This is a genomic window from Streptomyces sp. NPDC126503, assembly GCF_040302405.1.
In the GTDB taxonomy this organism is placed as follows: Bacteria; Actinomycetota; Actinomycetes; order Streptomycetales; family Streptomycetaceae; genus Streptomyces; species Streptomyces gulbargensis.
The window spans coordinates 57,672-114,072 of sequence record NZ_JBEORS010000021.1 but is presented as its reverse complement, the minus strand read 5'-3'; the positions used below and the strand labels follow the sequence as shown (position 1 = coordinate 114,072).

The following is a 56,401-nucleotide window of genomic DNA, read 5'->3' as shown; positions in this document are numbered from 1 at the left end:
CCCGCATCCGCATGCGGGGCGCGGCGCCTTTTCCTTATGTCCGGAGCAAAGGAAAGTGCCGGTCGTTGCTGCCGCCGGGACTTCCCCTTCCGGAATCCGGAGGAAAATAGTCTTCAGGCATGAAGATTCTCTTGAGCGGAACCGCGTCGGATTCCCATACGTGGAATCTCGTGTACCTCCGGCTCTTTCTGGAGGAACTCGGCCACGAGGTCGTCGGGCTCGGTCCCTGCGTGAGCGCCGAGCTGCTCACGGACGCCTGCCGCCGGCACGCGCCCGACGCGGTCGTGCTCAGCAGCGTCAACGGACACGGCTACCGCGACGGCCTCACCGCGGTCCGCCGGCTGCGCTCCGAGCCCGCCCTCAGCGCCCTGCCGGTCGTCCTCGGCGGCAAGCTCGGTGTGGCCGGACGCAGCCAGGACGAGGACGTCGCACGCCTCCTGGAGGCCGGCTGCGACGCCGTCTTCGGGGACGACCTGGACGCGCTGCGCGGCTTCCTCGCCGCCGGGACGCGCAGGGAGGTGCCGGCGTGACGACGCCCTCGTCCTTCGGCGCCTTCGTGGCGGCCTCCGCCGCCGCCGGCCGGCTCGTCGTCCAGCCCCGCATGGGCTTCGGCGACCCCGGCCTGATGCGGTCCGGTCTCGCCCGCACCCGGGCCGCCACCGCCCACACCGCCGGCACCCTCACCGTCGACAGCTACACCCGCGTCGGCGACCTGGCCGCCGCCCGCGCCGCCGTCGCCGACGGCGCCCGTCTCAACGGCTACCCGATCGCCGCGCACTCCGCGAAGACCACCCGCGCGGTCCTCGACCACCTGCACGGCGCCGACTTCCCCGTGCAGGTCCGGCACGGTTCGGCCCGTCCCGAGCCCATCGTCCGGGCCCTCACGGCCGCCGGCCTCGACGCCACCGAGGGCGGCCCCGTCTCGTACTGCCTGCCCTACGGCCGCACCCCGCTACGGGAGTCCGTCGCCGCCTGGGTCCGCGCCTGCGACCTGCTCGTCACCGGCGCACGCCCCGGCGCCACGCCGCACCTGGAGAGCTTCGGCGGCTGCCTGCTCGGCCAGCTCTGCCCCCCGAGCCTGCTGGTCGCCACCAGCGTCCTGGAGTGCCTGTTCTTCGTCCGGTACGGGCTCCGCAGCGTCTCGCTGAGCTATGCCCAGCAGACCCACTCCGGCCAGGACGAGGAGGCCCTGCGCGCCCTGGACCGGCTCGCCGCCGAATTCCTCCCCGCCGGGGTCGACCGGCACGTCGTCCTCTACACCTACATGGGCGTCCATCCGCGCACCGAGCGCGGCGCCACCCGGCTCCTGGAGGCCTCCGCGCGGCTCGCGGTACGGGCCGGGGCGGGCCGGCTCATCGTCAAGACGGCCGCGGAGGCCCACCGCATCCCCACCGTGGACGAGAACGTCCGCGCCCTGGAGACCGCCGCCGCGGCCGCCGCGCTCGCCGGTGCCCCGGCCGCCCCGGTGGACGCGGCCGACAGCGAGGTGTACCAGGAGGCGCGCGCCCTCGTGGAAGCCGTCCTCGGCCTGCACCCCGACCTCTCCCGCGCCCTGCCCGCCGCCTTCGCACGCGGCCTGCTCGACGTGCCCTTCTGCCTCCACCCCGACAACCCGGGCCGCTCGCTCGGCTTCATCGACCCGGCCGGGCGGCTCCGCTGGGCCCGCACCGGGGCCATGCCGCTGCGCGCCGACACCGCCGCCGACGCGGCCCCGCTCACCGCCGCCGGCCTGCTCACCGCCCTCCACCACGTCGCCGACCGGTACGACAGCGGGGACGCGGGCGCGGACCGCCGTGCGGTCCACCACGCCCGCCAGGCCGCCGACCCGCTCACCGTCTGACGCCACGTCGACGCGCGGGCACACACCAGTCCCGCCGCCCGAGCCCCTTCCGCCCCGTACGAACAGGAGCCCCGCCATGGACCTGCCCGCTCCCGCCTCCGACGCCGCAGCGCCCGGCACCCCGCCCCCGCTCGGCGAGCACCTGCGCTCGCCCCGGCTGCGCGCCGCCATGCTCGTCCAGCAGGAGGTCCTCCAGGCCGCCCGCGACTTTCTGCGCGGGGAGGACTTCACCGAGCTGCTGCCCCCGCTCGTCGGGCCCGTCACCGACCCGGGCGGGCGCGGCGCCAAAGCCCTGGACGTCGACTACTACGGGCATCCGTACAAGCTGATGACCAGCGCCATCCTCTACAAGCAGGCCTCCCTGCGGGGCTTCCCGCGCCTCTTCTACATCGCCCCCAACGTCCGCGTGGAACCGGAGGAGACCGCCACCACCGGCCGTCACCTGGTCGAGTTCCACCAGATCGACGTGGAGATCGCGGGCGCGAGCCGCGAGGACGCCCAGGAGATCGCCGCCGGCCTCCTCACCCACGTCACCGAGCACGTGTGGACCGCCGTCCCGGACGTCCTCACCGGACTCGGCCGCGTCGAGGCCGACTTCGCGGACATCCGCGCCGGCAAGTACGACACCCGCACCCACGAGGAGGCCGTGGCCCGGCTCCTCTCCCTCGGCCACCCACAGAACCCCGACGGAGAGATCGACTGGACCGGCGAGCGCATCCTTTCCCTGGAGAGCGACCGGCCCTTCTTCGTCGACGACTACCCCAAGGGCTCGCGCGGCTTCTACGACCGCGAGGACCCCGAACGCCCCGGCGTGCTGCGGAACTTCGACCTCATCGCCCCGCACGGCTTCGGTGAACTGGTCTCCGGCAGCGAACGCGAGGCCGACTACGCCACCCTCGTCACCCGCATGCGGGAGAGCGGCGAGAACCCCGCGAAGTACGCCTGGTACCTGAAGGAGGCCCGCGAGGGCATCCCCGCCAGCGCCGGCTTCGGCATGGGCCTCCAGCGCCTCGTCCGCTTCCTCACCGGACTCGACGCCCTCTGGCAGGTCAGCGCCTACCCGAAGCTCCCCGGGGTGGTCGCCCCGTGACCGCCGCCGCCCTCACCGCCCCCGGCTTCCCCGAGGACGCGGTCCGCGCCCGCGCCCGGCACGGCACCGCCGCCGTCTTCCCCGACCCGGCCGCGTACGGCGGACGCCTCTTCGGCCCCACCCCCGCCCCGGCCGGCGGGGACGCCCTGGACCGGATGCGGATCGTGCCGCCCGTCTTCATGCCGCGACGGCTGGAGAAGCTCATCGACCTGGCCCGCGAACCGGAGTTCGGCGACGTCGACCTCACCACCCGCGTCGGCGGGTTCACCGCCCGACTGCCCCTCTACCTCTCCGCGTTCGGCTCCACCCGGGCGGGCAGCGGCGACCTCGCCGTCCACGCGAGCCGACAGGCCGCCCGCCTCGGCATCCCCATGGTCATCGGGGAGAACATGGTCCCCGTCCACGGCTACCGCCGCTCCGGCGACACCACCCGCTCCGCGCTCCTCGCCCGCGTCGAGGCCTATCTGGAGGCCGCGCCCGACGGCGTCGGCGGCATCGTGGTCCAGCAGTCCACCGAGGACGCCGACTCCGAGGTGTGGAACCTCCTCTACAGCGACCCGGCCTTCCGCCCCCTCCTGGAGAGCGGCCGCCTCGCCTTCGAGCTGAAGACCGGCCAGGGCGCCAAACCCGGCCTCGGCGGCATGACCGTCGTCGGCCGCGCCGAGGCCGAGCAGCTCGCCCGCCGCTTCACCGTCCGCGAGGTCTTCGGCGAGGCCGCCCCGCACCGGCTGCGCTGCGCGACCCCCGGCACCTTCACCGAGGAGATCCTCCGCCAGCAACTCCGCTTCATGCGCAACAACTTCCCCAAGGCCCGCACCTGGGTGAAGTTCCACCCGGGCCGCGACATCGGCCACGCCGCCCGCACGGCCTGGGCCGCCGGGGCCGACGCCGTCACCGTGGACGGCGCCGAGGGCGGCACCGGCTGGGCCCCCGGCGTCTTCCTCGACCACGTCGGCCTGCCCCTCGCCGAGGCCCTGCGGCGCGTCGGCCGCCCCGACGGCTGCCTCCTCGCCGCCGGCGGCGTCTGGGAAGGCGGCCGGGCCGTGCGCGCCCTCGCCCTCGGCGCCACCGCCGTCGGCCTCGGCCGCGCCGCCCTTGTCGCCGTCGACGAGGACCCCGAACACGGCCTGGAACGCCTCGCCGACGCCCTCGCCCTCGAACTGCGCCTCCTCGTCAGCGCCCTCGGCACGTACACGCCCGCCGCCCTCACCCCCGAGGACCTGTGGTCACCCGACCAGGACACGGCCCCGGCCCCGTGGCCCGCCACGACCGCGGGCTGTCCCTCATGACCCCCGCACGCCGCCGCCGGCACCCCCCGCGCGCCGTCCGTGCCCGCTTCTCGCTACGGGAGGTCCCCGGCATCACCGTCGCGGCGGCCGGCGACCGGCGGCCCCTCCCGTACGGACTCGACGGCACCGCCCGCCGCACGGCCCAGCGCGCGCTCACCGAGGCCGGCCGCGCCTACCTCGGCGGCCACGTCGAACTGCGCGCCCCGCGCCACCTCCCCGCCCGCACCCTGCGCCGTGCCACCACCCGCGCGGTGGCCGCGGCGGTCACCACCACCCTCCGAACCCCCCGCCCCGAAACGGGGCCCGTCCGACGGGTCCCGGCCCCCGTTCCATGGCCGGACCGGCCCGTGACGAGAAGGCGGGCCTGCGCCGCCGGGCGCGGGCACCGCCCCTGAGCGCGGCCCCCGTCTCCTCAGCCCCACCCCCTCCGGCCCGCCCCCGACAGAAAGCCGACCCCATGGCAACGCCCACCCCGCCCACCGCGCCCGGCCGGCGCGGCGCCGACCGGCGCCGGATCGTCGGTCTGGTCGCCGGGCAGGCCGCCGTCCAGGCGGGCAGCTTCGCCCTGCTCATCGCCATGAGCTGGACCGCCGTCCAGCTCGGCGGCCGGGGCGCCGTCACCGCCGTCACGCTCGCCGCCACCCTGCCCCGCGCGCTCCTGCTCCTCTTCGGCGGCGCCCTCACCGACCTGCTCGGCCCCCGCGCCCTGCTGCTGCGCACCACGGGCGTCCGCGTCCTCGTCCTCACGGCCGGGGCCGTCGTCACCGCCACCACCCACTCCCTCGGGCCGCTCGTCGCCGTCGCGCTGGTCGACGGCGTCCTGCTGGGCCTCGGCGGCCCCGCCGCCGGAGTCCTGCTGCCGCGACTGGCACCGCAGGAGCACCTGGGGCGCGCCAACTCCCTCTTCTCCATGGTGCTGCGGCTCGCCCCGCTCGCCGGCTCGCCGCTCGGGGCCTGGCTGGTGGTCGTCGGCGGGCTGCCGGTCGCCATGGCGGGCGCCGCGGCCGGCTGCGTCCTGTGGCTCGGCTGCGCCGCGTACGTCACCCACGGCATGACCCGGCCCGCGCCCGCCCCGCAGGGGCCCTCGCTGCTGCGCCGGTCGGGCGACGGCTTCCGGCTCCTGGCGGCCCACCCGCGCCTGCGGTGGATGTTCGTCGCCTGCTTCGCGATGGACCTGGCGTTCCTGTGGCCGGCCGAGGTCGCCCTGCCGCTGCGCGCCGCCGAACGGGGCTGGGGCGTCGGCGCGGTCGCCCTCGTCCTCGCCGCGTTCAGCGCGGGCGCGCTCGCCTCGGCGGCCCTGGGCGCCGCCGTCGCCCACCGCGTCCCGGTCTCGCTCAAGCTGGTGGTGACCGGCGCCGGTCTCGCCGCCGGCATGGGCGCCATGGCGCTCGTCCCGTCGCCCGGCGCCCTCGCCGGCACCGCCGCCGCCGTCGGCCTGCTCTCGGGGCTCAACGGCCCGGCGCTCCTGACGGCCTATCAACAGGCCGTGCCGGACGGGCGGATGGGGGCGGCGATGTCCACCTTCGCGCTCTCCGGGATCGGAGCGGCACCCCTGTCCCTGGCGCTGTTCAGCCCGGTCTCGCTGCACCTCGGCGTCACCGGCACCTGGCTGCTGTGCGCCGCCCTCGCCCTGGTCTCGCCGCTCGCCGCGGCCGTCGCCCTGCGCGCCGGGACGGAGAAGTCCGCGGGCCGGAGCACCGCCGGCCGCGTCCGTACCGTCCCGGAGACCACCGCCACGTCCGTGTGAGGCAGAGATGAGTCCGCTGACCCCAGCACCCCCGCCCGAGGTGTACGCCTCCGGGCACGCCGCCCTCCCGTACCCGTTCCCGGCCCCGCTGCCGCCGCTGCCCGCGGCGCTGCCCAGGCCGCCCGGCGTCCGGCCGCTCCGGCCCGGGCTGTGGCTGGTCGCCACCGACACGCACCGGGACAGCGCCGCCCGGTACGCCCCCCTCGTCCTGGACGCGGCCGAACTGGCCCGCGCCGAGGAGTTCCGGCGGCCCGGGGACCGCGCCACCTACCTGTGCGCGCACGTCGGTCTGCGCCGGCTGCTCGGCGCCCACCTCGGTGTCGCGCCCCGCGCCGTGGTGGTGGAGCGGGCGCCGTGCCCCTGCTGCGGCGGAGCGCACGGCAGGCCCGTCCTCGCGGACGGCGGCCCGCACTTCTCGCTCTCGCACTGCGAGGGCCTGAGTCTGATCGCCGTCGCCGCCACTCCGGTCGGCGTGGACATCGAACGGGTCCCCGCCCCGCACCTCGTGACGGAGGCCGCCGAGGTGCTCCACCCGGCCGAGTCGGCCGAACTGGCCGCCCTGGACGGGGCTCACCGCCCGGCCGCCTTCGCCCGGGTCTGGACGCGGAAGGAGGCGTACCTGAAGGGGCTCGGTGTCGGGCTCGGCGCCGACCCCGCGGCCACGTACGTCGGCGCCGGCCCCACCCCCTCCGCCCCGCCGGGCTGGCTGCTCACCGACGTGCCCGTGCCGTCCGGCCACCGGGCGGCGGTCGCCGTCCGCCGCTGAGCAACCGGGTGGCGCCGGCATGCCCGTACCACCGGACGGGCCGGCGCCACCCGGGCCGTCAGGCCGGACCGGGGGTGTCCGGCGCACGGCGGCGGCTCAGCGCGCCGGGCCACCACGCCACCGGTCCGAGGTCGCGGACCAGGGCGGGCACCAGCAGGGAGCGGACCACCAGGGTGTCCAGGAGGACGCCGAAGGCGACGATGAAGGCGATCTGCACGAGGAAGGCCAGCGGGATGACACCGAGCGCGGCGAAGGTCGCCGCGAGCACCACGCCCGCCGAGGTGATCACCCCTCCGGTGGCGGTCAGACCGATGCGGACGCCCTCGGCCGCGCCGTGGCGCAGGGACTCCTCGCGGACCCGGGACATCAGGAAGATGTTGTAGTCGACACCGAGGGCGACGAGGAAGACGAAGCCGTACAGCGGCACCGACGCGTCCGTGCCGGTGAAACCGAGGAGGTGCTCGAAGACGAGGGCCGAGACCCCCAGCGTGGCGGCGAAGTTGAGCGCCACGGTGGCGACGAGCAGCACCGGCAGCACCAGGGAGCGGAGCAGGGCGACCAGGATCACCAGGATGACCGCCAGGACGACGGGGACGATGACGGCGCGGTCCCGCGCGGCGGTGTGCTGGGTGTCGTACCGCTGCGCCGTGGTGCCGCCGACGAGGGCGTTCGCGCCGGGTACGGCGTGCACGGCGGTGCGGAGCCGGGGGAGCGTCTCGCGCGCGGCGTCGCTGTCGGCGGCGTCCGCGAGCGTGGCGTCGATCCGTACCCGGCCGTCGACGGCCGGCGGCGTGCCCCGCGCGGGTCGGCCGGCGGCGTCCACCGGGACGGCCGAGACGACGCCCGGAACGCCTTCGGCGGCGGCGACGACCCGGGGCGCCGCGTCGGCGTCGGCGATGATCACCGCGGGACTGCCCGCGCCGCCCGGGAAGTGACGGCCGAGCGTCTCCTGGGCGGCGACGGACGGCGCGTCGTTCACGAAGATCTCGTCGAAGGGCACGCCCCGGGAGCTGAGGGCGGGCGCGAAGGCCGCGCAGGCCAGGAGGCCGGCGAGGGTGAACGCCCACACCCGGCGCGGCGCCCGGTCGACCAGGGCTGCCACCCGCTCCCAGACGGCCCGGCCGCCCTTCGCCGGACCGGCGCCGTGCGGGGCCGGACGGGCCGGCCAGTACGCGGCACGGCCCGTGAGGACCAGGGCCGCCGGCAGGAACGTGAGCGCGCCGAGCACCGCGCAGACGATGCCGATCGCGCCGACGGGGCCGAGCGCCCGGTTGTTGGAGAGGTCGCTGACGAGCAGGGCCACCAGGGCCAGGGCGACGGTGGCGGCACTCGCGACGATCGGTTCGACGGAGCGGCGCAGCGCCCTGCGCATCGCGGAGAAGCGGTCGGCGCCGGGGGCGGCGAGCTCCTCGCGGTAGCGGGCCGCGAGCAGCAGGGCGTAGTCGGTGGCGGCGCCGATCACCAGGATGGAGAGGATGCCCTGCACCTGGCCGTCCACGCGGACGAGGTCCGCGTCGGCGAGGACGTACACGAGGGCGCAGGCCAGGCCGAGGGCGAAGACCGCGCCCAGCATGATCAGCAGCGGCAGCAGCACACTGCGGTAGACGACCAGCAGGATCAGCAGCACGGTGACGAGGGCGACGCCGAGCAGCAGGCCGTCGATGCCGGAGAACGCGCCGGACAGGTCGGCCTGGGTGGCGGCGGGCCCCGCGAGCCACACGGTGGTTCCCGGCACCGCGCCCGCCGCCCGCCGGATCTCGTCGAGCGCGTCCGGCAGGGCGTCGTCGAGTGCCGGCCGCAGGGGGACGACCGCGCGCAGCGCCCGGCCGTCCTCGGCGGGCAGCGCGGCGGAGGGCGGCCCGGCGAGTTCCGGCCGGCCGGCGAGCGCCGCGACCGCCCGGGTGGCGCGGCCGGCCGCGCCGGGCTCCAGCGTTCCGCCGCCGTCCGCCGTCCACACCACGATCGCGGGGACGGCCTCGGAGCCGCGGAAGGCCTTCTGCTCGTCCAGGACCCGCGTCGACTCGGCGCTGCGCGGCAGGAACGCCGCCTGGTCGTTGGTGGCGACCTCGCCCAGCCGGCCGGCGAAGGGACCGAGGGCGCCGCCGACGACCAGCCAGACGGCGAGGAGCGCCAGGGGCAGCAGGAGCCGGGTTCGGGTCCGGGGCGGAGGCGCGGTACGGGGAGGACGGGGCGAGCGGGGCATCTGGGCTTCGGAGGGGGAGTGGTGGCTCGACAATTCACTATCTCAATGATTGAGAGATCTTTTATCACGGCGGCCCCCGTGGCCGGCGCGGCGCCCGGGCCTTTCGGGAGAAGGGCGGTCCCGGACCTTCGGGGAAACGGTCTCGCATCCCGTTCTACGGGCCCGACGGGTCCCGCGGACGCACCCCGCCGCGGCGAGTTCAGCGCCTCGGGACGCGCAGCGCGCCGAGCTCCTCGTTCAGGACGGTCAGGAAACGCAGCGCCACCGCCAGTTCCTCCGGGGCGAACCGTTCCCGCGCCCGCTCCGTCGCTTCCGCCAGCGGCAGGAAGTACCGCCTCGCCGCCGCCCTCGCCCCGTCCTCGTACCGCACGTGCACGACCCGCCGGTCCGCGCTCTCCCGCGTCCGGCGGATGTGCCCGGCCCTCTCCAGCCGGTCCAGACAGGCCGTCACCGCCCCTGAGGTCAGCCCGAGGTGCTCCCGCAGCCGCCCCGGCGTCAGCGGCTCCGGACTGTCCAGGACCACCGCGAGCGCCTGTACGTCGGTGGGGTGCAGCCCCTGCGCCTGGGCGAAGCCGTGCACCAGGCGGTTGATCTCGCCCTGCGTCCGTCGCAGCGCGACGGCGAAACTCTGCAGGTCACCCGCCGCGTTCCGCGGGTCGGGGCGGGTGTCTCGGTCTTCTTCGCTGGCCACGCGTTCAGCCTATAGACACCCCTGGACGGCGGTCCGCCGCATCCGCCCGGGCCGCGCGCACGGAAGAGAAGGAGAAGAATCGCCGGGGGCGCCGCACCCCTCGCGCGACCCCGCCCCACCCTTCCGGGGACGAAACGGAGCAGACCCCATGGCGACGCACCACCCCCGCCCCCCGTCCGGCCCCGGCGTACCGCCGCCGGGTGCCGGTCCCGTACCGGAGCCCGGCCCCCCGCCGTCGCCGGGTCCCGAGTCCGTACCATCGCCCGAGCCCGCTCCCGTACCCGAGCCCGGCTCCGTACCGTCGCCCGGTCCCCGCCCCGGGCCCGACCGCGCCGCGGCGCCCGGCGGCGACGCGGCCCGGCCGCTCCTCTGCCTGGTGACCGGAGCCGGCGGCTACATCGGAGGACGGCTCGTCCCCGAACTCCTCGCCGCCGGCCACCGCGTCCGCTGCCTCGCCCGCACCCCGGCCAACCTGCGCGACCACCCGTGGGTGGAACGGACCGAGGTGGTCCGCGGCGACGTCACCGACGCGACGACCCTGCGGCCCGCCTTCGACGGCGTGGACGTCGCCTACTACCTCGTCCACTCCATGGGAGCGGGCCGCGACTTCGAGGAGACCGACCGCCGTGCCGCCCGCACCTTCGCCGCCGAGGCCCGCGCCGCCGGCGTCCGCCGCATCGTCTACCTCGGCGGCCTCACCCCCGCGGACGTCCCCGAACGCGAGCTCTCCCCGCACCTGCGCTCCCGGGCCGAGGTCGGCCGCATCCTCCTCGACTCCGGCGTCCCCACCACCGTCCTGCGGGCCGCCGTGGTCATCGGCTCCGGCTCCGCCTCCTTCGAGATGCTCCGTTATCTCACCGAACGCCTGCCCGTGATGGTCACCCCGCGCTGGGTCGGCACCCGCGTCCAGCCCATCGCCGTCGGCGACGTCCTGCGCTACCTCGTCGGCAGCGCCACCATGCCCGCGGACGTCAGCCGCGCCTTCGACATCGGCGGTCCCGACGTCCTGCGCTACCACGACATGATGCTGCGGTACGCCGCCGTCGCGCGCCTGCCCCGGCGGCTCATCCTGCCCGTGCCCATGCTCACCCCCCGCCTCTCCGGCCAGTGGATCGGGCTCGTCACCCCCGTCCCCGCCTCCCTCGCCCGCCCGCTCGCCGAATCCCTGCGCTACGAGGTCGTCTGCGCCGAACACGACATCGCCGCCCACGTGCCCGACCCGCCCGGCACGCCCATGCCCTTCGACGAGGCCGTCGCGCTCGCGCTGCGCCGCGTCCAGGAGGCCGACGTCACCACCCGCTGGTCCTCCGCCTCCCTCCCCGGCGCCCCCGGCGAACCGCTGCCCACCGACCCCGACTGGGCGGGCGGCAGCCTCTACACCGACGTCCGCGAACGGGCCGTCGACGCCTCCCCCGACGCCCTGTGGCGGGTCGTCGAGGGCATCGGCGGCGAGAACGGCTGGTACTCCTTCCCCCTGGCCTGGGCCGTCCGGGGCTGGCTGGACCGGCTCGCCGGCGGCGTCGGCCTGCGGCGCGGCCGGCGCGACGCGGCCCGGCTGCGGGTCGGCGACGCGCTCGACTTCTGGCGCGTCGAGGAGATCGAGCGGGGCAGCCTGCTGCGCCTGCGGGCCGAGATGCGCCTCCCGGGACTCGCCTGGCTGGAGATGCGCGTCGAACCGGACGGCGCCGGGCGGTCCCGCTACCGGCAGCGCGCCCTCTTCCACCCGCACGGACTCGCGGGCCAGGTGTACTGGTGGAGCGTGGCCCCCTTCCACGCCGTCGTCTTCGGCGGCATGGCGAGGAACATCTCCCGTACGGCGGAACGCGGCGCGGGCGACCGGGCCGTCGGGCGCGGCGCGCCCGGCCCCGCGACCCGCCGCCCGCCACCGCCCCCGCGTCCGTGACGGCCGGCGGACCGAAGGAGCAGCGCCGCACACCAGCCCACCGGGCACGGGCCCGCGCCCCGCCCGGTGACCGATTCCCGGAAGTGACCGCATGAGCGTCGCCGTCGTCCTCTTCACCGCCGATCTGCGCCTGCACGACCACCCGCCCCTGCACGCCGCCGTGGCGTCGGCGGACGCGGTCGTGCCGCTGTTCGTCCGGGACCCCGCCGTCGACCGGGCCGGGTTCGCGGCGCCCAACCGGCTCGCGTTCCTCGCGGACTGCCTGACCGACCTGGACGCGGGGCTGCGGGAACGCGGCGGACGGCTCGTCGTACGGCACGGGGACACCGTGACCGAGGTGTGCGCCGTCGCACGGGAGACCGGCGCCTGCGAGGTCCATGTGGCCGCCGGGCACTCCGCCTTCGCCCGCGCCCGCGAGGAGCGGCTGCGGCGCGCCCTGGCGGCCGACGGCCGGCAGCTGCGCGTGCACGACGCCGTGACGAGCGTGGTCCCGCCCGGAGACGTCACCCCGCAGGGATCCGACCACTTCGCCGTGTTCACCCCCTACCACCGGCGCTGGTCAGGCGTACCGCTGCGGGCACCGCTCCCGGCACCCCGGACGGTCCGGGTGCCGCCGGGCCCCCGCTCCGACGAGCCGCCCGCCCGGGCTTCCGTGGCCGGCGTCTCCCCGGCGGTGGCCACCGGCGGCGAACGCGAGGGACGCGGGCGGCTGCGGGCCTGGATCTCCCAGGACCTCGACGCCTACGAGGACCGGCACGACGACCTCGCCGGCGACGCGACCTCGCGCCTCTCCCCGTACCTCCACTTCGGTGCCGTCTCCGCGACCGAGGCCGTCCACCTCGCCCGGGCCCGGGGCGGCGCGGGCGCCGACGCCTTCGTACGGCAACTGTGCTGGCGCGACTTCCACCAGCAGGTGCTGGCCGCGCGGCCCCGGGCGGCCGTGGAGGACTACCGCCCCCGGAGCGACCGCTGGCGGCGGGGCGTGGAGGCCGAGGAGGACCTGCGGGCCTGGCGCGAGGGCCGCACCGGCTACCCCGTGGTGGACGCGGCCCTGCGCCAGCTCGCCCACGAGGGCTGGATGCACAACCGGGGGCGCCTGCTCACCGCCTCCTTCCTCAGCAAGACGCTCTACCTCGACTGGCGGGAGGGGGCCCGGCACTTCCTCGGCCTCCTGGTGGACGGCGACGTCGCCAACAACCAGCTCAACTGGCAGTGGGTGGCCGGCACCGGCACCGACAGCCGGCCGCACCGGGTCCTCAACCCCGTCCTCCAGGGCAGGCGGTACGACCCGGACGGCGCGTACGTCAGGCGCTGGGTGCCGGAACTCGCCGCCCTGCCCGGCGCCTCCCTCCACGAACCGTGGAAGCTCAGGGGCGCCGACCGGGCCGCGTACGACTACCCCGACCCGGTCGTGGACCTCTCCGAGGGGCTCGCACGCTTCCGGCGCGCGCGGGGACGCGACTGAGGTTGTCAGACCGTGGGCCGCCGGGCCGCCGGGCGGCGGGGTGCCGGGGCGGGGGCAGGCATACGGCCGGCTCACGACGCACGAACGACGCGGAGAGCCCCCTCGCCGAGGACGCGGGGCGGCGGCGGTTCAGGAGCCCTGGTCGCCGGAGCCGGGCTCGGCCACGCGCCGGTGGGCCTCCGCCGTGAGCCCGTCCGGGAGCACCCGGCCGGCGAGTCCCTGGAGACGGGATCTCACCGACCCGGCGACCACCTTGTCCCGGCCCGCCATGAGGGCCTCGAAGGCCTGCGCGGCGACCTCGGCGGGATCGTCCTTCGGCCCCCTGCCGATCGCCGTGTCCAGCATGTCCGCGCGGGCGAAGAACGCCGTGTCCGTCGGCCCCGGCAGCAGGGTCGTCACGGTGACCCCGGTGTCCCGCACCTCGTGGGCCAGGGCCTGGGCGAAGGACAGCAGGAAGGCCTTCGAGGCGTTGTAGACCGCCTGGTACGGCCCCGGTGTCGTCGCCGCCACGGACGAGGTGACCAGCACCCTCCCCTGACCGTCCGCGACCATCGGGGGCACCAGCAGGCGGGCCAGGCGGACGGTCGAGGAGATGTTGAGGTCGATGACGCGCTGCTGGTCCGCGAGGTCCGTCCCGAGAAAGGCACCGCCCCGGCCCACGCCCGCGTTCAGGGCGAGCGCGGCGACCGGGCGCCGCGTCTCCACGACGCGCCGGTGCAGCGTCGCCACACCGTCGGCGGTGGCGAGGTCCGTCCGGACGGCGGTCACCTCCGTACCGCGCTCACCCAGTTCCGCGGCGGACGCCGGTGCCACGTCCTCGGCGGCGAGCACCAGGTCGTACCCGTGCCGCGCGAACTGCCGGGCGAGTGCGAGGCCGATGCCGCTGGAGGCGCCGGTGACGACGGCCAGGGGGTTCGTTGCGTTCATGGCGGGCGGCTACCCGGCCCCCCGACGCCTACACGAACCGGACACATCGGACAGGCTGTCCGGCTGAACACGCGCGTTCGGGGTAGGCGCGCCGTGGCGGGCGGCCGGCGCCCGCCGACGTACGACCCTCCGGAGGCATCTCATGGAGACAGCGGTACGCGGAATGCTCAACTCCTACCCGGCCGGTCTCGGCGGTGTCGACACGGACGCCATGGCCCGCTGCATCGAGGAGTGCGTCGCCTGCGCCCAGGCGTGCACGGCCTGCGCGGACGCCTGTCTGGCCGAGGGCATGGTCGCCGACCTCGCGAAGTGCATCCGCGCCGACCTGGACTGCGCCGACATCTGTACGACGACGGCGTCCGTCCTGTCGCGGCACACCGGCTACGACGCCCAGGTCACCCGCGCGGTCCTGACCGCCTGCCTGGCCGCCTGCCGGGCCTGCGCCGACGCGTGCGAGCGCCACGCGGCCACCCACGCGCACTGCCGCATCTGCGCCGAGGCCTGCCGTTCCTGCGCGGACGCCTGCGCCGCGCTCCTGGAGCGCCTCGGCTGAACCGCCGGCCGCAGGCGCGGACCCGGCCCCGGAACCGGACCCGGGCCTCGTCCACCGACCCGTACACCCGTCGAATGGAGGAAACCACCATGGACCACTCGCGCGCGCCGGTACTCGAGGCGCTCCAGGAGTTCCGGCGCCGGGGGGACGTCGTGTTCGGCCCTCCCGGACACAAGCAGGGCCGGGGGGTGGACCCGAGGGTCGCGGAGATCCTCGGTCTCGACCTCTTCCGTGCCGACGTCCTCATGTTGAACGGGCTCGACGACCGGCGCGAGTCCCAGGGCGTGCTGAGCCAGGCGCAGGAGCTGATGGCCGACGCCGTCGGCGCCGAGCAGGCGTTCTTCTCGACCTGCGGGAGCTCGCTGTCGGTGAAGACCGCCATGCTCGCCGTCGCAGGCCCCGGCGAGAAGCTGCTCCTGTCGCGCAACGCGCACAAGTCCGTGATCGCGGCCGTGGTGGTGAACGGTGTGGAACCCATCTGGGTGCACCCGAAGTTCGACGGCGAACGGCACCTCGCCCATCCGCCGGAGCCCGACGACGTACGCCGCCGCCTCAAGGAGCACCCCGACGCCAAGGGCATGCTCCTGATCACCCCCACCGACTGGGGCAGCTGCGCGGACGTGAAGGGCGTGGCCGACGCCTGCCACTCCTTCGACGTGCCGCTCATCGTGGACGAGGCGTGGGGCGCGCACCTGCCGTTCCATCCCGAGCTGCCCGCCTGGGGCATCGACGCCGACGCCGACCTCGTCGTCACCAGCGTCCACAAGATGGGCGGGGCGGTCGAGCAGAGTTCGGTCTTCCACCTCCAGCACGACCGGGTGTCGCCCGAGGTGCTCAAGCAGCGCGAGGACCTGCTGGGGACGACCAGCTCCTCCTCCCTGGTGTACGCCACGCTCGACGGCTGGCGGCGCCAGATGGTCCAGCACGGGCACGACCTCCTCGACGACGCCCTGCGCCGGGCGCAGCGGATCCGCGGGACCGCGGACTCCCTGCCGGGCCTGTCCGTGATGGGCCGCGAAGTGGTCGGCGCCGGGTTCGCCGCCGACCTGGACCCGCTCAAGATCGTGATCGACGTGCGGGGTCTCGGCACCACGGGGATGCGGGCGGCCGAGTGGCTGCGCGCCGAACGCCACGTCGACGTGGGCGGTTCCGACACCTGCCGCATCAGCATCTCGATCACCCACTCGGACGACGACGAGACCGAACAGGTCCTGGTGGACGCCCTGCGCGCCCTGGTCGACCGGGCCGACTCGATCGACGGCCGGTCCCCGGCCGCCGTACGGCTTCCCGAACCCCCGGCGCTCGAACTGGAGCAGGCCCGCCTCCCGCGCGACGCGTTCTTCGGCGAGGCCGACCACGTGGCGGCCGAGGACGCGGTCGGCCGCATCGCGGCCGAGACCATCAGCCCCTACCCGCCCGGCGTGCCGGTGGTCACCCCCGGCGAGGTCATCACCGCCGAGGTGGTCGACTACCTCCGCAGCGGCGTGGACCAGGGCATGCTCGTCCCGGACGCGGCCGACCCGTCCCTGAAGACGTTCCGGGTGGTGGCACGTGAACCACGGTCCTGACCCCCGAGGTGCCCCGAGTCCGCGCGGGGCGCACGCTGGAGACGTGAGCACCGCCCCCGTCGTCGTCCACCGCCCGAGCGCCACGGGCGGGCGGCGCGTCACCGTGCGCGGCGAGATCGCGGGCCTCGCGCACCGCGACGCCGATGTGATCGAGTTCCTGCGCCGCGCCGGGATCCCGGACGCCGGGGAACTGCTCGACGACCCCGCCTGGGTGGAGTGGCGCGGCGGCCGGGCGCATCTGTACGAGGCGGCCTGACGGCACGCGGCACGAACGGGACGCCGGCCCGGCGGGCGAACCGCCGGGCCGGCGCCGTCGTGGAGGGCGTCGTCACCTTCGTCCACGCCCGAGGTGGTACACCTCACCCGCGCGGCCCCGGGGACGGACGAGGTCGACGCCGGCGCGGTGGCCCCCCACGTGCAGCCCCTCGCGGACGTGGAGCCCGGAGTCGTAGAGGGGCACGTCCGCGCCGTCGAGCAGACGGGTGACGAACCCGGGGGTCAGCTTCGGGGAGGGACGGAGCCGACCGACCGGGAGCCGACCGGGCCGCTCCTGGACCTGTGCGGCGCCGACCGGAGCCGGATCCGCCGGGTCGCCGACCGCAAGGGCCACGGCCTGCGCTACTGCCTGGACGACACCCAGGCCCGCACCGAACCCGGCTACCGTCCCCGGCGCCGGCTGACCCCGCGCACACGGGACGCCCGGCCGGGAGGGGTCCGGCCGGGCGTCCTCGCGCGAGCGGAGAAGGTCAGCTCGTGCTGCGGCGCTTCATCTCGTCACGGGCCTTCATCCCGCCCCGGTGCACCTTCTCGATCGCCTCGCGGGCCTTGCCCTTCATCTGGTCGGTCTTGCCCTCGGCCTGCATCTTCTCGTTGCCGGTGGCCTTGCCGACGGTCTCCTTGATCTTGCCCTTGCCCTTGTCCATCGCGCCCTTGCCCATGGCGGTCTCCTGTCCGTGTCCTCTGTCGTGGCCTGCGGTGGCTGTGTCGTGCGGGTGTCGTGCTCCCGGTGCCCCGGGCGCCTCAGTGCCCGGCGTTCTCCAGCGCCTCGACGATCGCCGCCGAGAACGCGTCCAGGTCGTCCGGCTTGCGGGAGGTGATCAGGGGATGGGCGCCGGAGGTGTCGACGACGACCTCGCGGTCCGTCCAGCGGGCGCCCGCGTTCTCCAGGTCCGGCCGGAGCGAGGGATACGAGGTGAGGTCGCGGTCGCGCGCGAGGCCGCTGTCCACGAGCAGCCAGGGTCCGTGGCAGACGGCCGCCACCGGCTTGCCCGCCCCGGCCACCGCCGAGACGATGCGGCGCGCGTCCTCGTCCGTGCGCAGCGTGTCGGCGTTGAGCGTGCCGCCCGGCACCACCACCGCGTCGAAGTCGTCCGCCGAGACCTTCTCCAGGGTCGTGTCCGGCCGGACGGTCTCACCGGGGTCGCGGTCGGAGACCAGCGTCCGCACCGGTTCGTCCTTCTGCGCCGCCACGGTCACCCGGGCACCCGCCTCACGGAGCACGGCCGCCGGCTTCGTCAGCTCGTCCTGTTCCGTGCCGTAGTTGGTGGTGAGGATCAGGACGTTCTTTCCGTCGAGCGTCACGATGTCTTTCTCCCTTTCCGAGGCCGTGGGGGTGGCACCCGCGGATCCGGCCGCCGCCCCTGGCGCCTCATGAAGGCGCGTGCCCCCGATGCCCCGACCGTATGCATATGTCCCGTATATCGGCTCGTGCGAAGGGGTCGGTCAGGCGGGCGGGGCCGCCGTGACCGGCCCCTCGGGCGGGTGCCCGCCGCCCGAGGCCGCCGGCTCGTGGGTGAGGCGGACGCGGTACGTCCCGGCCGCGAGTTCCTGTCCGTCGCCGTCCACGAAGCGGCCCGTCACCTCGTACGTGCCGCAGTGGGCCCGTCCCACGGGGAGCCGTTCGGCCGAGAGCCTGATCTCGTACGGGCCGCCCGTGCGGAACCCGCCGAGGGCGGTGTGGGTGCGGGCCAGGACGCTGCCCTCCCGGACGCGGGTGTCCTCGAAGGCCAGGCCGTCGATGTCCCGGCCGAGCCGGAAGACGAGGCCCACCCCCACCACCGCGCCCTCCGGCAGCTCGATGGCCGGCGCGGGCCCGCTCTGTGCGAACGGGACGTCGACCCGGCCCCGCTCCTCCGTGTGCAGGCGGATCTCCAGCAGCTCGAAGTCCTTCACGGGGAACTCACCGCCTTCCGCCCGGCCGCCGGGGCGTCCCGGCGCGCGGCGGCCACCACGCGGCCGCGCCCGGCGGACGCGTACGGCGGGAACCCTTGCGGGAAGGAGAAGACCCCGGACAACCCGATCATGGCGACGCTCCTCGGCTCAGCCCGGCGTCTGCCCAGGCGGCACGGGAACACGCACGCGACGGGCGAACGCTTCGCCCCGAGGGCCGGGGCGGCGTCCGGGTCCCGGACACGCCCGGGGCCCGGGAGGAGCGGTGGTCCTCCCGGGCCCCGGGGCCGGTCCCTGTCCGGGCCGGCTCGGGCGGGCGGGCGTCCGGCGCCGCGCCCGGCCGTGCGTCAGGACGCCGGCCAGGAGCCGGGCGGGTTGCCCTGACCCGGCGGCGGGGTGCCGGGGGCACCTTCCGCACGGCCACCGGCCGGGCCGCCGCCCGCGTCGCCCGGGCTCAGCCGGCCGCGCCAGGCGCCGGTCGCGCGGTCGCGGTCCTCGATGAAGCTCTTGAACCGCTTGAGGTCGCCCTCCACGCGGCTGTCGACCACGCCGAGCGCCGTGCCCGCCTTCTCCACGAAGCCCTCGGGCTCCACGTCCAGGGCGAGCGTCACGCGGGTGTGCGTGTCGTCGACCGGCTCGAAGGTGACGACGCCCTTCTGCTTGACGTCACCGCCGACGGTGCGCCAGGAGATCCGCTCGTCCGGAAGCTGGTCGACGATCTCCGCGTCGAACTCACGGGTGACCCCGGCGATCTTGGTCCGCCAGTGCAGGTGCCGGTCGTCGATCTGCTGGACCGACTCCACGCCGTCCATGAACCGGGGGAACTCCTCGAACTGGGTCCACTGGTCGTACACCTCACGCAGCGGCGCGTCCACCTGGATCGTGTCGTGCACCATAGTGCTCATCTCCTCGTTCGGTGGCGTAACGGGACAGGTGCTCTGTTACCCGGGCCTTTCCGGCGTAACCACGCATGTCCCGTCGCTCCACGCATGTCCCGATCAGCGCCGGGTAATCGCGCGGAATGAGCCCGATGCGACTGATCACTCCGCCCGGCGTGTACGCCCCCCAGGGGGACACCGAGCTCCTCCTCGACACCCTCGCCCGCGAGGACGTGGGACCCGGCGACAAGGTGCTCGACATGTGCACCGGCACCGGCGTCCTCGCCATCGCGGCGGCCCGCAGGGGCGCCGAGACGACGGCCGTCGACATCTCCGGCGCCGCCGTGACCACCGCCCGCCTGAACGCCCGGGTCCACGGGTGCCGCGTCCGCGTCGTACGCGGTGACCTCACCCGGCCCGTGGCGGGGGAGCGGTTCGACCTGGTGACCGTCAATCCGCCGTACGTCCCCGCCGACGCGCCGGACGTCCCCGCCCGGGGCCCGGAACGGGCCTGGGACGCGGGACGCGACGGGCGGCTCCTGCTCGACCGCATCTGCCGCGCCGCACCCTCCGTCCTCGCCCCCGACGGCGTCCTCCTGCTCGTGCAGTCCTCCCTCTCCGGGGTGGACGCCAGCATCGAGGCCCTGCGGAGGTCCGGACTGAGGGCCCGCGTGGCGGCCAGGAGCGATCAGCCGTTCGGGCCCGTGATGGCGTCCCGCGCGGGCTGGTTCGAGGCGCGCGGCCTGGTTCCGCCGGGGGTGCGCCACGAGGAGCTGGTGGTCATCCGAGCCGTCCGCGAGATGAGTGCGGAGCGCTTCGGGGAGGCGACCCGGGGCGGGGAGCCCGCGGAGCGGGCAATGCGCGTGGACGGCCCGGCCCCGGGGGCGGACACCGCGGCGGAGACCGAGGAGGCGGCATGAGCACATCCGAAAAGCCCGCGCCGGCGCACGACGCGCCCACGGCGGTGAACGACGAGCCGACGGCCGTGAACGGGGCCCGCACCCCGGCGCCCGGCCCCGTGCCCGGCGAGGGCCTCGGCGGCGGCCCTCGGTCCCGCCCGGGGGTCCCGCGCGCCGTCCCCCTGCGCGAAGGGCCGCTCCTCATCGAGGGGCCGCTGGAGATCGTGCTCCCCGACGGCGAGACGCGCCTGTGCGAGCGTCCGGTGATCGCCCTCTGCACCTGCCGTCGCAGCCTCCGGGCCCCCTTCTGCGACACGAGCCACCGCCCCCGGGAGCGCGCGGTGCGCGGCAAGCGGCACGCGGCCGGGAAGGACGAGAACGACGCGCACGACGCGAGCGAACCGAACGACGCGCACGACACGAACGACGCGAGCCGCACCGACGCGGAGGCCTGAGGCGGGGCGGGGCGTCCTCCGCGCCGCCCCGCCCCCGGCCGTCCGGCCGGGGACGTCAGCCCTCGACGCCGGTGGCGTGGTGCGGGGACCCGACCGGCTTGGACTCCGGGGACCCGCGCTGGCGCAGGTACACGGAGAGCACGGCCATCGACGCGACGGCCAGGAGCTCGGACTGCCAGTTCTGCAGGGACCGGCTCCAGAAGTCCGCGGAGCCCAGGTAGGAGACCCAGCCCACCGGGTCTTGGAGCTGCCGCAGCCGCAGCTCGTTGTGCGCGGCGGCCCCGGAGACGGACTGGGCCAGCCACGACAGCAGGAACAGACCGGCCATGACCAGGCCGAGCGAGTGCGCGTACACGGCCTGGCGCCAGCCCCGGTCGGCCGCCCAGCGCGGTGACTCGGGCGTCGCGTGCTCGCCGACGCGCTGGTCGCGGTCGCTCTCGATGCCCACCCGGTCCAGCGGCTTGGACTCCGGCGACCCGCGCTGGAGCAGATAGACCGTCCCGTACACGTAGAGGAAGAACTGCAGGAACTCCGACTGCCAGTTCTCGGTGACGTCGACGGCGAAGTCCGAGGACATGAGGTACGGGCCGAGGCCGATCCGCTGGAGCCCCTCGACGGCGAGCTGCTCGTTGAACTCGGCGTGCCCGGCGACGGCCTGCGCGGCGAGGACCACCAGGAAGGCGCCGCCGAAGGTGAGCGTGAGGCTGTTCGACCGCCAGAAACCACCGCGGTGGCCGGTGCGGTGCGTGCCGCCCGGCGTCACCGCTGCATCGCCCCGATCGCGGTGAAGTAGGCGAGGCCTCCGAGGACGACCACCAGACAGCCGAAGAACACGGCCTTCACGCTCAGGCTCCCTTCAGCGAGCAGCGGTACGGCAGGTCGTCGGACTGCGGTACGCATCCGGCGGCCGTGACCCGCCAGCCCCCGTCGAACTGGGACAGGAACACCGTGTCGTCGTCGGTACGGAGCAGGGCCTGGCGGCCGTGGACCTCCACCGCCCGGGCCCCGCCGGCGCTCGGCAGCTCCAGGGAGCGCAGCGCCCGGTCGCACGGCGCCTTCCCGTCCTCGGTCAGCTGCTCCCGGCTCTCCGGGGCCAGCAGACCGCAGGCGGCGCCGAAGTCGCGGGCGGCCAGCGCGGCCGTGAAGCGCCCGGCCGCGCGGCGGGCGCCGTCCTCGCGCGGGGCCGTGGCCCCGCAGCCGGTCAGCACGGCCGCGGTGAGCAGGGCGGCGAGGGACGCGCGCGTCAGCGCCCTTCGACGGCGCGTGACTCGCCGGTCGGCCCGGGCCGCCGGGGCCGTACTCCTGATCGTCGCCACGCCCCCACCATGCACGGCCGCGCGGCCCCGGGGGCGGACCCCCGGCCGAACGGACGCGGTGTGTCGCCCGCCCGGGCGGCGTGGGAGCATGCGCCCCCGCCGGTTCAGAGCGCGTCCGCCGCCGTACGAGCGTCGGCGACCAACCCCGCGTACCTCCCCTCGCGGACGCGGGCGCGAGGGCACCGCCGAGGGGCGCACGGTCGCCAGGACCCGGACCGCGCCCGTGGCCGGATCCGCCCGTGCCGGCGGTCCCCCGGAAGGCCGCGTTCCGGGCGTCCGCCCAGGTCCGTCCGCGCCGGCCAGGCATAGGCCGCCGGGAACGGGGCATCCGCCTGGCACCCGCCCTCACCCTGGCGAGGAGGCCTGCCATGACGATCACAGTCCCACAAGGGACGGAAGTACGAGCCGACACCGGACGCCCCCAGCTGCCGCCACCCCGTGGCGAGCTGTCCGAGGCCGTCCACGCCTATCTGCGAGGCGTCGGCCGGAGCCTGCCGGACCGCCGGTCGACGGCCGGCGCCGACCCGTACGGGGAGGACCTGCAGCTGGCGCTGCACCTCGCCTACGAACTGCACTACCGGGGCTTCGACCAGGTGCCGGACGCCGTCGAGTGGGACCCGGACCTGCTGCGGCTGCGCTCCTTCATGGAGGAGCGTTTCGAGGACGCGCTGCGCGACCGCTGCGGCCGGTTCACCGATGTCGACGAGGCCTTCGCGGCGCTCCTGACCGAACCGGCCGAGGGACACGGCGTCTCCGACCACCTCGTGCGCGACGGCACGAGGGAGCAGCTGCGCGAGTACGCCGCCCTGCGCTCCGTGTACCAGCTCCGGGAGGCCGACCCTCACCTGTGGGTCGTGCCCCGGCTGCGCGGCCGGGCCAAGGCGGCCATGGTGGCGATCGAGTACGACGAGTTCGGCTGCGGCCGGGCCGAGGCCATGCACGCCCGTCTCTTCGCCGACCTGATGAGCGACCTGGGGCTCGACCCCTCCTACGGGCGGTACCTGGAGGCGGCGGGCGCCCAGACGCTGGCCACGGTCAACCTGATGTCCCTCCTCGGGCTCCACCGGGCCCGCCGTGGCGCCCTCGTCGGCCACTTCGCGGCCCTGGAGATCACCTCCTCACCCGCCGCGGCCCGGATCTCCGCCGCGATGCGCCGGATCGGCGCGGGCGAGGCGGCGGTGCACTTCTACGACGAGCACGTCGAGGCGGACGCCGTCCACGAGCAGCTGGTACGGCGGGAGGTCGTCGGCGGGCTGCTGGCGGACGAACCGGAACTCGCCGGCGACGTCGTCTTCGGCGTGGAGGCGACCGGTCTCCTGGAGGACGATCTGGCCGCGCACATCACCGGCGCCTGGGAGGCGGGCCGGAGCGCCCTGCGGGTGCCGATCGACGACCTTCCCGGCGCGGGCCGGGACGAGGCAGGACAGGGGGAGGACGCGTGAGCGCGGGGATGCTTCCGGAGGAACGGGGTACAGGCAGGGCTCCGGCCCCCTCGACAGGCGGTGACCGGGTACGAGAGGAGGGCCTCATGAACCTCACGGCAGGGCGTCGCGGCGCCCGCGCGGCACGCGCCGACGGCCGGGACGGCGCCGACGCCGGCGGCGGTGCCGGAGCGGTGGTGGAGCCGGGTGCCCGCATGCCGGTGCTGCCGCCCGACCACACCCAGGCGATCCTGGAGACGACCAAGGAGATCGCGGCCCTCCTGAAGAACTCCGGCTGTCCCTTCGCCCTGGTCGGCAGCGTGGCCGCGTACGCGTACGGCATCCCGGTACGCCTCCAGCACGACACCGACTTCGCGCTGCGCCGCGAGGACGCCGACACGGTCACCGAACTCCTCCGGGAGAACGGCGTCCTGGTCGTCGACCCGCCCGAGGACTGGCTGGTGAAGGCGCGCAGCGGCGGCGAGGAGATCGATCTGATCTTCTCCCTCGCCGGGCGGCCCGTCACCACGGAACTGCTCGAACGCGCCTGGACGCTGCCCGTCGACTCGGTGCACATGCCGGTGATCGACCCGACCGACCTCATGATCAGCCGGCTGACGGCCCTCTCCGAGCACCATTGCGACTTCGGCCCCTTGCTGCCCGTCGCCCGCGGTCTGCGCGAGCGGGTCACCTGGGAGCGGGTGCGCGAGGAGACGGCGGACCGTCCGATGGCCGTCGCCTTCCTCTATCTGCTCGAACTGCTCGACGTCATCCCGCCCGCCGGCGGCGCCGGAACGGGAGCGGCGCCGGGCGTGGCGGGAGCCGGCACGGCGCAGGGAGAACCGGGCGCGGCCACCGGACAGGCCCGCCCGGCCGGAGGAGGAGGGCCGGAACGATGATCGAGTTCGCCGCGCCCCACGAGGACGAATACCGCATCGCGCGGCTGCGGGAACGGCTCGCCGGTGACGACGTGGCCGAGCTGGGCGTCCAGGTCGAACAGCGCGGAACCTCGGTGCTGTTGACCGGAACCGTACCGACCGCGTCCCGGCGCGACGAGATCCTGCGGCTGGCCCGCGAGGAGCTCGCGGGCCTCACGGTCCGCGCCGATCTCGTCGTGGCCTGCGCCGACGCACCCGACCGCTGGGAGGAACTGCCGTGACGAGGCCGCCGACGACCCCGCACACGCCGGGCCGTCCGCTCACCACGACGCCGGACGGGGCCGGGCCCGCGCACGACGCCGCTCCCGGCCCCGACCCGACGTCCGAGACCGCCCGGTCCGACGGGCACGGGACCGTCGTCCGGGTGGCGGCGGTCGGCGACATCCATCTCGGGCCCGACTGCGCCGGTGTGCTCCGGCCCGCCTTCGCCGGGCTGCCCGACCGCGCCGACCTGCTCCTGCTCGCCGGTGACCTGACCCGGCACGGCACGGTGGAGGAGGCCCGGGTGGTCGCCGAGGAGGTCGCGGACGCGGGCGTGCCCGTGGTCGCCGTCCTCGGCAACCACGACTACCACTCCGGTGAGGAGGCCGCCGTCACCCAGGTCCTCACCGACGCCGGCATCACGGTCCTGGAGGGGGACGCCGTCGTGCTGCCCGTCGCCGGGCACAAGGTCGGTGTGGCGGGGGTCAAGGGATTCTGCGGCGGCTTCGTGGGCCGCAGCGCGGGCGAGTTCGGCGAGCCGGAGATGAAGGCCTTCGTCCGGACCACCCGGCTGAGCGCGGAACGGCTCGCGCTCGCGCTCGGCGACCTCTCCGCGGCGGGCTGCGCCGTCCGCATCGCCCTCACGCACTTCGCGCCCGTGCCCGACACGCTGGCCGGTGAACCCCTGGAGATCCATCCCTTCCTCGGCAGTTACCTCCTCGCCGAGGCGATCGACGGGGCGGGCGCCGACCTCGCCGTTCACGGCCACGCCCACCTCGGCACCGAACACGGCATGACGGCGGGCGGTGTACGGGTCCGCAACGTCGCCCAGCCGGTGATCGGCCGCGCCTTCGCGCTCTACCGGCTGCCGGTCGCCGGGGACGGCACGGCGCCCGTACCGGAGGCCGTCCGCGCGGCAGCGCCCGCCCACGCGCCGGGCGGAGAGCTCATCTCCGGTGCCGCCCGGCGCAGTTGAGCACCGCGCGCCGCTCGTAGCTCCGCGCCGCGAACCATCCGTACGCCCGCCCCGTACGCTCCGCTCCCCCCTACCCCTTCCGTCGCGCCGGGGGCAAGGGGTCGCGCGGACGCGTGCGGGGCGCGCGGTCGCGCGGGAGATCTCGACATGGTCACAAGCCGGGACGAACACGGAACCAGCCCTAAGGTCTGCCTTACCTAAGTTGTATGGTGGCGCGGTCAGTTCGGCCCAAGGGGAAGGAGCGTGATGTCCATGGGCGACGTCCGCCTGGTGGCGAACGGCCTCGACGTCGGGCACGGCGGACGCCCGGTGCTCCGGCAGGTGGACCTCGCGTTACGCGCCGGTGAGATCACCGTCCTCGTCGGCCCCAACGGCTGCGGCAAGTCGACCCTCCTGCGGACCGTGGCCGGCCTCCTGCCGCCCCTCGCCGGTGACACCCGCATCGACGGCGAGCCCCTCCGCTCCCTCGCGCGCCGGGAACTCTCCCAGCGCCTCGCGTTCCTCCCCCAGACCTCCCAGGCGCCCGCCGGAGTCACCGTCCGCGAACTCGTCCGGCACGGCCGGTACGCCCACCGCGGTGCCCTCGCCCGGCACACCGCCGAGGACACCGAGGCCATCGACTGGGCCCTGCGGGTCACCGACGCCGCCCCCCTGGTCGACCGGCGACTTGACGAACTCTCCGGCGGCGAACGCCAACGCGCCTGGCTCGCCATGGTCCTGGCCCAGCGGGCCGGCGTCCTCCTGCTCGACGAGCCCACCACCTATCTCGACATGCGGCACCAGTTCGACGTGCTCGACGTCGTCCGGCGCCTCGCCCGCGAACACGGCATCGCGTGCGGAGTCGTCCTCCACGACCTGACCCAGGCCGCCGCCTACGCCGACGAGGTCGTCGTGGTCGCCGACGGCGGGGTCGCCGCCACCGGCGCCCCGGAGGCCGTCCTCACCTCCGACGTCATCGAGCGCGCCTTCGGGCTGCGGGTCACCGTGGTCCGCGACCCGTCGACCGGCTACCTCGCCTGCTTCCCGCAGCGCGCCGGAGCCTCCGCCGCCTCCCCCTGACCCGGCCCCCCGGACCGCCGCGCCGGTCCCCGGAGCCGCCGCGCACCCGTACACCCCGCCCCGAGGCGCGCACGGGCGTGCCCCGGTCCGCCCGCACACCGCCGGCCCCGCCCCCCGATCCGTAGCCGAACGCCCCGTCCCCGCACGGCCGTACGTACACAAGGAGAGACCCACCATGCAGAGAATGCTGCGCGCCCTCGCCACGGGCGGCACCGTCCTGGCCGTCGTGCTGGCCGCCGCCGGCTGCGGCTCCGGCACGGTCGGCGACACCGCGGACACCAAGCCGGGCGGGGACGCCTCCGCGAAGGGCGGCATCACCGTCGAGACCGCGCTGGGCAAGGTCAGCCTCGACAAGCCCGCCACCAAGGTCGTCACCCTGGAGTGGACCTACGCGGAGGAACTCGTCGCCCTCGGCGTCACCCCCGCCGGCAACGCCGACAACAAGGGCTACGGCACCTGGATCACCGCCGAGGGCGCGGCCCTGCCCGCCCAGGTCACCGACGTCGGCAACCGCAACGAGCCCAGCCTGGAGAAGATCAAGGCGCTCCAGCCCGACCTCATCGTCATCGACAACGAGCGCTCCAAGGCCAACCTCAAGCAGCTCCAGGCCATCGCGCCGGTCCTCTCCTTCACGTACACCACCAAGCCCCAACTGGCCACGATGAAGAAGAACTTCACCGAGCTGGCGAAGGCCGTCGGCAAGGCCGGGAAGGCCGCGGAGGTCAACGCGCGGATCGACGCCAAGGCCGCCGACCTCAAGGGCCGCCTGGACAAGGCCGGCAAGAGCGGCCTGAAGTACGCGCTCGCGCAGGGCTTCACCGCCAACGGCGCCGCCTCCATCCGCATGCTCACCGACGACGCCATCGCCCCGCAGGTGCTCAACCTGGCCGGCCTCAAGAACGGCTGGAAGGGCCAGGCCGACGCCTGGGGCATGACCACCGTCGGCGTCGAGGGGCTCACGCAGGTCGAGAAGGACGCCACCTTCCTGTACGTCGCCGCCGACAACGACAACCCGTTCACCGGCGCCCTCGCGGGCAACGCCGTCTGGAAGGGCCTCGGCTTCGTCAAGAGCGACAAGGCACTGGCACTCGACCCGGGCACCTGGCTGTTCGGCGGACCGCTGTCCGCGATGCACGTCCTGGACGAGACCGGCAAGGCCCTGAAGGTCTGATGGCCGCGGAAGGACTCACGGCCACCGCGGCCGGTCCGCTCGGCCGCCGCCCACGAGCCCTGCTCGTGGGCGGCGCCCTGTCCCTCGCCCTGGTCGCGGTCGCGGTCGTCCACCTCGGCCTCGGCGTCTCCGGCGTGGGCATCGGCGACATCTGGGACCTGCTCCTCGGCCGCGGCGACGCCCGCACCCGGGACGTCCTCCTCGGCAGCCGGCTGCCGCGCACCCTCACCGGCCTCGTCGTCGGCGTCGCGCTCGGCGTCTCCGGGGCCCTCGTCCAGGGTGCGACCCGCAACCCGCTCGCCGCCCCCGACACGCTCGGCGTGAACGCCGGTGCCTACTTCGCCGTGGTGTTCGTCGCGTTCACCGGTGTGAGCCTCGGACCGATCCCCGCCGGAGGGGCCGCCTTCCTCGGCGGACTCCTCGCCGTCGGACTGGTCTACCTGCTCACCGGCGGCGGTGTCCTCACACCGGGCCGGGTCCTGCTCGCCGGAGCGACCGTCGCCCTCGCCGCCACCTCGGCTGCCGAGTTCCTCCAGATGCTCGACGTGCAGGCCACCCGCGGCCTCTTCTTCTGGGGCAACGGCACCCTGCTCCAGTCGGACCTGGAACGGCCGCTCACCCTCGGCGCGGTCGTCCTCGCCGGCGCGGTCGCCGCCCCGTTCCTGGCCCGCCCGCTGGACCTCCTCGCCCTCGGCGACGAGACCGCGCAGGCCATGGGCGTACGGGTCGAACGCATCCGCCCCGCCGCCTTCCTCCTCGCCGTGCTGCTGTCCGCCGCCGCCGTCTCCCTCGCGGGACCCATCGGCTTCGTCGGCCTGATCGGCCCGGTCATCGTGCGACAGCTCGGCCTGCGCAAGCACGCCGCGCTGCTGCCCATGGCGGCCCTGCTGGCGGCCACCCTCGTCCTCGGCGCGGACGCGGCCGCCCAGCTGGTCGTCACGCCGTCCGCCACGCAGCCCGCGGAGATCCCCGTCGGCGTCGTCACCGCGCTCATCGGCGGACCCGTCTTCATGGCGCTGGCGCGGCGCGTGAGCACCGGCGACGCCGACACCGGCGCGGCCGTCGTCGTCTCCGACCGGCGCCGCGCGCCCGGCTACACCGTCGCGCTCGGCGCGGGAATCCTCGCCCTCGCCGCCGCCATGGCCCTGTCCCTGCGGGTCGGGGACGTGCCGGTCAGCTGGGGCCAGCTCGGCGCGGCCGTCACCGGCTCCGCCGAGCAGATCACCGAAGCGGTGATCTCCTTCCGGCTGCCGCGCGTCCTCGTGGCCGCCCTCGCCGGGGCGTGCCTCGCCGTCGCGGGCACCGCCGTCCAGGCCGTCGTCCGCAATCCGCTCGCCGAACCGGGACTCGTCGGCGTCACCGGCGGGGCCTCCCTCGGTGCGATCACCGTCATCCTGGCCGTCCCCTCCGCGCCGCTCGCCGCCCTGCCCGCGGCGGCGGCCGTGGGCGGTGTGCTGATGCTGGTCCTCGTCGTCCTCGTCGCGCGGGGCACCCGGAGCGGCGGACGCGGCGGCATCGACCCGACCCGGGTCGTCCTCGTCGGCATCGGCGCCGCCGCCACCTCCATGGCGCTGGTCAACATCCTGGTCGTCGGCGCGCAGATGAACCTCGCGTCCGCGCTCGGCTGGCTCGCCGGCAGCACGTACGGGCGGGACTACACCGCTCTGGGCTGGCTCGCCCTCCCGGCGCTCGTCGCGGTCCTGCTGGTCGTCGCCGCCCGCCCGGTGAACCTCCTGTCGCTCGGCGAGGAACTGCCCCGCGCCCTCGGCCTCGACCTCGGCCGCGCCCGGCTCCTGGTCCTCGGCGCGGGCGCGGTGCTCGCGGCCGGCACGGCGGCGGCCGTCGGCGCGGTCGGCTTCGTGGGGCTGGTCGCCCCCCACCTGGCGCGCCGGGTGGTCGGCAACAGCACCGCCCGCGTGATCCCGATGGCCGCGGTCCTCGGCGCCGTCCTGGTCGTCTCGGCCGACGCCCTCGGACGCTGGCTGCTGGCCCCCACGGAGATCCCGGTGGGCATCGTCACGGCCCTGCTGGGGGCACCGTACCTGGTGTGGCTCCTGCGCCGGACGTGACGGGGAAGCGCGGACCCTCCGCCGGAGCGCCCGGCCCCCTCACCGGGCCCGGGCGCCCCCCGGCGGGGCGACCCGCCGGATGCCCGGAGCGGGTCGTCCCCGGCATCCCGGAGGCCTTGGACGCCGGCGGGCGCCCGGGCCCGCCGGCGTACCCGGCCGTCCGCTCAGGACGCCTCCGCCGCCCGTACGGGGGCGACCGGAGCCGGACCGGCGGCGGTGGCCGGGCCGGCCTTCAGGGTGCGGGCCGTCGCGACCCCCAGGGCGCAGAGGGCGGCCGCCGCCAGACAGACCGTGGTGAAGGCGTCCGAGAACGCCGTGTGGGCGAGGGGGCGCAGAGCGGGGGAGAGGAGGTCGAAGCGGCCGGTCTCGACGGCCTCGCGCACCGGGGGCGCACCCGCCGGACCGGCGGCCAGGGCGCTGTCGAGGCGGGCGGCGAACACGGCCCCGAAGAGGGCCACACCGGTAGCGGTGCCCAGCGGGTAGCACGCGTTGGTGAGCCCGGAGGCCATCCCGGCCCGGTCCTCGGGTACGGTCCCGACCGCCACGCCCATGAGCGGCGGGAAGATCACGGCCCCGCCGGTGCCGAGGAGCACCAGTCCGGCCACCAGGACCGCCGGTCCCGCGCCCGCCCCCGCGCCGGCCAGCGCCAGCAGTCCGAGGCCCTGCGCGGCGAAGCCGGCCGCCACCAGGGCGTCGGGCGGGAACCGTTTCTGCAGCCGGTTCACGAACAGGCCGGCGAGCAGCAGACTGCCCGTCAGCGGCAGCAGCCACAGCCCGGCCTCGAGCGGCGAGGAGGCGTACGTGCTCTGCAGCCAGAGCGTGAGGAAGGCCAGCATGCCGAGGCTGGACAGGCGCGCGAGGAAGCCGAGCACGGCGGCGCCCGAGAAGGCCCGTATCCGCAGCAGCGCCATGTCGATGAGCCCGCCGCCGCGCCGCTGGTCGGCCACCAGGGCGGCGGTGAGGAGCACGCCGAGCGCCGCCGAGCCGAGGACCGGGGGCGCGGTCCAGCCGGTCTCCGGGCCGGTGACGAGCGGATAGTGCAGGGCCAGCAGGGCGCCGACGGCGAGCAGCGAGCCGCGCGGGTCGAGGCGCCGCCGCGGGCCGGTGCCGGCCCCGGTGTCCCTGGCCGCGGATTCCGGCATCCGGGCCAGCGCGCCGGCCACCACGAGGAGCCCGATGGGCACGTTGACCAGGAAGATCCAGCGCCAGCCCAGTGCCTCGGCGAACAGCCCGCCCACGACGGGGCCGAGGGCGCCGGCCGCCGAGGCCACGAGCGCGTACGAGGCGATGGCCGCCTGGCGGCGGGCGCCCTCGTAGGCGGCGGCGATCAGCGCCAGCGTCGGCGCGAACACCATGGCCCCGCCGAGCCCCTGGGCGGCCCGCGCGGCGATGAGGGTGGCCGCGTCCGGGGCGAGGCCGCAGGCGGCGGAGGCGAGCGTGAACAGGCCCATTCCGGCCGTGAAGACGACCCGCCGGCCGATGCGGTCGGAGAGCGCGCCGGCGGTGAGCAGCAGCGCCCCGAACGCCAGCGAGTACGCCGACACGGTCCACTGCACCCGGCCGAGCCCGGCGTCGAGATCGCGGGCGACGTCGGAGAGGGCGACGTTCACCACCGTCACGTCGAGGGTCATCATCACGCCCCCCGCGCTGACGAGGGCGAACGTCCACGCCGCGCCCGGCCGACGTCGACAACTGGCCTTCTCTGTCTGAAAGTTGACCTTGATCATTAGGTAAGGCTAACCTAATGTAGCGCCCGCTTGGGCGTCCAGGCGTTCGAGCACATCGATTCCAGACAGAATCCGGAGCCGCCTGATGCCCCACCCCCAGGACCACCCCGTGCCCGCGCTGTCCGACGTGGACCCCGCGGCCTGGCGCGAAGCCAACCGGCGCCTTCTCGCCAAAGCGATCGGCGAGTGGTGCTTCGAGGACATGCTCAAGGCGACCGGAACCGGCGACGGCGACTACCGCATCGACCTTTCCAGCGGCACCACCTACGCGTTCCGGGCCACCCCCGGAGCCTTCGGCTGGCTGCGCGTCGACCCCGACTCGATCACCCGCACCGCCACCAGCATGCTCGGCAACAGCATCGCCCAACCCGCGTGGGACGCGCTGAAGTTCCTCATGGAGGCCGCCTCCACGATCGACAGCGACGCCTCGACCGTCGCCACCTACTTCACCGAACTCTCCGCCACCCTCGCCGTCGACGCGGCCCGCCTCACCCACGGCGGCGAAACCGTCGCCGAACTCCGCGCCCTCGGGCACACGGAGCTGGAGTGCCGGATGACCGGACACAACCTCCTCGTCGCCAACAAGGGCAGGATCGGTTTCTCGGCCACCGACGTCCGGCGGTACGCCCCCGAGTCCGCGCAGACGCTCAAGCTCCGGTGGGTGGCCGTCCACCGCGGACTCGCCGAGTTCCGCGGCACCTCGGAACTGTCCGAAAACGACGTGCTCGAAGCCGAGTTGGACGAGGAGACCCGGACCCGGTTCACCACCGTCCTCCAGGACGCCGGAGTCGACCCCCAGGCGTACGTCTGGATGCCCGTGCACCCCTGGCAGTGGGACCACGCCGTCCAGACCCTGCACGCCGCCGACGTCGCCCAGCGCCGCGTCATCCCGCTCGGCGAGAGCCCCGACGCCTACCTGCCCGGCCAGTCCATCCGCACCATGGCCAACGTCACCGAGCCCTCGCGCCACGACGTCAAACTCCCGCTGAAGATCCTCAACACCCTGGTCTGGCGCGGCATACCGCCGCACTGCACCATGGGCGCCCCCGTCGTCACCCAGTGGCTGCGCGGCCTGGTCGAGCGCGACCCCTACCTCACCGACGAGTGCCGCACCGTCTTCCTCGGCGAGGTCGCCTCCGTCACCGTCCGCCACCCCTACCTCTCCACCCTCGACGAGACGCCCTACCAGTACCTGGAGACCCTCGGCTGCATCTGGCGCGACTCCGTCACCGCCCGCAAGGACCCCGGCGAGCGCGTCCGCACCTTCGCCTCCCTGCTCCACGCCGACGCCGCCGGGGACGCCTTCGTCGCCGAACTCGTCCGCTCCTCCGGCCTCGACCCCGAACTCTGGCTCCGGCGCCTCTTCGACACCCTCCTCGCGCCGATCCTGCACGTGCTCTACCGGTACGGCGTCACCTTCAACCCGCACGGCCAGAACACCCTCATCGGCTACGACGAGAACGACGTCCCGGTCCGCCTGTACCTCAAGGACTTCGTGGACGACGTGTGCGTCTCCTTCACCGACGTGCCCGAGCGCGGACCCGAGCCGGACGGACATGATCACGTCCTGCCCCGCAAGCACCCCTCGATCATCAAGCAGCACGTGGTCGACCAGGTCTTCGTCGGCCACTTCCGCTACCTCGCCCCGCTCTGCGCCGAGCAGCTCGGCGTACCGGAGAAGACGTTCTGGCGCCTGGTGCGGCGGACCATCCTCGACTTCCAGAAGCGCTTCCGCAAGCGCTTCCCCGAGCTCGAGGGCCGGTTCGCCGAGTACGACCTGCTGACCCCCGAGATCCCCCGGTACGGGCTCAACCGCGACCGGATCGTCGTCACCCGCTACGGCGACCGCGCCCTGCGCCACGCGCTGTACCCGAACGGCACGCACCCCAACCCGCTCGCCGAAGGCTGAGGAGTACCGCTCGTGACCCCACTCACCCGCGCGCGCCCCGCGCCGGCCACCCGGCCCGGCCCCACGGCGCCCCCCGCGGCCGTCCCCCTCGCCGGTTCCCGTACCGGCCTCGCGGAGGTCCTCACCGCCCTGGCCGGCGCCGCCGACGCCGCCTCGGCCGCCCGCCGGCCGGACGGACCCGTACCGGCGGGGACCCCCGCCGAGGTCCTGGCCGCCGCCGCCCGCGCCCTCGGACCGGCCGAACTGCCCGCCGAGGGCCTCGGCCAGCAGGCCGCCCTCGAACGGCTCGCCACCCTCCTCACCGAGCACGGCATCGACCTGTCCCACCCCCGGGCCGCCGCCCATCTGCAACCCCCCTCCCTCGCGGTCGCCGTCGCCGCCGACGTCCTGGCGAGCGCCGGCAACGCCTCCCTCGACACGTACGACTCCGGCCCTTCGGCCATCGCCGTCGAACGCTGGCTCATCGGCGTCCTCACCCGCCTCGCCGGCCTCGGCGAGCGAGCCGACGGCGTCCTCACCCCCGGCGGCTCCCTCTCCAACCTGATGGGCCTGCTGCTCGCCCGGGACGCCGCCGCCCTGCGGCGCGGCGTCGACGCCCGCGAGCACGGCGTGGCCGCCCTGCCCGGGCCCGTGGTCTTCTGCTCGGAGCTCGCCCACTTCTCCACCCACCGGGCCTGCGCGGCCCTGGGCCTGGGCGAGGCCGCCGTACGGACGGTGCCCGTCGACGAGCGGCGACGGATGCGGCCCGAGGCCCTGGCCGCCGCCCTCGACGCCCTCGGGCCCGACCGGACACCGGTCGCGGTGGTCGCCACCGCCGGAACCACCGACTTCGGTTCCGTCGACCCGCTGCCCAGGATCGCCGGGATCGCCGCCGACCACGGCGTCTGGCTGCACGTCGACGCCGCCTACGGTTTCGGCGCGCTGTTCTCCGACCGGCTCGCGGGCCGCCTCGCCGGACTGGAACTGGCCGACTCGATCACCCTGGACCTGCACAAGATCGGCTGGCAGCCGGCGGCCAGCAGCGTGCTGCTCGTCTCCGACCCGGCCGCCTTCTCCTCGCTCGACCGCCAGGTCGCCTACCTCAACCCCGAGGACGACGGGGAGGCCGGCTTCGACGGCCTGCTCGGCCGCAGCCTCCAGACCACCCGGCGCCCCGACGCCGTCAAGGCCGCCGCGACCCTCCTCACGTACGGCAGGTCCGGCCTGGGCCGCATGGTGGACACCTGCCACGACCTGGCCCGCCACGCCGAGCGGCGGATCCTCGCCGAACCCGAACTCGAACTGGTCGCCCCGGCCGAACTGACCACGGTCGTCTTCCGCCACCGGGGGGCGGACCCGAAGGAGCCCCGGACCGGCGGGACGGAACACCGGACCGGCACCACCGACGCCGCTTCCGGCGGCTCCGGCCCCGGTGGTGCCGGCTCCGCTTCCGGCGGCTCCGGTCCCGCCGACAGGGGGCCCGGCGGTGGCGAGGCGGCGGAGGCCGACACCGCCTTCCGCGCCTCCGACGAGCTCAACGGCGCCCTGCGCCGCCGCCTCCTGGAGACGGGCAGCGCCCTCATCGGGCGGACCGAGGTCCGCACCGGCGGGCCCGGCTCACCCCCGCGCGTCTGCCTCAAATTCACCCTGCTCAACCCCAACACCACCACCGACGACATCGACGGCCTCGTGGACGCCGTCCTCGACGCCGGCCGCGCCTGCGCACGACTGATCCAGGAGGACGCCGCATGAGCGCCAGCACCCCGGCGGCAGCCACCCCGTCCCACCCCGCCCCCGAGGACCCGGCCGCGACCACCCGGCCGGACCCGCTGCACGACGCCGACGCCCGCGGCGCCGCCGAGCACGCCCACGTCGAGGCCCTGCTCCGCTGCTGGCTCCGGGAGACCGGCACCCCCGTCGCCCCCGGCCCGCTCCGGGTCGAACTCCCCACCGCGGGCCTGGCCCTGGTCACCGAGGTCACCCACTGCTCGCCCACCGGCTGGCACCGCTTCGGCCCCGCCCGCCTGGAGGGCCCCGGCGGTCCGCTCGGCCCCACCGCCGACCCGGTGACGGCCGTCGCGCTGCTCTCCACCGAGGCGGCGGTACGCGGCGGCGGCCGGCCCGGCGGAGTTCCCGCCGGAGAGGTCGCCGACCTGGTCGAGCGCACCGCCGAGTCCGTCCGACGGGTCACCACCTTCCTCGCCGAGCGCCGCGCCCGGCCGCTCCCGCCCGAGGGCACCGACGGCTTCCTCGACGCCGAACAGGCCCTGCTCCTCGGCCACCTCAACCATCCGGCGCCCAAGAGCCGCGACGGCATCTCCGACCGTGACGCCGCCGCCTTCTCGCCGGAACTGCGCGGCTCCTTCCGCCTGCACTGGTTCTCCGCCGACGCCTCGGTCGTCTCCCACGACGCGGTCGACGGCGCCCCCTCCCTCGCGGGCCGCGACACCGTGGAACTCCTCGCGGACCTCGCGGGCCGCCGCCCCGACCCGGGCCGCGTCCTCGTCCCCGCCCACCCGTGGCAGGCCAGGGACCTGCTCCACCGGCCCCGCGTCAAGGAGCTGATCGCCTCCGGCGCCCTGGAGCCGCTCGGCGAGCTGGGCGAGGAGTGGTGGCCGACCTCCAGCGTGCGGACGGTGTACCGGCCCGGAGCCGAGGTGATGCTCAAGCTGTCCCTCGGGCTGCGGCTCACCAACTCGCGCCGTGAGTCAACCCGTACGGAACTCCGCCGCGGCCTGGAGATCAACCGGCTCCTGGACGCCGGCTACGCGGCGGACACCTTCGCCGCCCACCCGGGCTTCGCCATCACCCGCGACCCGGCCTGGATCGCCGTCGACGAACCCGGCCGTCCCGGCGGCCCCGAGGTGACCGGGCTCGACGTCGCCGTGCGCGAGGTGCCCCGGGACATCGCGGACCTGCGCTGCCTGGTCGGCCTCGTCGCCCCCCGCCCCGGCCTCGGCCGCAGCGCGCTCGGGGAACTCGTCGCCGCCCTCGGCCCGGGCGCCGCCGAGCGGTGGACTGCCGACTACACCGACCGCGTCCTCGTCCCCATGCTCCACCTCTACGCCGCCACGGGCATCGGCCTGGAGGCCCACCAGCAGAACACCCTGGTCCGGCTCGGCGCGGACGGCCGGGTCACCGGCGCCACCTTCCGGGACAACCAGGGCTACTACCTGGCCGGTTCCCACCTGCCCGGCCTCCTGGAGAGGCTCGGCGCCGACACCTCCACCCTCGCCGTCGTCGACGACCCCCTGGTCGACGACCGGCTCTCCTACTACCTGCTCCGCAACCAGGCCCTCTCCGTCGTCGGCTGCCTCGCCGTCGACGGCCTCGCCGACGAGCGCGTCCTGCTCGGCGTCCTCGCCGACCGGCTCCGGGCGGCGCTGCCCGCCCTCGCGAAGGCCGGCCCCGACGGCGACCGGCTCGCCCGCCGCTGGCTCACCGCCGACACCCTGCCGTGCAAGGGCAACCTCCTCACCCGCCTCCACGGCATCGACGAGGTCCTCGCCCCTCTCGACGCCCAGTCCGTCTACCTCGACGCCCCCAACCCCCTCAAGGAGGCCACGGCATGAACGCCTTAGACCAGCAGGCCCACGACGAGACCGTGCCCGGCCCGCCGCTGCCGCTCCTCGGCGGCCGCTGGACCGCCCGGGTGGCCCGCGCCGAGGGCGCCGACCTGGACCTCGTGCACGGCTGGATGCAGTCCCCGCACATCGACGCCTTCTGGCACCAGGCGTGGCCGCGCGAGCGCTGGTACGAGGAGATCGCGGGGCACCTCGCGGGCGACGCGATCCTGCCGGTGCTCGTGGACCTGGACGGCCGGCCCCTGGCGTACATCGAGGTCTACCGGGTGACGCGCGACCGGCTCGCCGGCCACTACCCGCACCTGCCGCACGACCTCGGCCTGCACATCGCCATCGGCGACGCCGAGAAGACCGGCAGGGGCCTCGGGCGGACCCTCCTGCGCGTCCTCGCCGACGGCCTCCTCGCCGCCGACCCGGCCTGCGTCCGCGTCGTCGCCGAGCCCGACATCACCAACGAGCCGTCCCTGCGAGCCTTCGAGGCCGCCGGCTTCCGGCCCGCGGGGAAGGTCGAGTTCCCCGACAAGACCGCCGCCCTGATGGTGCGCCCGCGCGGGGAGGAGGCGATGCCCGGATGAGCACCACCCCCGCGACCACCGAGCACGACGTGGTGGCCGTGGGCTGCGGCCCCTTCAACCTGGGGCTCGCCGCCCTCGCCTCCACCGTGGACGGGCTCGACCTCGTCGTCCTGGAGGAGCGGCCCGAACTCACCTGGCACCGCGGCATGATGTTCGGCGACGCCTCGATGCAGGTGAACTTCCTCGCCGACCTGGTCACCCTCGTCTCCCCGAGCCACCCCCTGTCGTTCCTGGAGTACCTCCACGACATGGACCGGCTCTACACCTTCACCGTCCGGGAGAACTTCTTCCCCTCCCGGCGCGAGTACGAGGACTACCTGCGCTGGGCGGCCGCGCGCCTCCCCTCCGTCCGCTTCTCGCACCGCGTCGCGGAGGTCCACTGGGACGCCGCCGCCGAACGGTTCACCCTGGACGTCGTACGCGGCGACGGCGCCCGGCTCCGGATGCTCGCCCGGAACCTCGTCCTCGGCATCGGCACCGCGCCGCACGTGCCCGAGGCCCTCGCCGCACTGCCGCCCTCGGCCCTGCTGCACACCTCCGACTACCTCTACCGGGCGGAGGACGTGGCCCGCGCGGGGAAGGTCACCGTGGTGGGCTCCGGCCAGTCGGGCGCCGAGGTCGTCGTCGACCTCCTCGGCCGCAACCTGGAGGGCGGCCCCGCCGTGAGCTGGCTGACACGGACACCGTCCTTCGCGCCGCTCGACTACACCAGGATGGTCCTGGAGATGACCACCCCGGCGTACATGCAGTACTTCCACTCCCTGCCGGAGGAGGCGCGGGACCGGCTCGTCGGTGAGCAGTGGCAGTTCTACAAGGGCATCTCCACCGACACCCTCGACGAGATCCACGAACTGCTCTACCGCCGCCAGCTCGAACACGGCCTGGCCGACGTGGAGTTGCGCATCGGCACCACCGTGGAGGCGGTGAGGGCCGAGGCCTCCGGACGGACGGTCCTCGTCTGCCGGCACCGCGACTCCGGCGAGCGCTTCGAGCACACGACGGACCTCGTCGTGGCCGCCACCGGTTACCGCAACCGCGCGCCCGCCTTCATGGAGCCGGTGGACGACCTGATCCGGCGCGACGACCGGGGCCGGTACAAGGTGCGGCTCGACCACTCCGTCGAGCTCGCGGACGGTGTCACGGGACGGGTCTTCGTCGCCAACGCCGAGGTCCACTCCCACGGCGTCTCGGCGCCGAACCTGGACATCGGGGCCGTCCGCAACGCCACGATCCTCAACGCCGTGACCGGCCGCGAGACGTACCGGCTGCCGAAGCGGAGCGCCTTCACCCGCTTCGACGTGCCGCGCGGAACCGCGTAGACGGCACGGGACACGCCGCCCCCGGGCCTGTGCGCCCGGGGGCGGCGCCACTCACCCCTGGGGCGACTCGCGGACCGGGTGCTTGCTGAGGATCGACACCCGGTTGAACGCGTTGATGGTGATCGCGACCCAGATCACGGCCGAGACCGCCTCCTCGTCCAGGACCTCGCGCGCCTCGGCGTACGCCCGTTCCTGGGCGAGGGCGTCCGCGGGATCGGTCACCGCCTCGGCCAGCCCCAGCGCGGCCCGCTCCCGGGGCGTGAACAGCCCGGTGTCCCGCCAGGCGGCCAGCACCCCGAGACGGCGGGTGGTCTCACCGGCGCGCAGCGCGGCGCGGGTGTGCACGTCGAGGCAGGCCGCGCAGCCGTTGATCTGGGAGACGCGCAGGTTGACCAGTTCGACCAGGATCCGGTCGAGCCCCGCGTCGGCGGCGGTAGCCCGCACCGCCTCGGCCGTCTGCACCAGGGCGTGGTACGCCTTGGGGCTCTGCTTGTCCACGTAGACCCGCCGCGCCGGGGTCCCTGCCGTGCCGTCCATGCCGTACTCCTTCGCCGCCCCGACGGGCCTGGTTCCGCCGGCTCCTGTAGGGAACCCTCGCAGAGGCTATGATCATCCCAGTTTGTTGAAATAGAAACTAAGTAGGGTGCGGAGGGGTCGGAAATGAGCCATGCCGAGGTCGAGGTGCTGACCGCCCGAGAGGTCCCCCTGGGCGGTCCCCGGGCGATGACCGTACGGCGGACCCTGCCCCAGCGCTCCCGTTCCCTCATCGGTGCCTGGTGCTTCGCCGACCATTACGGCCCCGACGAGGTCGCCACCTCCGGCGGCATGGACGTCGCACCCCACCCCCACATCGGCCTGCAGACCGTGAGCTGGCTGTTCACCGGCGAGATCGAGCACCGCGACAGCCTGGGCACCCACGCCCTCGTCCGCCCCGGCGAGGTCAACCTCATGACGGGCGGACACGGCATCAGCCACTCCGAGGTCTCCACCCCCGCCACCACCGTCCTGCACGGCGTCCAGCTCTGGGTCGCCCTCCCCGACGCCCACCGCCACGCCCCCCGCGACTTCCAGCACCACGTCCCGAAGCCGGTCCACCGCGACGGCGCCGAGATCCGCGTCTTCCTCGGCACCCTCACCGGCACGACCTCCCCGGTCCGCACCTTCACCCCTCTCCTCGGCGCGGAACTCCGCCTCGCCCCCGGCGCCGCCGTCACCCTCCCCGTCGACCCCGCCTTCGAACACGGCCTCCTCGTCGACGAGGGCACCCTCGACCTCTCCGGCACCCCCCTCCACCCCGCCGACCTCGGCTACACGGCCCCCGGCCGCCCCACCCTCACCCTCACCAACACCGCCACCACCCCGGCCAGGGCCGTGCTCCTCGGCGGCCCCCCGTTCGGCGAGGAGATCGTCATGTGGTGGAACTTCATCGCCCGCACGGACGAGGAGATCCGCCAGGCCCGCGAGGACTGGGCCGCCGCCTCCGACCGCTTCGGCGAGGTCGAGGACTACGACGGCGACCGCCTCCCCGCCCCGGAACTCCCGACGACCCGGCTGCGGGCACGGGGCCGGGTCCGCTGACCGGCGGGCGGAACGGATTCCGTGCGCCCCCGTGTGGTGCGTGCCGGGGAAGGGCTACGTGGGGCGAGCCGTGCCGGGTGGGATCCGGACAATCGCCGTGCGGGCCGGCCGGCACCGCACGTCGTCGGCCTGCGTTCCTGTGGCGGGCACGGATCGGATCCGGCCGGGAGGCTTCGCCGTGCGCCCCCTGTGCGCCCGGTAACCCGTTCTTCACGGAGAGCCAAGGGCAGAGGGGTGAGGTGACTGCTCGCGTCGTGCACTCCTGGTACGGCGCAGGACCGAAGGGCTGGGAATGATACGAGTGACGGTGGTCTACGAGGCACAGCTCCTGCGCATCGCGCTCGAGGAACTGCTGCGGTCGAGCGGGATCCACGTGGTCGCCTCGTTGCCCCGGTGGCCGCACGGTCCGGCCGCCGAGTGGGCGGAGACGGATGTGTACGTCGCCGACGCCGAGGGGCTGCCGCCGTCCACCGTCCCCGCGAACGCCTGCGCACCCTCGTCCGGGGCCGGCGCGGCGGGCCGCTCGGCGCTCCTGGCCCTCGTGCCGGGGCAGCGGCCAGGGGTTCTGAGACGGGCCCACGCGGCGGGAGCGGCCGGCTTCGTCGACAAGGACAGCCCCAAGTGCCGACTGGTGGAGGCCGTGCACCGTCTGGCCAGAGGGGAGCGCTTCATCGACGAAACGCTGGCGTTAGGGTTCCTGCAGGCCGCGGAGATGCCGCTGACCCGGCGCGAGCTGAGTGTCCTGTCGCTGGCCGCCAACGGAGCGCCGATCTCCGAGATCGCCACGACGCTGTTCCTGTCCCAGGGCACCGTCCGCAACTACATGGCGAGCGTCATACGCAAGGTGGGGGCCCGCAACCGTGTGGACGCCATCCGGATCGCCCAGGGCGCCGGGTGGACCTGACCCCGCGGCCGCGTGAGGTCGCCGCGGCGGGGGCGGCTCACCGCTCGGCCCCGCCCCAGTGGCCCATGAGGTCGCGGTAGAGAGCGGAACGCTCCAGCAGCTCCGCGTGCGTGCCGTGCTGGGCACGGGCGCCGTCCAGGACGAGGACGCGGTCGGCCCGGAGCGCGGACGACAGCCGGTGGGCCACGACGACCAGGGTCCCGGGCCGGGCTCGCAGGGCGCGCTCGGCCGTGGCCTCCGCGACGGGGTCCAGGTGGCAGGTCGCCTCGTCGAGCAACACCAGCGGGGCGGAGGACAGATGGGCCCGTCCCAGGGCGATGAGCTGGCGTTCGCCGAGGGACAGGGTGTCGGGCGTCAGCGTACGGTCGAGGCCGCCCACCCGGTCGACGAGCGGCCTCAGGGGCAGCGCGTCCACGGCCCCGTCGACATCGGACCGGTCGGCGCCGGGCCGCAGGTAGCACAGGTTGTCCCGGAGGGTGCCCGTGAAGACGTACGCCTCCTGGGGAAGCAGTACGCGCAGGGCCGCGAGTTCCGGCGGGCGGCAGGCACCGATCGCGCGGCCGAAGAGTCGTACCTCCCCCTGCTCGGGCGTCAACAGGCCCGCCATCGCGTGCAGAAGGGTCGATTTGCCGATGCCGCTCGGACCGACGACGGCGAGGTGCTCGCCCCGTTCGACGGTCAGTTCCAGATCGTCCAGTACGGCCCGGGCCTCGGGTCCGTACGCCGCCCGCACGCGGTGCAGTCGCAGGGCCGCGGTCGCCCGGCCCGTACGGCGGGGACCGGACGAGGAGGCGGTGGGAGGGGCGGGGAGAGGAACGAGGAGAGGGGCGGCGGGCGAGGGCCGGGTGAGCCGGTCCAGGATGACGAACAGCCGCGCGCCCGCCGCGCCCAGCACGGCCATCAGGGTGTGCAGGGCGGGGAGCAGCGACTGGAGGACGTAGGTGAGCGCCCCCACCATGGCGCCGGCCGTGACGCCCTGCCGGAGGAGCCACGGGGCCGCGGCGAGCAGCAGGAACACCGGCAGCTGGCCGGCCGTCGCCACGGAGAGCGTGCGGACGGCCGCCCAGCGGGCCAGGGCGCGCTGGGCCGCCGCGGCCTCCTCGACGGCACGGCGGTTCTCCGCGGCGGTCGCCTCCTGGGCGCCGCAGGCCACGATGTCGCGCAGGGCGGTACGGGTGATCCCGGCGCGCCGGCCGACGGCCTCGTCGGCGTCGAGGTAACGGTGCTGGGCCCGTGCCATGGGCCGTAGCGACGCCGTGAACAGGGCGAGGCCCAGCGCCAGGGGAGGGATCACGACGAGGAGGAACTGCGGCGCGAGCGACACGAGACCGGCGAGGGCCCCCGCGGCGACGAAGACGAAGGAGCGGGCCGCGAGCACCAGTCCGGCGAAGCTGTCCCGGGCGATCTCGGTCTGGCTCGTCAGCCGGGACACCGCGGTGGTGTCCGTGTCGCGGCCCGCTGCGGTGGCCGAGCGCAGGGCCCGCACGACCGACCTTCGGACCAGGTCGTCGCGCAACGGCTCGGTGAGGTGAGGGAGTTGGGCGAAGATCCCCCGGGTGACAGGAGCGCCGAGCAGGATGGCCACGGCGGCCCCCGCCAGCCAGAGCAGTCCCGTGGCGGGGGAGCCCTTCAGGAAGCCGTCGTCGAGGGAGCGGGCCACGCAGTAGCCGCCGAGGAAGGTCTGGGCGGACTCGGCGGCCGACCATGCCGCCAGTTTCCCCAGGACACCCTTGCGGCGGAGCAGGAGGGACCGGAGGGGCGCCGTGGCGCGCCGGGCTGTGGCGGCCTCCTCCGCGGCCGGCGTCGGCGCCGACTCCGACTCCGGAGCGTCTGGCGCGGTCGGCTCCGTCGGCTCCTTCGCCCGCGTCGTGCGCGGCGCCGCCGTCACGTGCGCACCTCCGTCTCCGTCGGCGGCGTCGACGTCTTCGCCTCGGGTGCCACCGTTTCCGCCCCGGCCGTCCCGGCGACCGCCTCGGGTGTCACCGCTTCCGCCCCGGCCGCCGGCGCCGAAGCCTCCGCCGTGAACACCGCGCGGTACTCCGGGTCCTCCCACAGCAGACGGTGAGGTCCGGTCCCGCGCACGCGGCCCGCCTCCATCCAGACCACCCGGTCCGCTCGGGCGGCGGTGGACACCCGGTGGGCGACGATCAGCTTGGTGCACGGTCGCGGGGACGCGGCGAGGGCTCGTTCCACCTGCCGTTCGGTGGCCGTGTCGAGGCTGGACGTCGCGTCGTCGAGGATCATCAGACGCCCATGTCCGACGAACGCCCGCGCCAACCCCAGGCGTTGGGCCTCACCGCCGGACAGCGGAGCCTCGTCCACCGGGGTCTCGTAGCCGCGGGGCAGCAGCCGGACGAAGGCGTCGGCGCAGACGGCCGTCGCGGCCTGCCTGACCCTCTCCTCCGTGGCGGGGCCGCGCCCGGGCCCGGTCCCGGCGGCCAGCGCCGCACCGATCGTGACGGTGGCGCCGCCGTCGAAGACCGGACGTGCGAAGGCGTACGCCGTCGCCCCGCGCAACTCCGTGGCGTCCAGCTCCGCCAGGTCGACACCGTCCAGAAGGACGTGTCCGGCGTCGGGGTCGGTCAGCCTGCCCGCGACGGCCGCCAGAGTGGACTTGCCCGCACCCGAGCGGCCCACCACGGCCACCGTCGAACCGCCGTCCACGGTGAGCGTCACGTCCGTGATCAGGGGCACACCCCCGCGCACCACCCGCACCTGCCGCAGCTCCAGATCGCCGGGCCCGTCGGGCGGGAGCGTGGCGGAACCGTGGGTCATCGGCTCCAGATGGGCGAGTTCGGCCGTGCGGTGGCCCGCGCTGCGGGCCCGCACCAGGGTGCCGAGGGGCGCTGCGACGCCTCCGATCCCGGCGGCGAGCGCCGCGTACCGGGAGGCCGCCATCAGTTCGCCCACGCTCACGTCACCGGCGGCGAGACCGGCCCCCGCCACCGCGACGACGGCCGTGGTGAGCAGCGGGAGCAGGACCCCGCTCCGGGCCACGGCCCGGCCGTGGACGAGCCACATGCGCGTGCCGTGCAGGGTCAGTTCCGGCAGCGGGGAGAGGATGCGGTCCTCCTCGCGGCGTGCCGTGTCGGCGGCGGCGATGGTACGGGCGCCGCTCAGCGCCTCGGCGAGCCGGGCGGCGATGGCGCCCTGCGCCCGCTGGTACCGGCCGACCGAGTCGGAGGACTGGGTGGCGAACGCGCGCAGCAGCAACAGGAGCAGCGGCAGACCGGCGGCGAAGACCACCGCGGTCCAGGGGTGGATGAGCGCCAGGGCCACGAGCGCTCCGATCGGCACGAGCACGGAGGACACCGAGGTCGCGAGGGCCGCCGGGGCCGTGCCGCTGTCGGTGGCGTTGACGCACAGCCGTGCGGCGACGTCACCGCCCGAGTGGGACGCCGCCCGGTGGGGGGCGGTCCCGAGCAGGCCGGCCAGTGCGCGCAGCCGGATCCAAGCGGTGGCGCGGGCGTTGGCGAGCTGGGTCAGGAGCACGGTGCCGGTCTCCGCGAGGATTTCCGCGGCGAGGAGGGCGGCGGTCCACACCAGCCACGTCTGCGCCCCGGGCCCGTGGCGCAGCAGCAGGTCCAGGGTTCTGCCGGCGAGCGCGGGGACGGCGAGCGAGCAGGCGGCGCCGACGACGGAGCAGAGCAGCAGCGCCGCGGTGATGCCGGCGGTGTGCCGTGCGGCGCCGATGAGCAGCCGGTCGGAACCGGTCGGCGAGGCCATCCGATCCCCTCTCTTCTCTTCTCGTACCGGAACGGCCTCCGCCAGGCCCCCGGCGGTGTCCGGCCCCGACGGCCGGTGCCCCGGGAGCAGAGCTCCAGGGGCACCGTGACTCCGCGCCGGCGCTCAGGGCGCCGTGCGGGAAGCCGGCTCGCGTCAGTTACAGGTCGTCACGCTGAGGCTGCTGTCGCCGCAGAGCAGGAGGCTCGCGCGGCTGCCGGTCTCGACGTCGCCGATGGCCTCGTCCTTGGGGGTCTCCAGCGACTGCAGGTCGAACAGGTTCATGATCGTTTCCTTTCTCATGGGGAGGTTGGTGCGGGACGACCCCGTCATGGGGCCGGTTCGTGGGGCCGCGGAAGCGGCGGGAGGAACGGCAGGTGCGCCGGACGGTCGTCCAGCGCCGCCGCGAGGGCCAGCAGGACGCCGGCGGTGCCGGTGGAGAGGTCCATGGAGAGACGCATCATCTGCTCACCGGGGAAGGCGAGATGCCCCTGGTAGGACATGGCGTGCCAGGTGAGGCATCCGACCTGGCGGCGTACGTCCTCCGGTCCCGTACCGGGGCCGCCGGCGTTCGTGCGGGAGAGGTGGAGCACCATCCCGGCGACACCGCGGAAGAGACCCGGCTGGGCGTAGAAGGTGGCCTGCGCCGCCCCGACGATGTCGCGCCGGGCCCGGTCCAGGACGTCGTCGTGCCGGTGGAGCAGGTAGTCGTCGATCACCATGCCGATGCCGACACTGCCCGCGCCGAGGTACGGCATCGTGCGCCAGCCCTCGTCGACCTGCAGGGTCCCGGAGGCCCCGCGGACGCAGCGGGAGAGGTCGTCGTGGAGCGCCTCGGCGGCGAGGTCGAGCAGGGCGGCGTCCCGGGTGCGTTCGTAGAGCCGTACGAACAGCAGGGCCCGTCCGGCACCGCCGTGCAGCAGTCCCGTGCGCACCTTGCCCGGCGCCGCCCCCGTCGTCCGCCCGGACGTCCGGAGCGGGCGGGCCGTCAGCTCGGCGCATCGCAGGGCCGCCGCGTGCAGCCCGCTCTCGCCGGTGGCGGTGGCCAGGGCGTCCAGGGCGAGACCGATGCCGGCGGTCCCTCCGTGCAGGTCGGGGGAGAGGGCCTCGTGGTCCTGTTCGAGGACGAGGGCGGCCAGTTCGAGCGCGGCGGCCGTGTGCCCGAGCCGGTCGAGGGTCCACGCGACGCCGGTGAGCCCGTCGTAGAAGCCGAGCGGCGTGCCGGAGTCGGGTTCCTTGGCGTACCGCAGCAGTCTGTCCTCGGCCTCCGGACATCGAGGGGCCCCGACCTCCCGCAGGGCGTGGAGCACTCCCGCGGTGCCGTACCCGACGGACATGCCGCCGCCGGCGGTGGCGAACTGGGCGATGTCGCCGGGGAAGAACCGGTCCTCCCGGCCCGGCGTCGCCGACGCGAGGACGGCGCGCACCAGGGAGTCGCGGCTGGCAGGCCAGTCCCCCGGCTCCACGGGCAGGAACCCGGAGCCGTCCGGCTCCCGGGCGGCCTCGCCGGGCCGGTTCCCGGCCGGCTCGCGCGTGATCTCCCGCACCGCCTCCTCCAGGAATCCGGCGGGCACCGGGAACCGGGCCGCAGCGGCCTCCGCCAGGTGCGCGGCCTTGGCCCGGTCCAGGGCCAGCAGGCTCGTGAGGGGGATGAACAGGGCGATCCGGAGGCACGCGAGGGCGTACCGGTCCACGTCGAAGCCCCGCCGGTCGGCCGGTGCCACGAAGGCCGGGTTGGCGACGGTCTGGCGACCGCCCTCCGGGGCCGGTTGGGCGGCTTCGAAGTCCAGCAGCACCACCGAGGACTCGTCCTCGGACACCATGATGTTGAACAGGTGCAGGTCGTTGAAGACGATTTCGCGTGCGTGGACCTCGGCCACGGCCCGCTCGACGAGCCCGTGGATCCGCAGGGCCCACTCCGTGTACGCCGCGAGCCTCTCGGCCGGCGGATCGGCCTCCATCAGCGGATGCCGCCGGGCGAAGAAGGTGTTGAGCGGCTTGCCCTCCACGAACTCCAGCGCCAGGAAGTGGTGGTCGCCGACCGTGAAGCTGTCGAGGACCTCCGGCGTGCAGGCGAGCCCCGACAACTTCTCCAGCGCGTCGCGCTCGCGGTGCAGCCGGGTCACGGCGTCCGCCCCGTCCGCGGCCAGCCCGGCGTACGGGCGGGCCTCCTTCAGGACGACCCGCCGACCGGTCGGGCGGTGCCGGGCCTCGTACACTCCGCCGCCGTTGGAGAAGTGCAGCGCCTTCTCGATCTCGTACGGCAGGTCCCGGACGGTCACCGCGGCCCGTGCCGCGAGGTGGGGGAGCAGGAAGGCGGGCGGGGTCACCCAGTCGGGCACGTGGAAGACGGGACCGCGGAGATCGGGTACGAGCGTGCCGGATCCGTCCTCCAGGGCAGGCCGCAGCTCCCCGTGCTCGTCGTAGCAGTGGCGGCGCGTGAAACTCCCGTACCGCAGGTGGACGGGACCCCGCCCCCACCGCAGGTCGCTCAGGATGTACGGACCGGCCTCGCCGTCCAGGAGCCCGGCCAGGTCGGTGGCCACGCGCTCGCACTCGCGGTCGTCGGCCGGGTAGACGGTGATGAACTTGCCGCTCGCCGCGCGGTCCGCGTACTTGGCGTTGCGCTGGTGCAGCAGGTAGCGGCTGGGGACGAACTTGAAGGCGACGTCCTGCCCCAGGCAGTAGTCCCGGACCTTGGCGAGGACCGCCTCCGCGTTGTCGAGACCGGCCGAGACGTGGATCTTCCAGCCCTGCGAAGGGAGCGGACGGTCCAGCGGACGCAGCGCGAGCCAGTCACCCGTCCGGTGAGAGGTCCAGCCCTCGGGTACGGGGAGGGTGGCGGCCCGGTAGAGGGAACCGCTCTCGGCCTCGGCGAAGACGAGACGGTGCGGCGCGTCGTAGAAGTGACGGTCGGCGTCGCAGAAGACCGCGTACCCCTTGTTCACTGCGCACTCCCTCGGTCGGTGACGGACACGACGTTGTCATGTCCCTCACCGGCCCCGACAGTCGCCGCTGTCACCTTCCGTATGTGCGGAACGCACGGGTAACAAGGGCCCCGCGCACGCCCCTCGGTGCCCCCGAGGCCCGGTCACAGGAGGAGCAGCACCGCCGCTCCCCACAGCACGGACAGGGCCGTCAGCGGCGGACCGACGGGCATTCCCTGCCGCCCTGCCGGCGCCTCCTCCAGCGGCCGCAGCTCCGGGCGGAGCAGAAGCGCCCGCAGCTCCTCGGCGGCGCGCACCGCATGCGGTGCGCGGCCCAGGCGGCGTTCCAGCCAGGCCCAGCCGGTGGGGGAGAGCACGACGGGGGATCCCTCCGCCCGGTCCACGCGGATGCGGTCCTCGGAGTGCCGCACCCCGATGACGGCCTCCCACGGGACGCGCCGCACGCGCCAGGCCCCCGTGATCCACAGGCCGCCGCGGTCGGCGGTGATGCGCCAGGTGAGTGCCGTCGCCACGGCCGTCAGCAGCCACACCAGGCCCACCGACAGCCAGAGCCAGCTCCAGGACGGCCCGTCGTCGAGCGCGGCCCAGATGCCGCCCCCTTGCAGCACGAGCAGAACGAGGCCCACCGCACGCGAGAAGCCGTGCGCCCGCCACAGCCGCGGGGACGCCGTGGGTGTCATGGCGACGGCGCCCTCCTCACCGGGCTGCCGGAGGTCCCGCCCCTCACCGTCCCGCTGCCGGTGCTCCCCCGACGCCGGGGCGGCCGGCTTCACCGCGGTGACACTGCACTCCACCGAGACCTCGTCGCCGTCCGTGCCGTCGGGTGCGACGAAGACGACTTCGGCGCCGGCGCAGGGGACGCCGTACAGGACGGCCTCCCGCAGCGGCGGGGCGGCGTCCTCGCCCTTGAGGATCTCCCTGACCTTGTCGAGGCCGACGCCGGCTTCCGTGCCGCCGCCCTCCTCGGCGCCGTCCTCGCCCTCGCTCCCGTCCTCGTCCTCGTCCTCTTCGCGGTCGTCGAAGGCGTGCAGCGAGCGAAAGGACAGGACCGGCCGCAGCCCCTCAGGGTCGTCGGCCGCGAACACCCAGGTACGGCCGTCCTCATGGCCCTCGCGGACCAGGACACGCAGCACCGGCGGCGCCGCGCGCCGGAGCCGCTTCGCACGCGTCCGCCCGTCCACACCGTTGGCGAAGAACGCCAGCCCCGCGACGGAGCCGGCCAGCACCAGCAGCTCCCAGCCGAAGATGTCGTACGGCTCCGCGACCAGCGCCGCCCAGTCACCCTCCACGACGACGTCCACCCGGCTGTCCAGGGGGAAGTCCTCCGGATAGGCCGTCTCGAAGCGATGGGTACGTCCGTCGGCCTCCACCGTGAGGACATCGGCGTCGTCGCCCCGCTCCAGGCCCGTGACCCGTCCGGTCAGACGGGTGGCTCCCGCGGCCCGCTCCTCGTACGCGTCGATGACCTGCCCGGCCCGCAGACAGCCGAACGCGGCGACGGCCAGCAGCAGCGCGGCGAGAAGGAAGGAGAACCGGCCCCGCCGGAACGTCCGCGCCGCCGCGGGCAGCGGGTGGGCGACCGACCCGGCGGCCGCCAGGGCCCGCGCCCGCTGCCGGCCCGCGACGGCCAGCCGGTGGACGAGTCCGGCGGCGGTGTAGGCGGCGGCCGTCAGGAACGCGAGCGCGGACGGTTCGGCGAAGGCCGCCGAGAACCCGCCCTCCACGGCGAACACCGCCAGCGTGCCCCCCAGCCCGGCGAGCGCGAGCCGCGGCTGCCGCCACACCCAGTACAGCGTCAGCACCAGCACCACGGCCGCTGCCAGCCCCGGCCAGTCGGCGCCGCACGGGTCGGCGGAGGTGCACGGCGGGACGGGAGCCGCCACCACGTCCCACACCGACGAGCCGGCCAGCACCGTCGCGGCCGCGGCGGGGTGCGCCCACCACCCGGGCGTCGCGGCGAGCCAGCGCTGGGCGTCGGCGGTCCGCCAGGGGACCGCACCGGACGGTATGTGCTCGGCGGGCAAGGGCACGGGCTGTCTGTTCACCCGCGCATTATGGCCGCGCGTGAGGTGCCGGACGGCTGCGGGTCCCCGCTGCGGCGGCACGGCCGGCACCGTCACAGATTCCGGGCTCGGCGACGTCCCGGCCCCCGCTCACGCCCGGCGGCATACCGTCGTACGGTCCGGCCGTCCCCGCCCCCGACCGCGCCGCCCGGGCCCGCAGGACGCAGGGGCCCGACTGACGGACCGGCCGGATCAGCGCCGTTCGTACAGCGCCAGTTCGGGCAGGAGGCGGAAGGCCTCGGTGACCGCGGCCAGCGCCTCGTCCCACCGGCGCAGCCCCTCGAGTCGGCGGGAGAGGCCGTACAGGGCCCTGGCGAGGTCGGGGCCGTGGGTGCCGGGGTGGGCGGCGGCCAGGACGCGGTAGAGGGAGACGGCTTCCTCCAGGGCGGCGAGGGAGTCCTGTGGCCGGCCGGACCGCTCCAGCCGCAGTGACAGGGCGATCAGGCTGCTCGCGACGCCGGGCAGGTGGGCGTCCGGGGCACGGGAGGCGAGGCCGCGGCGGATGCCGAGGGCTTCCTCGACCGCGCTCAGGGCCTCCTCCTCGCGGCCCAGGGCCGCGAGCCGGGTGGCGAGCGTGTGCAGCTGGACCGCCAGGTGGTGGAGGTGGGCTTCGGGATAGGCGCGCGCCAGGCCCCGGAGGATCCGTACGCCTTCCTCGGTGACGGCCAGCGCCTGCTCCGGCCGGCCCAGGGCCGCGTACAGGGCGGCGACCGTGCTGAGGGTCGCGCTGAGCCCCAGCAGGTGGGCGTCGGGATGGATGGCGACCAGACCGCGCTGGATCCGCAGGGCCTCCTCGGCGGCGGCCAGGGCCTCTTCCACCCGGCCCGCGTCCTGCAGCGCCCAGGCCAGCCGGCCCAGACTCTCGGCCAGTTGGGGCAGGTGGGCGTCGGGACGGGACCTGGCCATGGCGCGGCTGATCCGCACCACGTGTTCGGCCAGCGACACGGCGCCCGAGAGCCAACCCATCTCCGCGCCCTTGACGGCCATCTCGTACAGCGTCGCGATGTGACCGGGGGAGTACGCGGATTCCGCGCCGGCCATGGCGTCGTACACCCGGGCGGCTTCGAAGAAGGCTTCCATGGCCTCCTCCTTCCGGCCCAGGGCCCACAACCGCTCCGCGTGGACTCGCAGGCTCCGGGCGAGTTGGCGGGCCTCGGCGCCCGTACCGGCACCGGCAGCGCGACGCAGGCGCACCGCCTCCTCGGACGCGGCCAGCGCCTCCTCGTGCCGCCCGAGAGCGCTCAGCCGGGCGGCGAGGCCGTTGAGGCTCTCCACCAGGTCGGGGCTGTGGCCGCCGGCCGAGCCGCGGGCGAGGGCGACGGCCTCCGTGACGGCGGCCAGGGCCTCCTCCCGGCGCCCGAGGTCGCTCAGCCGGTCGGCGTACGCGTTGAGGCTCGCGATCAGGGGCACCGGGTCCGCGAGGGAACGGGCGACGGCGACGGCTTCCCCGGCGGGGGCCAGGGCCTCCGCCCGCCGGTCGAGTGCGGCCAGGCGCGCGGAGAGCGTGTACAGGATCCATACGAGCTCCGGGGTGGGGGGAAGACCCCGGTGACGGTCCATCAGGTGCCGGGCGAGGTCGCAGGCCCAGACGGCCAGCCGCTCGCTGCGCGGGACGCCGTCGTTGAGCTGCCGCAGCGTGTCCAGCGGGGTCCCGGGATCCGCGGCGATCCGGTGCAGGGCGGCCAGGAGCGGGCCGGGGCGCTCGACCTGCGTGGCCGTGGTCATCGCGGTCGGCGCCAGGGCGGTGCGGTGCCGGAAGCAGAGCGCGGTGAGCTGCGTGTCCAGCCGCCCCGCGAAGACGGCGTGCGCGGCCGCGCGGCTGTAGAGGGTCAGCAGTCGGCCCGCCTGCTCCCCGGTGATGCCCGGTACGAGCTCGTGGGCGAGTTCGGGGTGCGCCTCCAGGTGGCGGCCGACCAGGCGTTCCGTCAGCCGGTCGGGCTGCGGGCTGCCCCACGGGCCCGCGTCCGCCGGCGGATGGAGCGCGGAGATCCAGGCGAGGACGGCATCACGGCGGTCGCGCGGCTGGTCGGCCAGGCCGCCCACCTTGCGCAGGACCTCGGCGGCCTGATCGCGCCCGGCGGCCCCCACCAGCAGGGCGGCGGCCAGGGCGGCGTCGAGGGTGGCCGTGCTCAGCGCCGGGCTGAGGCCGCGGGCAGCGGCACTCTGTTCCCAGTAGCGGCGCTCGTGCAGGAGCAGGCGGTCCTCGACGCCCGCCGAGGGGCCGGGTGTGCCGCCGGCCGGGGCGGGGTCGGCGGCGTCCAGCAGGTCCGCCAGGGCGGTCATGTGCAGGGTTAGCGCGTTGTCCATGCCCGCCCGGTCCAGGTTGGGGGAGGGCAGGGCGGCGGCCAGGGCCGGCCAGTCGGGCCCCTGACGGCCGCGCACCTCGGGCAGCGCCGCCGCGAAGGCCTCCGCCGCCCGCCGGTACGCCTCCGGGCGCGCGCCCGCCTCCTTCTCAAGGGCGGGCAGTTCGACCACCGGCGTGCCGTCCAGCAGCTCCTCGGCGGTACGGGTCACCGCCTGCGCGCTGGTCCACCAGTCCCCGGCCGCCCGGGCCAGCAGGAGGACCTTGAACGCAGTGGCGCCCCCGTGCTCGGCGGCGGCCTCCAGCAGCGCCGCGAGCTGGGCCGTGCGGGTTTCCGCGTAGTCCAGGACCACCAGCAGCGGCTTGGCGGCCCGGCCCACCGTACGCAGCTCCGCCGGTGTGGCACCGGTGCGCGGCCACAGCACCGCCCAGCCCTCCGGGGCCAGCGTGGCGGCCAGCCGGTGGGCCAGACGGGTCTTGCCCTGTCCGGCCGGGCCGTGCAGCAGCCAGCTGCCGAATCCCTCCTGGCGGCACCAGCGGGTCAGCCGGCCCAGCAGTTCCTCACGGCCGTGGAAGGCGACGACCTGCCGGCCGGCCCGCAGCAACGCCGCCGGGGAGCCCAGGCCGACGGCGGGCGCCACCGGCTCGGCCTCGGCCACGTCCTGGAACTCCACCGCTTCCAGCGCCATGGCGTCGGCGCAGTGCTCGGCGAGCACGGCCCGGAACGCCGCGTCGTGATGGAGTACGTAAGCCGGCACCACCGAGAGCGCGGCGTGTCCGGAGCGGCCCGCGTCGGCGGCGACCACCCCGGTCAGCAGGCGGCCGCAGAACATCGCGGCCCCCGACAGGCCGCCCCACGGCGACGTCCCGTCGGCCGGCCAGGCCGGTGGGTGCGGACCCAGGTCCATCAGGTGCCGGTTGGCCACGTAGCCGCTGCCCGGGTTCACCGTGCCCGCCAGCTGCGCGGTCTCCACCGCCGCTCCGGGCCGCTGCGCCACGTCGGGTACGCCCCACGTCTCGCAGGGCTGTCCGGGCTGCTCGGTCACCAGGCGGCCCCAGCGCACCCCCGTGCCCCTCGGTGGCCGCCAGCCGGCGTCGTCGACCTCCACCAGCGCCGCGTCGTCGCGCCCACCGGGCGTTCCGCACCACACCACGGCTCCGCCGGACACCGCGTCGGCGCCCGGACGGAACACCTGCACCAGCGCGCCGCGCCGGGTGGCCACGTGCGCCGACGTCAGTACGAGCCGCGGGCCGATCACGTACCCCGACCCCGGCCCGCCCGGCCCCCCGACCGCGACCAGTCGTTCCCGCCTCACCGCGTCCCCCGTTCCGTATGCCGGTGTCCGGTCAGTCCTGGATCCGGTCGCCCACGTCGCCGGGGCCGGCCGGCCGGTCCGGGCTGCCGCTGACCAGCAGATCGCCGCCGGCGCGGGTCCTCGGGGTCAGGGTGAAGGACACCCGGTGCGTCCGGCCGCGGGCCACTCCGGCCTCCGCGTCCGCCGTCACGGCCCACACCCGGAATCCCGCCTTCGCCCGCGCGTCGGCGCGCAGCTCCACCTCGAACTCCATCTCCACGGGCCCGACCGCGAAGGCGATCTCGTGCCCCGCCCCGCGGGTCGCGGCCTCCAGCAGCTCGTCCCGCACCGCCGCCACCGCGTCCGCCAAACCGATCTCCACGTGTCCCACCGTCCCCGTTCGCCCGTGCGTCTGGCCAAGCCGAGCGTAGGGGGACGGCCCCGTCCCGCGCAGGCGATCACGAACGGTTGCCCGAATCGGGACGGCATGCGGAACGGACGCTCTCGGCCGGGGCGTCGAGGGCCGTGCGGCCCGTTCAGGAGCCGGTCAATACTCCGTACGGGAAGTGCTGTGGACAGGGTGGAAGGTTCTACGCGCGTCGCGGTCCGCGCCGGCATAGCGGAAGACACCAGGGCCCGGGGCCGTGGTTGGAGCAAGGCCCACACCTGTCCCGCGGACACCGGAATACGCCCCGAGCCGGGAGAGAATCCGGGCGCACCTCCCCAAAAGCAAGAGGAAACACCTGTGCGACCAAGAATCTTCGGCGCCACGGCCTCCGTGGCCGCGCTCGGACTGCTCGGCTCCCTCGTCACCGGCTGCGGTACGTCCGGGGGCGAGGGCGAACGGACGACGCTGCGCCTGGTGGCCGCCGAGTACGGCAACAGCCCCTCGAACAGTTCCAGGGCGTACTGGGACAAGCTGACCGCCGCCTTCACCGCCGCCCACCCCGGCAAGAACGTCGAGGTCACGCTCCACCCGTGGGCCGACGTCGACCGCGAGGTCACGCGCATGGTCGAGGAGGGGAACGCCCCGGACGTGGCCCTGATGGGCGCGTACTCCGACTTCGCCGCGCAGGGCCGGCTCTACGCCGCGGGCGAGCTGCTGTCGGTCAGGGCGGAGGCGAACTTCCTGCCGCCGCTCGCCGAGGCGGGTTCGGTCCGCCACACCCTCTACGGCCTGCCCTTCGTCGCCAGCAGCCGGCTGCTCTTCTACAACAAGGAGCTGTTCGACAAGGCCGGCGCGAAGCCACCGAAGACCTGGTCGGACCTGAAGGACGCGGCCGAGGCGCTGAAGGAGGAGGGCGTCACGTACCCGTACGCCCTGCCGCTCGGTCCCGAGGAGGCGCACGCCGAAGCCCTGATCTGGGAACTGAGCAACGGCGGCGGGTACGTCGACAACACCGGCGACTACAGCATCGCGTCCGAGCAGAACACCCGGACGTTCCGCTGGATCAGGGACAACCTGGTCGCTCCCGGCCTCACCGGCCCCGTCCCGCCGGCCGCGCTCGACCGGCAGGACGCCTTCGCCGCCTTCCTGCGCGGCGAGGTCGGCATGGTCAACGGCTACCCCTCCCTCCTCCACGAGGCGAGGGCGAAGGGCATCGAGGTCGGCACCCTCAGCATGCCCGTGTCGGACACCCTGGCCGAAGGGGAGGTCCCGCCGTCCGTCGGCGTCGCCGACTGGATGATGGCCTTCAAGCGCGAGGGAAACCGTGAACTGGCGGGTGAATTCCTGGAGTTCGTCTACGAGGACAAGAACCTCAACGAGTTCGCCGGCCGCTACCACCTGCTGCCCTCGACGGTGACCGCGACCCAGACCTCCAAGGACGCGGCGGCCGACCCCAGCGGCGAGCAGTTCCTGAAAGCCCTGCGCGGCGCCCGGCTCTACCCCGTCAACGAACCGTCCTGGCTGCAGGTCAGCAACATCATCAAGCGGAACATCGGCCAGGCCGTCGCGCCGTCCGCCGACCCGAAGACCGTCCTCAAGGACATCGCCCAGCAGGCCCGGGAGGCGGCGCGGCAGGGGTAGCGCGGCGCCGTCCGCGGGCCGGGACCACGCGGCGCTCGTCGTGAGCGCCGCGCGGAGGGAACACCGAGGCCGGGTGGCACGGTGGCGGCAACCTCGACACCCCGGCGCACATACTCGAGAAGAAGGCCTGGGCGCGGTGAGCTTCACCCGCCCCGGTGAGACGACATGATCCCCGGAGGCCGGACGTGCACCGCAGACACCTCGCCGCAGCCGTACTGCTGCTCGCGGCACTCCTCCCGCTGACCGCCTGTGAGGCGGGCCTCCCGGGATCCGGCCGCGACCGCGCCCCCGGGTGGGTCGAGGACGGCACCGCGGAGCTGGGCCTGAAGGTCACCGGACAGCCCATGCCCGAGTCGCTGCGGACCACACAGCTGGTTCTACGTCACCTGCGTGACCGTGACGCCGACGCGCTGGCCTCCCTCGCACGGGACGACGACCGGGACCCCGACGCCGTCGCCCGGCGTTGGGTGGAGCAGTGGGGCGAGGCCGCTCAGAAGCCGGCGCAGGCTCATTTCGAGGGGCCCGACCTGATGCGGCTCACCGTCACCGTCCGCTTCGAGGGAACCGCTGAACCCTTCGAGCTGGTCCTGGACCGGACCGACGGTGACGCATTCGGGGTGGTCCTGCCCCAGCCGGCCGGATAGCACCCCGGCCGGCCGTGCCGACCCCGCGGCCGGGACACACATCGCCCGGTGTCCCGGCCGGCCCGGCCACTCGTTCCGGTGACGGAAGGGGGGAAGGCCAGGCACCGGGGGGCGGATGTCGCCACGATCGCCGGGTGATCTCCCTCCGCCGCTCCCGCCGGTTCCGCTCGCTCGCCGCCGTGCTCGTCGTCCTCGCCGCCTCCCTGACCGTGTCGGGGTGCGGTGACC

General features: G+C 75.2%; 50 protein-coding genes and 1 pseudogene (1 of these 51 running past the window's edge). 31 read left to right on the top strand and 20 right to left on the bottom strand.

What is annotated here, in order from left to right; all coding sequences use genetic code 11:
- Positions 1–119: 119 nt before the first annotated feature.
- The 7 genes from ABTY40_RS24460 (at position 120) to ABTY40_RS24430 (ending at position 6,732) form a co-directional block, all read left to right on the top strand.
- On the top strand, positions 120–530 hold the full coding sequence (locus tag ABTY40_RS24460; protein ID WP_352061489.1) for a cobalamin B12-binding domain-containing protein: 411 nt from the start codon (positions 120–122) through the stop codon (positions 528–530).
- Positions 527–1,840, top strand: coding sequence for a methylaspartate mutase (locus ABTY40_RS24455; protein ID WP_352061488.1), 1,314 nt, complete (start codon positions 527–529; stop codon positions 1,838–1,840). Before ABTY40_RS24460 ends, ABTY40_RS24455 begins: the two co-directional genes overlap by 4 nt.
- Before the next feature lie 76 nt (positions 1,841–1,916).
- Positions 1,917–2,930, top strand: a complete 1,014-nt coding sequence (locus ABTY40_RS24450) for an asparagine synthetase A (protein ID WP_352061487.1) — start codon at positions 1,917–1,919, stop codon at positions 2,928–2,930.
- On the top strand, positions 2,927–4,219 hold the full coding sequence (locus ABTY40_RS24445) for a glutamate synthase-related protein (RefSeq protein ID WP_352061486.1): 1,293 nt from the start codon (positions 2,927–2,929) through the stop codon (positions 4,217–4,219). Before ABTY40_RS24450 ends, ABTY40_RS24445 begins: the two co-directional genes overlap by 4 nt.
- The gene (locus ABTY40_RS24440) at positions 4,216–4,614 is read left to right on the top strand and encodes a hypothetical protein (RefSeq protein WP_352061485.1); all 399 of its coding nucleotides are present in this window, start codon (positions 4,216–4,218) and stop codon (positions 4,612–4,614) included. Before ABTY40_RS24445 ends, ABTY40_RS24440 begins: the two co-directional genes overlap by 4 nt.
- Before the next feature lie 62 nt (positions 4,615–4,676).
- Positions 4,677–5,966, top strand: coding sequence for an MFS transporter (locus ABTY40_RS24435; protein WP_352061484.1), 1,290 nt, complete (start codon positions 4,677–4,679; stop codon positions 5,964–5,966).
- 7 nt (positions 5,967–5,973) lie between these two features.
- Positions 5,974–6,732 (top strand): 4'-phosphopantetheinyl transferase family protein, encoded by a 759-nt coding sequence (locus ABTY40_RS24430; protein WP_352061483.1) that lies wholly within the window; start codon positions 5,974–5,976, stop codon positions 6,730–6,732.
- 58 nt (positions 6,733–6,790) lie between these two features.
- Here ABTY40_RS24430 and ABTY40_RS24425 read toward each other — a convergent pair whose 3' ends face one another.
- Together ABTY40_RS24425 and ABTY40_RS24420 are read right to left on the bottom strand one after the other, a co-directional pair.
- A complete protein-coding gene (locus ABTY40_RS24425; RefSeq protein ID WP_352061482.1) occupies positions 6,791–8,935 on the bottom strand; it encodes an MMPL family transporter in 2,145 nt (714 codons plus the stop codon).
- Positions 8,936–9,134: 199 nt separating this feature from the next.
- Positions 9,135–9,626 (bottom strand): MarR family winged helix-turn-helix transcriptional regulator, encoded by a 492-nt coding sequence (locus ABTY40_RS24420; RefSeq protein ID WP_352061481.1) that lies wholly within the window; start codon positions 9,624–9,626, stop codon positions 9,135–9,137.
- Between the two features lie 148 nt (positions 9,627–9,774).
- Here ABTY40_RS24420 and ABTY40_RS24415 point away from each other — a divergent pair, with 148 nt between their 5' ends.
- Both ABTY40_RS24415 and ABTY40_RS24410 read left to right on the top strand, forming a co-directional pair.
- On the top strand, positions 9,775–11,529 hold the full coding sequence (locus tag ABTY40_RS24415) for an SDR family oxidoreductase (protein ID WP_352061480.1): 1,755 nt from the start codon (positions 9,775–9,777) through the stop codon (positions 11,527–11,529).
- Between the two features lie 91 nt (positions 11,530–11,620).
- Positions 11,621–12,994: a cryptochrome/photolyase family protein gene (locus ABTY40_RS24410; RefSeq protein ID WP_352061479.1), complete on the top strand. Its 1,374-nt coding sequence runs from the start codon at positions 11,621–11,623 to the stop codon at positions 12,992–12,994.
- 129 nt (positions 12,995–13,123) lie between these two features.
- Here ABTY40_RS24410 and ABTY40_RS24405 read toward each other — a convergent pair whose 3' ends face one another.
- Entirely contained in the window at positions 13,124–13,921 is a 798-nt protein-coding gene (locus ABTY40_RS24405; RefSeq protein WP_352061478.1) for an SDR family NAD(P)-dependent oxidoreductase, read from the bottom strand.
- A gap of 142 nt (positions 13,922–14,063) precedes the next feature.
- On the opposite strand from ABTY40_RS24405, the gene ABTY40_RS24400 reads away from it, so the two are divergent.
- From ABTY40_RS24400 to ABTY40_RS24390, 3 genes are all read left to right on the top strand, one after another.
- The gene (locus ABTY40_RS24400; protein WP_352061477.1) at positions 14,064–14,474 is read left to right on the top strand and encodes a four-helix bundle copper-binding protein; all 411 of its coding nucleotides are present in this window, start codon (positions 14,064–14,066) and stop codon (positions 14,472–14,474) included.
- 89 nt (positions 14,475–14,563) lie between these two features.
- Positions 14,564–16,042: an aminotransferase class I/II-fold pyridoxal phosphate-dependent enzyme gene (locus ABTY40_RS24395; RefSeq protein WP_352061476.1), complete on the top strand. Its 1,479-nt coding sequence runs from the start codon at positions 14,564–14,566 to the stop codon at positions 16,040–16,042.
- Positions 16,043–16,085: 43 nt separating this feature from the next.
- On the top strand, positions 16,086–16,298 hold the full coding sequence (locus ABTY40_RS24390; protein WP_352061475.1) for a hypothetical protein: 213 nt from the start codon (positions 16,086–16,088) through the stop codon (positions 16,296–16,298).
- Between the two features lie 72 nt (positions 16,299–16,370).
- Here ABTY40_RS24390 and ABTY40_RS30925 read toward each other — a convergent pair whose 3' ends face one another.
- The 6 genes from ABTY40_RS30925 to ABTY40_RS24360 form a co-directional block, all read right to left on the bottom strand.
- Entirely contained in the window at positions 16,371–16,652 is a 282-nt protein-coding gene (locus ABTY40_RS30925; protein ID WP_502990660.1) for a hypothetical protein, read from the bottom strand.
- A 136-nt stretch (positions 16,653–16,788) separates the two neighbouring features.
- Positions 16,789–16,980, bottom strand: a complete 192-nt coding sequence (locus ABTY40_RS24380; protein WP_352061474.1) for a CsbD family protein — start codon at positions 16,978–16,980, stop codon at positions 16,789–16,791.
- A gap of 82 nt (positions 16,981–17,062) precedes the next feature.
- A complete protein-coding gene (locus ABTY40_RS24375; RefSeq protein WP_345279119.1) occupies positions 17,063–17,623 on the bottom strand; it encodes a type 1 glutamine amidotransferase domain-containing protein in 561 nt (186 codons plus the stop codon).
- Between the two features lie 141 nt (positions 17,624–17,764).
- The gene (locus ABTY40_RS24370; protein ID WP_352061473.1) at positions 17,765–18,214 is read right to left on the bottom strand and encodes a hypothetical protein; all 450 of its coding nucleotides are present in this window, start codon (positions 18,212–18,214) and stop codon (positions 17,765–17,767) included.
- Positions 18,211–18,345: a hypothetical protein gene (locus ABTY40_RS24365; protein ID WP_352061472.1), complete on the bottom strand. Its 135-nt coding sequence runs from the start codon at positions 18,343–18,345 to the stop codon at positions 18,211–18,213. The genes ABTY40_RS24370 and ABTY40_RS24365 overlap by 4 nt, the downstream gene beginning before the upstream one ends.
- 213 nt (positions 18,346–18,558) lie before the next feature.
- On the bottom strand, positions 18,559–19,107 hold the full coding sequence (locus tag ABTY40_RS24360; RefSeq protein ID WP_352061471.1) for an SRPBCC family protein: 549 nt from the start codon (positions 19,105–19,107) through the stop codon (positions 18,559–18,561).
- A 134-nt stretch (positions 19,108–19,241) separates the two neighbouring features.
- On the opposite strand from ABTY40_RS24360, the gene ABTY40_RS24355 reads away from it, so the two are divergent.
- Together ABTY40_RS24355 and ABTY40_RS24350 are read left to right on the top strand one after the other, a co-directional pair.
- Positions 19,242–20,009: a HemK2/MTQ2 family protein methyltransferase gene (locus tag ABTY40_RS24355; protein ID WP_352061470.1), complete on the top strand. Its 768-nt coding sequence runs from the start codon at positions 19,242–19,244 to the stop codon at positions 20,007–20,009.
- On the top strand, positions 20,006–20,443 hold the full coding sequence (locus tag ABTY40_RS24350) for a CDGSH iron-sulfur domain-containing protein (protein WP_352061469.1): 438 nt from the start codon (positions 20,006–20,008) through the stop codon (positions 20,441–20,443). Before ABTY40_RS24355 ends, ABTY40_RS24350 begins: the two co-directional genes overlap by 4 nt.
- Before the next feature lie 55 nt (positions 20,444–20,498).
- Here ABTY40_RS24350 and ABTY40_RS24345 read toward each other — a convergent pair whose 3' ends face one another.
- Complete coding sequence (locus tag ABTY40_RS24345; protein WP_352061468.1) at positions 20,499–21,206, bottom strand: DUF6766 family protein; 708 nt, start codon at positions 21,204–21,206, stop codon at positions 20,499–20,501.
- A gap of 82 nt (positions 21,207–21,288) precedes the next feature.
- The gene (locus ABTY40_RS24340; protein WP_352061467.1) at positions 21,289–21,759 is read right to left on the bottom strand and encodes a hypothetical protein; all 471 of its coding nucleotides are present in this window, start codon (positions 21,757–21,759) and stop codon (positions 21,289–21,291) included.
- A gap of 368 nt (positions 21,760–22,127) precedes the next feature.
- Between ABTY40_RS24340 and ABTY40_RS24335 the strand changes: the two genes are divergently transcribed.
- From ABTY40_RS24335 to ABTY40_RS24305, 7 genes and pseudogenes are all read left to right on the top strand, one after another.
- On the top strand, positions 22,128–23,201 hold the full coding sequence (locus ABTY40_RS24335) for an iron-containing redox enzyme family protein (protein ID WP_352061466.1): 1,074 nt from the start codon (positions 22,128–22,130) through the stop codon (positions 23,199–23,201).
- Positions 23,202–23,287: 86 nt separating this feature from the next.
- Positions 23,288–24,079 carry a nucleotidyltransferase family protein gene (locus tag ABTY40_RS24330; RefSeq protein ID WP_352061465.1) on the top strand — a complete coding sequence of 264 codons (792 nt, stop codon included), beginning with the start codon at positions 23,288–23,290 and terminating at the stop codon, positions 24,077–24,079.
- Complete coding sequence (locus ABTY40_RS24325) at positions 24,076–24,339, top strand: BON domain-containing protein (protein WP_352061464.1); 264 nt, start codon at positions 24,076–24,078, stop codon at positions 24,337–24,339. The genes ABTY40_RS24330 and ABTY40_RS24325 overlap by 4 nt, the downstream gene beginning before the upstream one ends.
- 143 nt (positions 24,340–24,482) lie before the next feature.
- The gene (locus ABTY40_RS24320; protein ID WP_352061492.1) at positions 24,483–25,295 is read left to right on the top strand and encodes a metallophosphoesterase family protein; all 813 of its coding nucleotides are present in this window, start codon (positions 24,483–24,485) and stop codon (positions 25,293–25,295) included.
- A 246-nt stretch (positions 25,296–25,541) separates the two neighbouring features.
- A pseudogene (locus ABTY40_RS24315) lies at positions 25,542–26,072 on the top strand (ABC transporter ATP-binding protein); the annotation flags it as partial.
- Between the two features lie 457 nt (positions 26,073–26,529).
- Positions 26,530–27,525, top strand: a complete 996-nt coding sequence (locus ABTY40_RS24310; RefSeq protein ID WP_345279142.1) for an ABC transporter substrate-binding protein — start codon at positions 26,530–26,532, stop codon at positions 27,523–27,525.
- Positions 27,525–29,594, top strand: coding sequence for an iron ABC transporter permease (locus ABTY40_RS24305; protein ID WP_352061462.1), 2,070 nt, complete (start codon positions 27,525–27,527; stop codon positions 29,592–29,594). The genes ABTY40_RS24310 and ABTY40_RS24305 overlap by 1 nt, the downstream gene beginning before the upstream one ends.
- Before the next feature lie 164 nt (positions 29,595–29,758).
- On the opposite strand, the gene ABTY40_RS24300 is transcribed toward ABTY40_RS24305, so the two are convergent.
- A complete protein-coding gene (locus ABTY40_RS24300) occupies positions 29,759–31,321 on the bottom strand; it encodes an MFS transporter (protein WP_352061461.1) in 1,563 nt (520 codons plus the stop codon).
- A gap of 85 nt (positions 31,322–31,406) precedes the next feature.
- Here ABTY40_RS24300 and ABTY40_RS24295 point away from each other — a divergent pair, with 85 nt between their 5' ends.
- Genes ABTY40_RS24295 through ABTY40_RS24275 form a run of 5 tightly spaced genes read left to right on the top strand, consistent with a single transcriptional unit; the run spans position 31,407 to position 38,687 of the window.
- A complete protein-coding gene (locus ABTY40_RS24295) occupies positions 31,407–33,230 on the top strand; it encodes an IucA/IucC family protein (RefSeq protein WP_352061460.1) in 1,824 nt (607 codons plus the stop codon).
- Positions 33,231–33,242: 12 nt separating this feature from the next.
- Positions 33,243–34,961 (top strand): pyridoxal phosphate-dependent decarboxylase family protein, encoded by a 1,719-nt coding sequence (locus ABTY40_RS24290; RefSeq protein WP_352061459.1) that lies wholly within the window; start codon positions 33,243–33,245, stop codon positions 34,959–34,961.
- Positions 34,958–36,781 carry an IucA/IucC family protein gene (locus ABTY40_RS24285; protein WP_352061458.1) on the top strand — a complete coding sequence of 608 codons (1,824 nt, stop codon included), beginning with the start codon at positions 34,958–34,960 and terminating at the stop codon, positions 36,779–36,781. Before ABTY40_RS24290 ends, ABTY40_RS24285 begins: the two co-directional genes overlap by 4 nt.
- Positions 36,778–37,368, top strand: coding sequence for a GNAT family N-acetyltransferase (locus ABTY40_RS24280; protein ID WP_352061457.1), 591 nt, complete (start codon positions 36,778–36,780; stop codon positions 37,366–37,368). The genes ABTY40_RS24285 and ABTY40_RS24280 overlap by 4 nt, the downstream gene beginning before the upstream one ends.
- Complete coding sequence (locus tag ABTY40_RS24275) at positions 37,365–38,687, top strand: lysine N(6)-hydroxylase/L-ornithine N(5)-oxygenase family protein (protein ID WP_352061456.1); 1,323 nt, start codon at positions 37,365–37,367, stop codon at positions 38,685–38,687. Before ABTY40_RS24280 ends, ABTY40_RS24275 begins: the two co-directional genes overlap by 4 nt.
- Positions 38,688–38,738: 51 nt before the next feature.
- Here the strand turns inward: ABTY40_RS24275 and ABTY40_RS24270 are convergent, their stop codons facing one another.
- Positions 38,739–39,224 carry a carboxymuconolactone decarboxylase family protein gene (locus ABTY40_RS24270; RefSeq protein ID WP_352061455.1) on the bottom strand — a complete coding sequence of 162 codons (486 nt, stop codon included), beginning with the start codon at positions 39,222–39,224 and terminating at the stop codon, positions 38,739–38,741.
- Between the two features lie 123 nt (positions 39,225–39,347).
- Between ABTY40_RS24270 and ABTY40_RS24265 the strand changes: the two genes are divergently transcribed.
- Together ABTY40_RS24265 and ABTY40_RS24260 are read left to right on the top strand one after the other, a co-directional pair.
- Entirely contained in the window at positions 39,348–40,265 is a 918-nt protein-coding gene (locus ABTY40_RS24265) for a pirin family protein (protein ID WP_352061454.1), read from the top strand.
- A gap of 292 nt (positions 40,266–40,557) precedes the next feature.
- Positions 40,558–41,169: a helix-turn-helix transcriptional regulator gene (locus ABTY40_RS24260; RefSeq protein WP_352061453.1), complete on the top strand. Its 612-nt coding sequence runs from the start codon at positions 40,558–40,560 to the stop codon at positions 41,167–41,169.
- Positions 41,170–41,206: 37 nt separating this feature from the next.
- On the opposite strand, the gene ABTY40_RS24255 is transcribed toward ABTY40_RS24260, so the two are convergent.
- The 7 genes from ABTY40_RS24255 to ABTY40_RS24225 form a co-directional block, all read right to left on the bottom strand.
- Positions 41,207–43,057 (bottom strand): ATP-binding cassette domain-containing protein, encoded by a 1,851-nt coding sequence (locus tag ABTY40_RS24255; protein WP_352061452.1) that lies wholly within the window; start codon positions 43,055–43,057, stop codon positions 41,207–41,209.
- Complete coding sequence (locus ABTY40_RS24250) at positions 43,054–44,895, bottom strand: ABC transporter ATP-binding protein (protein ID WP_352061451.1); 1,842 nt, start codon at positions 44,893–44,895, stop codon at positions 43,054–43,056. Before ABTY40_RS24250 ends, ABTY40_RS24255 begins: the two co-directional genes overlap by 4 nt.
- Before the next feature lie 153 nt (positions 44,896–45,048).
- Complete coding sequence (gene ramS / locus ABTY40_RS24245; protein ID WP_015037662.1) at positions 45,049–45,177, bottom strand: mycelium formation morphogenetic lantipeptide SapB; 129 nt, start codon at positions 45,175–45,177, stop codon at positions 45,049–45,051.
- Positions 45,178–45,221: 44 nt separating this feature from the next.
- The gene (lanKC, locus tag ABTY40_RS24240) at positions 45,222–47,840 is read right to left on the bottom strand and encodes a class III lanthionine synthetase LanKC (protein WP_352061450.1); all 2,619 of its coding nucleotides are present in this window, start codon (positions 47,838–47,840) and stop codon (positions 45,222–45,224) included.
- Between the two features lie 143 nt (positions 47,841–47,983).
- Positions 47,984–49,885 carry a hypothetical protein gene (locus ABTY40_RS24235; RefSeq protein ID WP_352061449.1) on the bottom strand — a complete coding sequence of 634 codons (1,902 nt, stop codon included), beginning with the start codon at positions 49,883–49,885 and terminating at the stop codon, positions 47,984–47,986.
- 210 nt (positions 49,886–50,095) lie between these two features.
- On the bottom strand, positions 50,096–53,428 hold the full coding sequence (locus ABTY40_RS24230) for a tetratricopeptide repeat protein (RefSeq protein ID WP_352061448.1): 3,333 nt from the start codon (positions 53,426–53,428) through the stop codon (positions 50,096–50,098).
- Positions 53,429–53,552: 124 nt separating this feature from the next.
- Entirely contained in the window at positions 53,553–53,882 is a 330-nt protein-coding gene (locus ABTY40_RS24225; RefSeq protein ID WP_352061447.1) for a trypco2 family protein, read from the bottom strand.
- Between the two features lie 363 nt (positions 53,883–54,245).
- On the opposite strand from ABTY40_RS24225, the gene ABTY40_RS24220 reads away from it, so the two are divergent.
- From ABTY40_RS24220 to ABTY40_RS24210, 3 genes are all read left to right on the top strand, one after another.
- A complete protein-coding gene (locus tag ABTY40_RS24220; RefSeq protein WP_352061446.1) occupies positions 54,246–55,529 on the top strand; it encodes an extracellular solute-binding protein in 1,284 nt (427 codons plus the stop codon).
- Positions 55,530–55,714: 185 nt separating this feature from the next.
- Positions 55,715–56,173: a hypothetical protein gene (locus ABTY40_RS24215; protein WP_352061445.1), complete on the top strand. Its 459-nt coding sequence runs from the start codon at positions 55,715–55,717 to the stop codon at positions 56,171–56,173.
- Positions 56,174–56,307: 134 nt separating this feature from the next.
- Positions 56,308–56,401 carry the 5' portion of a hypothetical protein gene (locus tag ABTY40_RS24210; protein ID WP_352061444.1) on the top strand. Its footprint extends 470 nt past the window's final position, so 94 of the gene's 564 nt are visible here — the first part of the coding sequence; its start codon is at positions 56,308–56,310; the stop codon falls past the right edge of the window.

Bases quoted from the DNA above. Each gene is read 5' to 3' on its own strand.
- ABTY40_RS24460 (WP_352061489.1), top strand. From the start codon at position 120: ATGAAGATTCTCTTGAGCGGAACCGCGTCGGATTCCCATACGTGGAAT.
- ABTY40_RS24450 (WP_352061487.1), top strand. From the start codon at position 1,917: ATGGACCTGCCCGCTCCCGCCTCCGACGCCGCAGCGCCCGGCACCCCG.
- ABTY40_RS24440 (WP_352061485.1), top strand. From the start codon at position 4,216: ATGACCCCCGCACGCCGCCGCCGGCACCCCCCGCGCGCCGTCCGTGCC.
- ABTY40_RS24435 (WP_352061484.1), top strand. From the start codon at position 4,677: ATGGCAACGCCCACCCCGCCCACCGCGCCCGGCCGGCGCGGCGCCGAC.
- ABTY40_RS24430 (WP_352061483.1), top strand. From the start codon at position 5,974: ATGAGTCCGCTGACCCCAGCACCCCCGCCCGAGGTGTACGCCTCCGGG.
- ABTY40_RS24425 (WP_352061482.1), bottom strand. From the start codon at position 8,935: ATGCCCCGCTCGCCCCGTCCTCCCCGTACCGCGCCTCCGCCCCGGACC.
- ABTY40_RS24415 (WP_352061480.1), top strand. From the start codon at position 9,775: ATGGCGACGCACCACCCCCGCCCCCCGTCCGGCCCCGGCGTACCGCCG.
- ABTY40_RS24410 (WP_352061479.1), top strand. From the start codon at position 11,621: ATGAGCGTCGCCGTCGTCCTCTTCACCGCCGATCTGCGCCTGCACGAC.
- ABTY40_RS24405 (WP_352061478.1), bottom strand. From the start codon at position 13,921: ATGAACGCAACGAACCCCCTGGCCGTCGTCACCGGCGCCTCCAGCGGC.
- ABTY40_RS24400 (WP_352061477.1), top strand. From the start codon at position 14,064: ATGGAGACAGCGGTACGCGGAATGCTCAACTCCTACCCGGCCGGTCTC.
- ABTY40_RS24395 (WP_352061476.1), top strand. From the start codon at position 14,564: ATGGACCACTCGCGCGCGCCGGTACTCGAGGCGCTCCAGGAGTTCCGG.
- ABTY40_RS24380 (WP_352061474.1), bottom strand. From the start codon at position 16,980: ATGGGCAAGGGCGCGATGGACAAGGGCAAGGGCAAGATCAAGGAGACC.
- ABTY40_RS24365 (WP_352061472.1), bottom strand. From the start codon at position 18,345: ATGATCGGGTTGTCCGGGGTCTTCTCCTTCCCGCAAGGGTTCCCGCCG.
- ABTY40_RS24360 (WP_352061471.1), bottom strand. From the start codon at position 19,107: ATGGTGCACGACACGATCCAGGTGGACGCGCCGCTGCGTGAGGTGTAC.
- ABTY40_RS24355 (WP_352061470.1), top strand. From the start codon at position 19,242: ATGCGACTGATCACTCCGCCCGGCGTGTACGCCCCCCAGGGGGACACC.
- ABTY40_RS24350 (WP_352061469.1), top strand. From the start codon at position 20,006: ATGAGCACATCCGAAAAGCCCGCGCCGGCGCACGACGCGCCCACGGCG.
- ABTY40_RS24335 (WP_352061466.1), top strand. From the start codon at position 22,128: ATGACGATCACAGTCCCACAAGGGACGGAAGTACGAGCCGACACCGGA.
- ABTY40_RS24330 (WP_352061465.1), top strand. From the start codon at position 23,288: ATGAACCTCACGGCAGGGCGTCGCGGCGCCCGCGCGGCACGCGCCGAC.
- ABTY40_RS24325 (WP_352061464.1), top strand. From the start codon at position 24,076: ATGATCGAGTTCGCCGCGCCCCACGAGGACGAATACCGCATCGCGCGG.
- ABTY40_RS24310 (WP_345279142.1), top strand. From the start codon at position 26,530: ATGCAGAGAATGCTGCGCGCCCTCGCCACGGGCGGCACCGTCCTGGCC.
- ABTY40_RS24305 (WP_352061462.1), top strand. From the start codon at position 27,525: ATGGCCGCGGAAGGACTCACGGCCACCGCGGCCGGTCCGCTCGGCCGC.
- ABTY40_RS24300 (WP_352061461.1), bottom strand. From the start codon at position 31,321: ATGATCAAGGTCAACTTTCAGACAGAGAAGGCCAGTTGTCGACGTCGG.
- ABTY40_RS24295 (WP_352061460.1), top strand. From the start codon at position 31,407: ATGCCCCACCCCCAGGACCACCCCGTGCCCGCGCTGTCCGACGTGGAC.
- ABTY40_RS24285 (WP_352061458.1), top strand. From the start codon at position 34,958: ATGAGCGCCAGCACCCCGGCGGCAGCCACCCCGTCCCACCCCGCCCCC.
- ABTY40_RS24280 (WP_352061457.1), top strand. From the start codon at position 36,778: ATGAACGCCTTAGACCAGCAGGCCCACGACGAGACCGTGCCCGGCCCG.
- ABTY40_RS24275 (WP_352061456.1), top strand. From the start codon at position 37,365: ATGAGCACCACCCCCGCGACCACCGAGCACGACGTGGTGGCCGTGGGC.
- ABTY40_RS24270 (WP_352061455.1), bottom strand. From the start codon at position 39,224: ATGGACGGCACGGCAGGGACCCCGGCGCGGCGGGTCTACGTGGACAAG.
- ABTY40_RS24265 (WP_352061454.1), top strand. From the start codon at position 39,348: ATGAGCCATGCCGAGGTCGAGGTGCTGACCGCCCGAGAGGTCCCCCTG.
- ABTY40_RS24260 (WP_352061453.1), top strand. From the start codon at position 40,558: ATGATACGAGTGACGGTGGTCTACGAGGCACAGCTCCTGCGCATCGCG.
- ABTY40_RS24250 (WP_352061451.1), bottom strand. From the start codon at position 44,895: ATGGCCTCGCCGACCGGTTCCGACCGGCTGCTCATCGGCGCCGCACGG.
- ramS (WP_015037662.1), bottom strand. From the start codon at position 45,177: ATGAACCTGTTCGACCTGCAGTCGCTGGAGACCCCCAAGGACGAGGCC.